The sequence below is a fragment of the Dietzia sp. NPDC055340 genome, from assembly GCF_053645335.1.
Map to the genome: position 1 here is coordinate 1 of NZ_JBSHML010000002.1, position 57,671 is coordinate 57,671.

Genomic DNA, 57,671 nt, shown 5'->3' on the forward strand with positions numbered 1-57,671 from the left:
CCATGGGCATGCTCAACCACCATTTCGCAGCAGCCGCCTGATCGGCGCAGAGCGACAGCCTACCTCTGACTGCCGCCAATCTTTGCAACAGAGCCCGCAGACACGCCGTTGACCAGCACGTATACCCTTGGCGTCTCATCGGATGCATCATTGACTCATTGGATGCAACCGCGGAACGAGGTGTCGGATGCACGTCGACGGTGTGGGTCGGGTCTCGGTGGTGCCCTCGCTGCCGGTCCTTCGGCCCGAGGAGCAGGTGCTCCAGCTCATGCTGGACGGCTGGCGCAACCAGCAGCTCTCCAGGAACCTGCAGTTCGCGACGATCGAGCAGCGGCTGCGCTGTGTGCGCCGGTTCGTTGAGCACATGAACGAGGATCCGTGGAACTGGACGCCGGCGATGGTCGAGGAGTTCTCGGCCGACCTGCGCACCGTCCGACACGTCTCTCGCTCCACGCTGCGCAGCTACCACTCTGCGCTTCGGGCGTTCACGAGCTACGTCAGCAACCCCGACTACGGATGGGACCGGGTCTGCGAGCAGTACTTCGGCACCCACCCGGCGCAGGTCTTCTTCGACTGGAACTCCGCACCGCACGTCCAGGAGTACGACGGCGGACCCACGAAGCGTCCCTACACGCGGTCCGAGCTCGATCGACTCTTCGTCTACGCCGACGATGAGGTCGAACGCATGGGGCGGTCGGGACGCAAGGGCTGGCAGGCGGCCTATCGCGATGCGGTCATGATGAAGATCGCCTACGCCTACGGCCTCCGCTTCAACGAGTTGCGACACCTGCAGCTCGTCGACTTCGCCCGCAACCCGCATGCGCGCGAGTTCGGCCGGTTCGGCGTCTGCAAGGTCCGCTACGGCAAGTCAAAGCGCTCCTCGCCCTACAAACCCCGCAGCGTGCTCACCGTCTGGCGATGGACGCCTCCGATCCTCGAGGACTGGCTCGCCAACGGTCGCGGTGAGCCCGACACACTCGACCTGTTCCCCAGCGAACGCGGCGGCCTGGTCGGAGAACCGGCGCTGCTGCGCCGGCTACGCCGCTACTGCGACGAGCTCGGACTTTCGGACGGGCTCGATCTGCACTCGTTCCGACGCTCCTACGCTACGCATCTGTTGGAGGCTGGCTGGGACCCACGGTTCGTCCAGGACCAGATGGGGCACGAGTACGCCTCGACGACCGGCATCTACCAGTTCGTCGGCGACGAGTTCCGGCGCAGCACGCTCCGCAGCGCTCTCGACAGGACCGTCAACGAGGCCCTGGCCCGCACCACGAAGGATGGAACACCATGAAACGCAAGGTCGACTACCAGTGGCGCCTGGCCGAGCTGATGGCGGCCAGAGGTCTGCACAACACGACCGATCTCATCCCGCTGCTCGGCGAACGGGACATCACGCTCTCCCGACCGCAGGTCTACCGCCTCGTCAATCAGCGGCCGGAGCGCGTCTCGCTCCAAGTTATCGCCGCACTCTGCGACATCTTCGAGTGCACACCAGCCGATCTGGTCACGACAACCGCCGCGGACGTCCGGCGCCGGAAGACCGCGACCGAGCCCGGCTCCAACGTCGTCAGCCTCGACCGATCAGTTCGACCCCGGCGCGCGAACATTCTCGACGAGTAGGGATGGCTGCCGTGGCGAGTCGAGGACCAGCAGGCCTGTCCCCCCGCTCCACCATCCAGGGTCGTCCACGCATCACCTCGACGACCGGGAACCCGTGCGCACGCTGCGGCCGCAAGATCCCGCGGGTCGCCGTCACATGGCCGGAGGGCCGGCTCTGCAACATCTGCTACTACAACGCCGTCCACACCCGAGGCGTCTGCCCGGAGTGCCTCCAAGACCGCCTGCTACCAGGACCCGCAAGCGCCGGCGGCGGTCCGATCTGCGCGACCTGCGCGGAGATCCCCCACGACTTCCATTGCGACAGCTGCGACACCGAAGCCGGGCATCACCGAGGGCGGCTCTGCGCCCGATGTGCGCTTCGCGCCGACCTCCACCAGGTCCTCGGCGGCGAGCCGGAACACCCCGCTCTGCGCGGTCTGGTCGACGCGCTATGCGCATCCGAGCGACCCGAGTCGATCCTCGTCTGGAAGCGATCCCCCAAGGTCCAGACGCTCCTGCGTGGCCTTGGCGACGGCACGATCCCGATCTCCCACGAAGGCCTCGACGCCGTTCCCGGCAAGCCGACCGAACACATCCGAGCACTCCTGCAACATCACGGCCTACTCCCCTACCGCGATGCCTACCTGCACCGATTCGAGGAGTGGATCGCCGTCAAGTTAGAAGGGCTCCCCGCCGAGGTCCGTCAGCCCGTCCAGCACTTCGCGACCTGGCACCACCTACGCAACATCCGCGCCAAATCCGAAGCAGGCGCCAACACGCGCGGCCCGGTGCACTCAGCGAAGCAAGAGATCACCGAGACAGTCAAGTTCCTGACCTGGCTGCACCAGACACACCACCGCACCGCCGCGACCTGCACCCAGCAAGACGCCGACGAGTGGCTGGCAGGCGGACCGACCACTCGCACCATGATCAGGAACTTCTTCCAGCTCGCCAAGAAGTCCCGCTTGAACACCGGTGTCACGGTCGCGCATCGCACTCCCCGATCGAGCCCGTCCCTGAGCCAGGAGCAGAGACTTGCCTGGATCCGCGAATTGCTCACCGGGACCAGCGAGTCACTCCCCTACCGCGTCGCCGGCATGCTCCTGCTCCTCTACGCGCAACCACTGGTCAAAGTCGTCACTCTGACGACCGAGGCCATCGCCGAGAGCCCTCACGGCATGAGAATCCAGCTCGGCCGCCATCCAGTGGACGTGCCTGAGCCGTTCGCCAACATGATCCGCCAGCACCGCGATGCTCGGCCCAACCTCCGGACAGCGGCAGGGACGGACAGCCCCTGGATGTTCCCAAGCATCCTCGCCGGACGACACCTCCACCCCAACACCGTGATGGACAGACTGCGAGCCCTCGGCGTGAACCTCCTCGGCGCCCGCAACAGCGCCCTCGGCGAGCTCGTCCTCCAATGCCCACCGTCGCTAGTCGCCGACGCACTCGGCTACAGCCACCACGTCGCCTTCCTCCACGCCGAAAAGTCCGCAGAACCGTGGGCCCGATATGCGGCCCGCCACGCGGGCGACCAGCGATAGCCGGCGACCACCACGATCTGCCCAGCCATGCTCGCGTTCAGTTACACCAGGATGGTCTGGCCGTCGGCCTGCTGGATGTCCAGCAACAGATGCCCGCGCCCGCGGCTCGTCCTCACCACGGAACCGAACCCAGGGCACGACATGCGCCCGGGCATGCCGCCGCGGTCAGCGCGCTCCGGTGGCACGAAGTGGTGGCCACCGGAGCGCACTGGGTCAGTGTCTGCTGTCCTCGATAGGTGTCAGCATGACAAGTACGGCTGCGGCGGCGCAGGAAGATGCGGGTGCGGACGCTGGCGTTCCACAGACGCTGCATGAGATTCATGATGGCCTCACTTTTCACACGGGAGCACTTCGATGTGGCTGGTCCTGTGTGGTGAGTGCCCCGAGGCTTCTTGGGGCGGTCTGCTCCGCCCGACGTCAGGCTTCGCGCGTGGTCTGTCCTGCCATTTCGCAGTCTACGCTGCTCGGTTGGAGTGCGGAAGAGCGGTGGAGTTCCGCTTGCGGATTGGAGTGGAGAAGCGTCAGAAGGAGGAGCCCAGCGCAGCCTTTTGCTCATGGGAGGTTTCGTGCCAGGTGTCGGCGATGAACTGCGCGACTGCAACAGTCGAGTTGAACACGAGGCGTGCATGTCGTGGAGTCGCGGGGCTCTCGTTGACGGAGCCATGCCCGTCGCCGATTGAGTTGCGTGCCTCCGCGACGGACTGCACGAGAGTGGAGAGGGCGCGCATCGCTTTGCGGAGGGCGTCGCTGCCGCGCTTGCTGCCGTCTACCGCGTCGGCATTGATCGCGAGTGCCGATGCGGTGCTTGCGAAAAGAGCCGGGAGCTCGTCTCGTTCGGAGAACTCGATATCCAGATCCGTGAGCACGATCTTGCACTGGCTCTCGAGGAGGTTCTTGCAGGAGGAGATCGCCGCAGCGGGATCTGAGCTGAGGTCGCGGTTGATTAGATCGAGGTGACGGCGCAGCACAGAGTTCTCGGTGAGGTCGGGCGTCTTGGCGAGCGTTAGCTCGGTTGGGGCGTAATACGCGGAAATCTGACGCCAGCCATAGATGATGCGATCTCCGAAACGGTCTGTCTCGATGAGCTCATACCCATCTCGGCGGAGGGTGTCATTGTAGGCAGCGACCATCGCGGCAGCGGCGTCTGGATCGTCGCGGACAATGGGATGGACTGTCTCGGCTAAGAAGTTGAGGAACGTCTCGTCGCTGCCGTTACGAAGCTGGAAACGGTCGTCGTTGAAGACCCAGTCATCCTCCCAGTCCCAGTTGTTCACCATGTGCTGGTAGATGTCGCCGCTGGCAGTGCGGTACCTGTGGTCTCTGCTCGGCAGCTCCTCCAAGTCGTAGAGCCGGGCGAGGAACTGCGGATGCTGCAGCCGCCCCGACCAGTCGTACTCGGAAAGCGAGAGCCAATCGAACACGTTTGAGCGCGTCTGGCGAGAGATCCGCGCGCGGTTCGTTGGCGTCATGCACTAAGAATATCGGCCGCATACATCAGGAAATCGACCGCCTCTGACTCCGTCTGGACCGCACTTCCTCCGGGGAGTGCTCGGTCTGCTGAAGGCTCACGAGCACGCCCTGGGCGCGTTCGTAGTCGACGCGCTGAGCATCGTCGCCGGGCACCGCTCCGAGTGGGCTGCTCGAGGTGACGCCCCACCGGTCGCGGTACGCAATGACCGCCCGTGCCGCAGCCTCACCCTCTGCGGGAGCGGTCTCGTCGAGTCCCGTCAACCAGGGCTCTGGCTGCTTGAGGAGCTTCTCGACCAGGGCATCGATGCGCTGCTCCATGAGCTGCTCCCGCTCGTCGAGGGCTTGCCTCATCGCGGGATCGGTGATCCCGGTCGCGCGCGGGACCAGGCCGGCGATCATCCTGGCGGTCCGCTGCGGAGCAGGCTGGTAGGCCGCCGTGATGCGCTGGAGCCTGTAACGCAGCAGCGACCCGAGATCCTGCACCTCGTCCAGTCCTCCAACCTGGATGATGCGCGGGAGAAGACTGTCGATGTCGTGCCCGTCGGCTTCGAGCCTGCGCAGCTCGGTGGTGAGGATCCCGAAGGCGTCTGTCTCGACGAGCTCGTCGATCGTCTCCGCCGTGAGGCCTCCGGCGTGCAGGAGGGCGATCCAGCGTTCCTGTCCGGCGACTTGTGCGATGGTGTCGTACTCGGCCGCGAGTTGCTCGAGTGAGCCCCAGAAGTCCTGCTCCACGGTGATCGTGTCGTGTGCGGAGAGCTCTGCGCCAGGGTGCTGCAGGATCCCGTAGAGGATGCTCCGGGCGGTGTTCTGCAGGTCCTCACGGTGCTGATGCTCCTCGAGGTGATGCTCGTCGGTGGCGACGTAGACGCGGTTGGATTCGCGGCCGCGGGTCATCGCGACGTAGAGGGATTCTCGGGTCACTTCCGGTGAGTGGACGACCGCGTGTGCGGTGTCGACGGTGGCCCCTTGGGCACGGTGCGCGGTGACGGCGTAGCCGAGGTCGACGTGCTCGGCGACGTAGCTCACGGGCAGCGTGATCGTGGTGCGCCGCTTCGATCCTGCCCGCCGCACGGTGAGGGATCCGTCGTCGTTCGCATGGGCGACGTGCCAGCGGTCGCCGTTTTTCACCCAGCTTCGCCCGAGCGAGAGGCGCCGATTGTTCTCGCGGGTGATGATGAGATCTCCGCGGGAAACTTCGTTGCCGTCATGGAGTTTGACGCCGTCCACAGCGACGTCGCCCTGGAGGATTCGGTCGGTGCGGGCGCGGGTGTTGAGCGCAGAGACCGTGTCGAGGGTTTCCGCGATCAGCACCGTGCTCTTTCCCGCTGCGAGGTCTGTGCGCCAGGCTTGGTAGGCGGCTTCGAGAATCTCGTCATATCCGCCCGGCGTGACGCGCTGGTGCGCAATGTAGGTATCGATGACGTCGGTGTCGCCGATCCGCAACTGCAGGGACGCCTGCTTCTCCCAGTCGTTTCGGAAGCGACGCACATCGACCAGTTCCGGGGCGTCGCCGCGGTCACGCACGAGCATCCCGAACGCGCCGCCCGCGTCCACCGCTGCGAGTTGCGCCCAATCGCCCACGAGCAGCACTTTCGCGCCGACCTGCTGGGCGTGACTGGTGATGGCATCGAGCGCGAACGTGCCACCCAAGGAGGCTTCGTCGATGATGACGAGCTGTCCGCGCGTGAGGTTCCATTTCCCGAGGCGATGCTCATGCAGCCACTTCGCCGTGTTCTCCGTCCCGATCTCCAGATCCCCGGCGAGGACGTCGGCGGCAGCGGCCGAGGGCGCGAGCCCGGTCACCGAGCCTGGCCCGTAGCGTCGCTCCCAGGCTCGGCGCAGGGCACGCATCGTTGTGGTCTTCCCAGTCCCTGCGGGGCCGACGAGTACGTCGAGGACGCGGCCGGAGACGCCGATCTTCGCGATCGCCTGCTCCTGGTCCACCGACAGGGTGTGCCCGTCGCGGTTCTTCGTTCTGGCAGCGTCCTCGATCCATGCCAGCGGTACGGTCGGCGCCGACCGATCATTCGACGCGCCAAGGAGTCGGTCTTCTGCCGCGAGCACCTGCTCGGAGGAGAACACCGTTCCGGCTTTGGGTCGGAACACGCTCGACCCGTCCGCGCGACGAAACAGCGAGGGGCTCTTCGCGAGCTCGGGCGGAGTGAGGCGCAGCGAGACCCGTTCTGCGGCATCGACGATCTGCTGGGTGATGACGTCCCGGTCGTTCGCGGACGCGAAGCGGAGAGCCATCGTCTGTCGCACGGCCTCCGCGTGGAGGTTCCACCGTTTCCACGTCGCTCGCCGGTCACCGACCTGCTGCACCACGACCTCGGCGACCTCCTCGAGATCCTCCAACGGGATATCGTCTGCCCGCAGCAACGGTTCGTGCTCACTACCGGCGAGCAGTGCCGACGCCCAGGTTGGCGCGTCCTCACCCAGCAACGCGGTCGCGCGTTCTCGCCACTGGGAGGTGAGATCGCTGAGAGAGTGCTGCTGCTTCGGGGGCCGAGTCTCGAGCGTGGCCTGCTGCCGGAACTGCCACACCAGCTTCGGGGACGGCTGCCTCCCGTGCTTCGAGACGTAGTCGTCGACCAGCCGGTCTTTGACCTGCTCGATATCGCGAGTACGGGAAGAGAACTCGTCCATCAGCTCCTGCGGCACGCCAACGATCTCCCACGCCGTGGAGCGCCCCGCACCGCGCTCACGGGCTTCCCACCCGACGCCGAGGATCTGAGTGAGATGGTCCGAGAGGACCGCGTTGTAATGCTCCGATAGGCCGGTGACGGCGGCGTGGATAGCGCGAGAATCGAGCGTGCGCCACTTCCCGTCATGAGCTGCTTGCACGCGGTTGGCGACGACAATGTGCGTGTGGAGTTGTGGATCCGCGGCCCGAGAATCGTAATGATCGTAGGCAGTCGCAATCACACCCCGCACGTCGACTTGCGCGACGGCGCCACGCGCCCCTTTCGCGCCGACCCTGGTCATCGCGACGTCGCGCTCGAGTAGGGCGATCATGTCTCGGATCGCTGCGTGGTGAGCTTGGGCAATGAGTGCTTGCGTGCCGCCGTCGGCAACTGCCCAGAGGGTCGAGACGGACTTCGGGACCGAGAACGTGAGATCGAACCCTGCGACCGGCGCATTCGTTGGCTTCTGTGCTTCCTCCGCCTCGATCAGCGCTTGCTGCGCGGTACGCTCACCTGCGGTAAGGGACTTCGGGAGCTGATCGAGGCGGCGCTGCGTCCGCTCGCCCGCGGTGGCAAACTTTCGGTACGGACGCCCCAGTTGCTCGCCGCTGTTCGGATCCTGCCCGTGCCCCATGAGGCGCCGTAACTGCTCCTCGCTCACCGAGGCACCGACGGCGATCTCTCCGGCGAGTCCTGGGAGGCCGGCCCCGAGCCAGATGCCGGGAGGCGTTCCTGCTTCAAGGTAGTACCTTGTCAGCGCTGACGACGCATCGCGATCCCCGTCGCCAGCGACAACTGCGTTCAGCAGGTACCGGTACCCGTCCCCAGCGGTCATGACCCTGATCGAGATCGTCACACTGGGCAGGTGCGCCGCAGATCTTGGGATCTACCCTCGGAAGGCGGAGAGCGCGATGTTTGCGTCAATGCAGGGAGATAGCGAAGAGCGCGCTTCAACGGAGATGCTCGAATGGGTCCACGACGGATTGGACTCCGTGGTCGCGGCAGACGTAGACGATTCACACGCCGTACCCGTCGGCGCCGCTCGGCTCGGGGTCGCATTCTGCGCGGCAGACGTTACAGAGCCGGTGCTCGTTGCTCCCCCAGACCGTGACCTCGATATCGTCGGGGATCTCCATTCCGTCGAACTCCATATGCGGAGGTTAGCTGTCGCGGATTGAGTCGTGTCAAGATGCGGCACCGATGCTAAACCGCCGTTACCTATGGTCATCGCGCCGGTCACGCACTCGACGCTTAGTTCTTGAGGTACTCGAGGACGGCGATGACGCGCTTGTTTCCTGTGCGCTCGTTAAGGTCGAGCATGGTGAAGATGCTGCTGATGTGCCGTTCCGCGATCGCGACGCGACATGCATACGGTCCCTGATTTGCTCGTTAGTGAGCTCCGTAGCCATGAGCAAAACGTCAGTATCGCGGAGGAGCTGCTGCGGGAGCGGGAAAGGATTGACCTTACTGACGCAGAGACCCAAAGCGCGAGCATCCCTCATCGCTTTGATGCCAGCCCTTCAACCATTGCAACTAACCCGAACTCGAAATCTAGGTCTTGATCGACAGGCTCACATCCGTTGTCGAGCGCTGTTTGTTCTTCTAGTACGAAACCGACCGTATAGCGGCTGATAGCCATGAGAGCTCGGACCGCAGAGACCTCAGCGAATCCTTCGGACACGAGAAACTCGATCTGACTTTCGGGGGCATCCGAGCCCGCTGGCATCTGGTCACTCTTTTGACGGTGAAACTCTGCGTGCAGCCGTGCTCCATCCCGGACTGCCAGAAGCGCTGTCCGGAAGCTCCGCGCGTTGCGCAGGAGAAAGTCGTCCCAGCGCTCCCCTGACTCTGGGAGTGAGGCGTGGTGTTCGCGATCAAGCACATCAGCTGCGAGCGATCCGAGCAGGTGGCCCTTTGTCCGAAAGTGCCAGTAGAGCGCTGGCTGCTGCACCCGCAGATGCGCAGCCAGCGCCCGCGTGGTGAAACCGTCGATCCCCGTGTTATTGAGCACATGCCTCGCACCGCGCAAGACTGCTGCACGATCGAGTCGCGCTTGTTTCTGAGCCATGCTTGCACTTTATCATCGATAACTTTATCGTTGATAAGGTGTCATCTCTCACTTCCGCTCGTGGCTCGTTGGCCACGGTCCTCATCACGGCTAGCCTCGACGCCGCCGGCATGGGCCTGGTGATGCCGATTCTCCCCGCACTGCTACACGAGGCAGGGGTCACCGCTGATGCGGTTCCGCTGAACGTCGGAGTGCTGATCGCGCTCTACGCGGTAATGCAGTTCATCTTTGCCCCCGTACTGGGAACACTGTCGGACCGATTCGGCCGCCGCCGGGTGCTGCTTGTTTCCCTGGCCGGTGCGACCGTCGACTATCTCGTGCTCGCCACGACATCCGCTCTGTCGGTGTTCTATATCGCCCGTGCAGTGGCTGGGATAACCGGAGCGACCAATGCGGTCACCGCCACCGTGATCGCCGACATCACGCCACCCCACCAGCGCGCCAAGCGTTTCGGTTTACTCAGTGCCTGCTATGGCGGCGGAATGATCGCGGGGCCAGCCATGGGTGGACTGTTCGGTGCCATCTCGCCACATCTGCCGTTTTTGCTCGCTGCTCTTCTCTCAGCGAGCAATCTGGCACTCACCTTTATCTTGTTACGCGAGACCCGTCCTGATTCCCCTGCGCGCTCTGCGTCGCTCGCTCAGCATCGTGGTCGCCCCGGCCTCAGCGCGGTGCCTGGGATTACCTTCCTATTAGTCGCATTCGGCCTTGTTCAATTCATTGGGCAGGCTCCAGGTGCGACCTGGGTGCTGTTTACTGAACACCGCCTCGACTGGAGTCCCGTCGAAGTTGGAATCTCCCTGTCCGTCTTCGGGATCGTACAGGTTCTCGTGCAGGCCCTCCTTACTGGCCGCATCGTGGAGTGGATCGGTGAGGCAAAAACAGTCATCATCGGGTGTGTTACCGACGCCTTGGGTCTCGTAGGCCTGGCGATTGTCACTGACGCATTTTCCATGGCGCCTATCTTGGCGGCACTGGGGATCGGTGGCATCGGCCTCCCCGCTCTGCAAACCCTTCTCTCCCAGCGCGTCGATGAACAGCACCAAGGGCGCCTCCAGGGTGTGCTCGCCAGCATCAACAGCGTCACATCGATCTTCGGACCGGTCGCTTTCACAACGATCTTCGCGCTCACTTACATCAACGCCGACGGCTTCCTCTGGCTCTGCGCCGCAGCACTCTACGTGCCCTGCGTGATTCTCATCATGCGTGGTACAGCAGCGTCCCCGAAGTTCGGCTCATGGGCGAGCGGCGACTCGATGTGAGTTGTGAGACGTGAGCAGGAGCAACACGGCGGCGACACTGCTTCGCCATGGCCGACTAGCGAGACGGCGCCACCGGGAAACTCGGCATCATCTACCAAGGACAGGTCAGCTGGGAGCCTGATAGACCCATCGAAATGTGCGTGCCGATCGCGGAGAAAGGCCGGGCGCATCGGATCGAGCCATAGCACCATGAGTCTTCACGGAAGTGCGTTGACGGAGACTTCGTTGTGAACCGGGCCAAGGGAGAGCTGGAGGCCCTCTCCGAGTGGCTTGCCGATGACATGAGCTGGACGCTCATCGAGAAATCCACACACAGCGGCCCCAGTGCAGCCCGAGAGGTGCGCCCGCCGTTCTCCCGAGCGGGTGGAGGTCATTTCTGTCGTCACCCACGGACGACGCGCTTCCTGCGACGGCTACCTCGAGGCTGGAGGAATGCGCGTCCGTTTCAGCCATGCGTTCCGCTTCGTCAGCACCCCCAAGACCGCGATGATCGCAGAACTGCGACGCTACTGCATCGAGACGCAGGTTGACTGAGGCCTGTGCGGACAGCACGAACGACCCTTAAGCCCGTAATCTGGGAACCGCAGAAACTACCCGATCGAAACGCAACTACTTTGCCGGCCCTACGGGGTTGGCTCGCGGTCGTCGTCCTTGGCCGCGACCGTGCGCAGGAGGTGCTTGTAGCCATCCCTCGCGATCATCACGCGCATCGAAACCGTCACGACGCTACTGCCTTCGACGATCAGGGGAGCGGGGACTGATCGCGGACGCGCTGTCCACTTTGGTTAAAAGATTGCGCCGCTGTAGACGACCGCCATCTAGATGCCGACGATGACCATGCTCTCGAGTGCGCCACTACCCACCATTAGTGTGGTCAGGGTCGGCTTCAGGTGATGAGTCCATGTCGGTAGGCGGTGATGGCGGCGTGGACACGGTTGTCGATGCCGAGGGTGTTGAAGAGCTGGGAGACGTATTGCTTGACGGTGCCTTCGGACAGATGCATGGCCCTGCCGATCTGGGCGTTGGAGAGTCCGCGAGCGATGTGGGTGAGGAGCTCGATCTGGCGCTCGGTGAGCAGGGCAGTGAGTTCGTCTCGCGCGGTTCGGGTGCGGTGGCCCGCTCGTTGCTCGGCGGCGAGCCAGCGGGCGACTCGAGGGGAGAACGCGCCTCCGCCGTGCGCGAGGGCCCTGACGCCGGCAATGAGTTGCTGAGGTTCGTCGGACTTGAGGAGGAAACCGAGGGCGCCGGCGTTGATCGCATCGGCGATGAGATGGTCGTCGGAAAAGGTGGTGAGCATGGCGATCGGAAGCTCGGGCAGTCGGTGCCGGATCTCACGGAGAGCTCCGATGCCGTCGAGTCGTGGCATCTGGATATCCAGCAGTGCGACGTCAACGCGGTGTGTTGCCGCGGCGTCGACGGCCTCGTGGCCGTTGCTGGCGAGGGCGGTGATGTCAAGGTCAGTGGCGGAGGCGAGAATAGCGGCGACGCCGGTGCGGACGAGCTGGTCGTCATCCGCGATCAGGACACGGATCGGCGGGGTGTCGGTGCGATCCTCCGGGGTCATGGCGCGGGAACCGTTCCGATCCTGCTGACCTGGTCGGAGGCGAAGCAGACGACGTGGACGTCGACTCGTTCGAAGAAGCTGATTTCCGCCTCGTAATAGTGACAGGTCTCGTCGGGGCGAGGCGGGAACTCATCGCGTGGAGGATCGAGCATCTCCAGGGCGGCCACCGCGTCCTGTCCGGCGACTCGAGGGGCAATGGCAGTCTGTGTGGTCTCGGTGACGACCGTAGTGGTGCCGACTAACCCAGCGACCAGGTACAAGTGGACCATGGTCAGCGAGTCCAGTGCCAGGGCAGTGATCACCGTCGCCAGCAGCATTGCTCGGACCAGGCCAGAGCCAGCGAGCAGCCGCACCGTGGGCGAGCGGTCGACCAGGACCCCAATCGGGATCCCCAGCACGAGGAATGCCAGTGTTCCGATGGCGTTGAGCAAACCCATCTGCGCAGCACTGGCTCCAAGAACCAGTACCGCCAAGACATCAGTTACGAAGTCGACACCCCGACGCCCAGCGGCATCCAAGGCATTGGACAATAGCAATGGCCACCTGGGCCGTGGTAGCGAGGATCGCAGAGAAGAAGAGGAATCGGTAGAAGACATGAACTTCCCTCAGGAATGAGCGGGCGAGTGGGCAGAACAAAGGACCGCGCGACGTTCCAGCGCGGTCCTGTTACTCGCCACTTACAGGCTGGCCCGAGCCCTGAAGAACATGTCCCAACCTTCCTGGATGGATCGACCAGGAGCGTGGACAACCGTCCCCGCTCAGTGCTGAGTCTAGGCCAGCGCCAGCGCAGACCCTCAGTCGCATCCCCACATGCCGCCGAGCACGCGTCCTCGATTCCCTCCCCCGCGTCGCTCTGAAGGCCGGAACTGACTGCCCCAGCCCTTCGCGGGGGAACATGCCCGAGCCGGATGCGCAGTGGTGCCGGTGCCGCGCTGCGTTCTCCGACAGATGAAGCAGCACGGTCCCGCTGCGCGCCCCTGGCCGAGCAGATCGGCGCACGCGCCATGGTGCCCGCGATCGGCGTTGCTGCCAAGGCCGTGACCACGCTCGCGATGTCAGGCCCCTCGGCTGAACCACAGCCTGACTCAGCTCGTATACGCCCAACCTTGATACGCAGGGTTACCAGTAGGTATATAGGACATTGCAACTGCCATTTCGGCGGCGGAACTGCGGTCTATCCAGCCGGGCGTCGCGGCCCGGACCAGGACCGATTGTTAGGCTCGGTGCACGCGTTTCCGTTCTGACCAGTCATCCCGGGAGCCATCTGATGCCGATGTTGACGACCCCGTCTCGTGTCGCAGCATGGCGCATCACCGCGTTCGCCATCGCGGTGACGGCCGCCGCGGGGGTGGGACGGGTGGGCTTCTATCAGGAATCCGGTCTCGCGCTCTACTGGCCCGCCGCGGGAGTGATCGTCCTCTGGGCTCTCACCATCAGGTCCAGGATCGAATACGTCGCCTTCGTGGCTCTCACGATGGTGATCCTGTCGATACTCAATCTCCGGACCGGGTTCGAGCTCTCGGAGGCGCTGCTGCTGTCGCTGTCGAACGTGGCGCTGGGCCTGATCACCCGATGGACCTCGCTGGCATTAGTTCCGCTCGGTCGACGTTTCGGGCTGCGGGCCGCGGTGCCCAGCTCGGATCGCTCGCACACGATCATCGCCCGGATGGCGGTCACCTACGACGTGTTCCGACTCTTCGGCGCCGCCTTCGTGGGGGCGTCGCTCGCCTGGGGCGTCACGGCGCTCGGCCTCATCGCCGACGGCAGAAGCCCGACGTTCGTCGACGGCGCGGTCTGGGTGGTCCGGAGCCTGGCCTCCGTCATGCTCATCACCAGTACCGGGCTCGCCCTGATGCATCGTCCCGGATACCGGCGCGAAACCAAGGCCGTCGATACAATTTTCGCGTTCGCCCTCACGATCGTGTTCGCCGCCATCGCACAGGTGATGAGCCCGTATCTCCCGTTGGCGATGATGATCCTGATCCCCCTCTTCTGGAGTGGGGTCCGCTCCACCACGTCGGTGGCCGCGCTGCACGCCGTTTTCACCACGGTGACCCTCCTCGCGATGGTCGCAGGCACCCGTGGCGCCGTGTTCGGACTCGAGTACAGCACGCTGGCGTTGTCGGCCCGCCTGCATCTGATGGTGATCCTGACATTCCTCATCTCCCTGGTGGTGGCCACGGCGGTCAACGAGTTCGTCCGGCTCAACGCCGATCTGACCGCTCTCGCGGACACGGCCGGTCGCCGCGAGACCGCACTGCGGACCGTCACCGAGACGATCCCGGACGCACTGCTGACGGTTGACCAGCACGGCAGGGCCATCCCGCTCAACACGAGCGGCACGACGTTCGTCCGCGCTGACGGTGAAGGGCACCTGCAGCTCGTATCCTGGCCAGGGCACCGTCCCGCAGAACAGCCGGACCTCACTCCCTCAGCGCGCGCGCTCCGCGGTGAGACCGTGGTAGCCGAACCGTTCATCTTCACCGACAGGTCCGGGACACAGCGGACCTTCGAGCTGACCGCCGCGCCGCTGTTGCCGGAGGAGAGTGAAGATTCCGAGCGGGCGCTGCTCCTCATCCGGGACGTCTCGGAGAACCATCGGTTCCTGAGCGAGCTCGAACGACTTGCCAACAGTGACCCGTTGACGGGGCTGCCCAACCGCCGACGCTTCGACAAGGCCCTCGCGGAGCACATCGCCGACCGGGGCCCCACCGGCGGAGTGCTCGTCTTCGACCTGGACGGCTTCAAGAACATCAATGACACCTTCGGTCACGCCTTCGGCGACGGAGTGTTGATCGATATCGCCGGAATCCTCACAGACACGACCGACGACGCCGACGTCCTCACCCGTCTCGGAGGCGATGAGTTCGCCATCCTGGTCCCCGACGGCGACAGAGAACGCCTCGAGTCGCTCGCCACCGCGCTGGTCGACCGGACCCGGGAGTACTCGCGCACCCTGGACGGGGCGGGCCGGGAACTGTCCGTCTCCGTGGGCGGGGTGACGATCGCCTCCGCCATGGCGAGAGGGGTCGCGCCGTTGGTGGCGGCCGACCGGCTCATGTACGACGTCAAATACTCGGGTCGAGACAACGTAGTGATCCTCGGCGACCACGATGCGCCGGAGGACCGGATAACCTCGCCGTACGAGTGGAAGGTGCGGCTGGAGAAGGCACTACTCGGCGACGATCTGCAGCTGCACCTCCAGCCGATACTCGACGTCGAATCGGGCCGGATCGTGGGTGCGGAAGCCCTCGTCCGCCTGCTCGACGACGGCCGGGTGGTCCCACCGTCCCAGTTCGTTCCGATCGCGGAACGATCCGGAATCATCACGCAGATGGACATCTGGGTGGTCAGAGAGGCCATCCGCATGATCGCGCGGCTCCGGGAGCTCGACGAGGACCTGTCCATCTGGATCAACTTCTCTGCCCACTCGATCGGCAGCACCGACCTCGAGCGGGTGTTGTTCGAGGAGTCCGACGCGCGCGGTGTTCCGCCGTCCGCGGTGGTGCTCGAGCTCACGGAGACGGCGAAGCTCGACGAAGTAGCGGCAGCTCGGACCTATGCGAAACGCGTGCGCGACCGCGGGTTCCGGCTCGCGATCGATGACTTCGGTACCGGCTTCGGCTCGCTGCTCTACATGAAGATCATGCTCTTCGACTACGTGAAGATCGACGGAGAGTTCATCGCCAACCTTGATTCGTCCGCGACGGACAGGGCGATCGTGCGTTCACTTGTCGATCTGGCCGGCAAGCTCGGCATGGACGTGGTGGCCGAGCACGTGGGCTCGGACGCCGTCCTCGACGTGGTCCGAGACGAGGGGATCCACCTCGCCCAGGGCTTCGGGATCGGCCGCCCCTACCCCGAAGCCGAATTCGTGCGCAGATTCCTACAGGGCCGCTGATACCCACACCTCATTCATGTCCCGGGCAGTCCGATACCGCCGGTGGACACCACGACGAGAACGTCCGTCGCCCGGGACAGCCCGACGTAGACGCGCTCGCGCAGCCTGTCCATGCCCGCGTGGTGGTTGCACACCAGGACCACGGCGGGGCGCTCGAGACCCTTGAAGCCCAGGACGTGACCGTAGAAGATGTCCTCGCCGTCCCAGAAGGTCTCCCAGTAGGCGTCGTTTCCCTCCTGCTGGAGTTCCACCTGCATCGGGTGGCGGGATCCCGTGGTCAGCAATGCCACATCACGTGGCTGCCAGCCCCCGTCGAGCAGTCGTATCGCCTCGTCATCCGCCGCGGCGATGAGGTCCCGGCCCTCGGACACGTCGACGTGCCTCACCGCCGGCCCCGTTCCTCCGCGTAGCTCCATCCGCTGTCCGACAAGCGGCAGGAATTCCGAGGCGATCTGGCGGGTGTTCCGCAGGTTGTGGTCGAGCACCAACGGCACCAGGTCGACGGGCGGGCGACCGGGGCGCTCGAACACGCTCTGACCGGCGTCACCGACGATCATCAGCCGACCGTTCTCCCGGTCCCGGAGTGCGCCGATGACGGGCCGCCACCACTCATCGGCGAAGTCCTGGGCCTGGTCGACGATCACCGCGTCGAACTTCTTGCCCTCGGGCAGCCGGTCGGCGAGCTCCGCCATCAGTCGCGGAAGTTCCACCTCCCACCAGTGCACGGTCTCCTCCGAGCGGACGCGCTCGTCGGGACCGGCGGGCGCGCCCCACTCCACGCCGAGCGCATGGAATTCGCCCACGTAGGCGGGCTGCTCACGCCGACGCCACCCGGCGGTGACGCGCTTGAGGTAACCGGCCAGGCCGTGCGAGTAGCAGATCAGGGCGACCCGCTGCCCCGACCGCGACAGCCGTCGAGCCTGTTCCAGCGCGAGAAAGGTCTTGCCGCTCCCGGCCCCGCCGCGTATCTCCACGCGCGGCAACGCATCGACGGCCCGGAGCAGCACCGACTGTTCGCGGGTGAGGGCATCCGCGATGTCGGCGTTCTCCGAAGCCCTGGCCACCACGTCACGCTGCGGCAGCCCTCGTCCGCCGAGCACCTCCGCGAGACGGTCGACCGTGGCCGGCTCCAGGAACGGTCTGTCCTGGGGACCCGAGTCCCGGGCGAGGCGGTAGGCGATGGTCGCGACGTGATCCAGCTGGCCGCGGTCGGCGATCCGGTTGCGTTGGATCTCGGGAAGAGCGAAATCGTCGGGGATCGAGGCGTTGGGGAACACGAGCATGTGGGTCCAACGCTGATACTGATCCGGCCACCGGGGGTCGGCGCTGACGAAGCCCCGGAGCGCATACAGCGCGTCCCTGCACTGCGTGACCGGATCGATCAGGTACTGCTTGGTGCCGCTCCCCTGCACCCACCGTCCGTCCTCCACCGTGATCTGGCCGGCCTTGACCTCCATCGCGACGATCCCCGCGCCGGGCATCGCGACAAGGATGTCGACTTCGTGTTCCTTCTCGTCCGTGGAGATGCGCTGGCCCACGATGACGAGACTGTCCTCGGACAACTGATTTCTCAGGAGCTCGACGACCGTCTCCTCGGACGGATGACCGTAGACGGGGTGAGCGGGAAGGACTCGAGCCATACAACAGGGATACCCCAGCCCTGCCCGGTGGCGCCGTGGCGCCGTGAACTCCTCAGCTACGTCGGGTGGCCCTGACGACGACGTCGTGCACCGTCACCGCACGCCCTCCGGGACCTCGCATCTCGCGCGGTCCCTCCTCCGCGGTGGCGATCACCCAGCGGTCGGCTGTCAGCCGCTCGGCGATCGCGGCCCCGGACGCCGAGGCCTCGGCGGGCGGGGTCGACTCACCTTCGTGGCCATGCCCGCCGCTTCGGCTGTGGTTGTGGCCGTCGCCATGGCCGTGCCCGTGCCCGTGCCCATGGCCGTGGCCGTGGCCGTGGCCGTGATCTTCCCGGTGCAGATGCCCCACGATGAACAGTGTCCCGCCGGGCTTGACCCAGTCCGCGATCCGCTCGTAGAAGTCGAGCTGCGGCATCGCCGGATGCGCATAGTGGGTGGTGACCAGATCGAAACGAGTCCCAGGCTCCCACGTCGACAGGTCCGCCCGCACCCAGGAGATGCGGTCCCCGGTATCGGTGCCCGCGGCGCGAACGGCTGCCCGCTCGAGCGCTTCGGCGGCGATGTCGGCCGCAGTGACCTGCCATCCCTGCGAAGCCAGCCAGATGGCTTCCGCGCCGGCCCCGCATCCGGCTTCGAGCGCCGACCCCGGGCGCAGCCCCGAGACCTCGCGGATCAGATGCGGATTGGGCGCGCTGCCGGTCATCGCCGACGCTCGACCATCATCCTCGCCGCCCGACCAGACGTCGTCCCAGTACTGACGATCGAAGTCGTGTGTCATCGGTGTGCCCCACTTCCCTGTGCCTCGACGGCGCGCTCGAGATCAGCCATGATCAGCATGGCGTTGATGTGCTGCGCCGCCCGGGTGCCCTGCGCGGCCGACAGTCCGACCTGCGCCATGACGTCCGCACAGTTTCCGGCGGCCCAGACTCCGGGGACCGAGGTGGCGCCGAAGTCGTCGACCTTGATGAACGAACCCACCGGGTGATCGTCCACCTCCAGCCCCAGAGCGCCGAAGGAATCGGTCCGGACGTCCAGCCGGGTGCTGACCACCACCGCGTCGAGGTCTGTCACCCCGCCCTCGGCGGTGTCGTCGTCGACCCTGACGCCGACCACGCGCCCACCGTCGGACTCCACCCGCGAGATCTCCCCCTCGACGATCGGGATCCCCAGCGCCTCCATGTTGCGGCGGTCCCCGTCGTCGACCGGTCGGCCGCCGGCGAAGTAGGTGACGCGGGGACTCCACTGGTGGAACATCACGGCCTGGTGACCGGACATCGGGCCGGTCGCCAGGACACCGATCCGCCGGTCGCGGACCTCCCAGCCGTGGCAGTAGGGGCAGTGCAGGACCCCGTTGCCCCACTGCTCGCGCAACCCCGGGATCGCGGGCAGCTCGTCCGCGACGCCGGTCGCGATGAGCAGGGTCCGGGCCGGCAGGACGGTGCCGTCACGCAGGGACACCTCGAAACCGTCACCGACGGCGCGGGCGTCGACAACCTCACCGGCGCGGATCTCGCCGCCGTACCCCTCGACCTCCTCACGGCCGCGCGCGACGAACTCGGACGGGTTCATCCCCTCCCGCGCGAGCAGCCCGTGCACGCCTTCGGCCGGAGCGTTGCGCGGCTCGCCCGCGTCCACCACCGTCACACTGCGGCGAGCACGCGCCAGTGTGACCGCTCCGCTCAACCCCGCAGCGCCTCCGCCGATCACCACCACATCCCTGGTTTCGTCTCCCCTGCCAGACATAGACACTCCCGTCACCCTGGGCCGCCTGATGCGCGCCGCTCCACTGACAATGGCCCGCGTAGCCAGAATGTGCAAGATCCCTTGCCGGAGTGGCAAACTGTCAGCATGAGCGCCATTGACGACAGGTCAGGCCCCGCCACGGGCGACCCGGACATCCGGACCCTCGACGCGGTGGGACCGCGCCTCAAGCAGTTGAGACAGCGCCGGAACCTCACCCTCTCCGACCTCACCGAACGGACCGGAATCTCCAGCAGCACGCTGTCCCGGCTCGAATCCGGCGGACGCAGGCCCACCCTCGAACTCCTCCTCCCGCTGGCCCGCGCGCACGGCGTCACCCTGGACGAGCTCGTCGACGCCCCGCCCACCGGCGACCCACGCGTGAACATGCGCCCCATCGCGACCGACTACGGCGCGACCGTGATCCCCCTCAGCCGGCGGCCCGGCGGGATCCAGGCCTACAAGTTCGTACTACCGCGAGGAAGGGACGACGACGAGCCGCATATGCATGTGCATGACGGATACGACTGGGTGTTCGTCCTCGACGGGCGCCTCCGGCTGGTCCTGGGTGAGCACGATCTGATCCTCAAGCCCGGCGAAGCCGCCGAGTTCGACACCCGCACCCCGCACTGGTTCGGCGCCACCAGCGCGGGCCCCGTGGAGTTTCTCAGCCTCATCGGCAAGCAGGGCGAACGGGCCCACGTGCGCGCTTCCCCGGCACACTGATCGCGGCCGGGGCGCGGCGATGCGTCAGCCCGACGGATCCACCCCGGATGTGCGCTGCACCACTGGATCCTGACACAATGAACACTGTTCAGGTCGCGCCGCGGCCGCCACGCGTCCAAGGAGTGTCATGAGCATGTCGATCGACAGGGCTCCCGCCCGCAGCGCCACCCGCGATCTCGCGCAGATCGCGGTGTTCGCCGCCCTCATCGTCGTCCTCGGCCTCCCCGGCCAGATCAGCATCGGCTCGGCAGGCGTACCCATCACCCTCCAGACGCTCGGCGTGATGCTGGCCGGCTCATTGCTCGGCTGGCGGAAGGGAGTGCTCTCGGTTCTCGCCGTGATGGTGATCGGCCTGGCACTGCCCGTGCTCGCCGGCGGCCGCACGACGCTGACGTCCCTTGCCAGCCCGACCGCTGGCTTCCTCATCGGCTGGATCCCCGCGGTCATCGTGATCGGTCTGCTGACCGCCTGGCTCATGCCGCGCTACCGCCTCATCCCGGGCCTGCTCATCAACATCCTCGGCGGCATCGTCGTGATCTACGCCTTCGGTGTGGCCGGCATGCTGCTGCGCACCGACCTCACGATGGGCGCCGCCATCGCCGCGAACGGCGTGTTCCTGCCCGGCGACCTGGCCAAGGCGATCGTCACCGCGGTGGTGGCCCAGCAGGTCCACAAGGCGCGCCCGGGTCTCATCGCGCCGCTGCGGCGACGCCGCCCGGCGGCGGCGTAACGTACCCGGCGTGACCGATCCCAGCTCGCCGCGGCCCGCGTCGTCGAATCAGGCGGAACCGACGGACACCGGGGTCGAGATCCGGTTCAGCGACGTCGGCCACGACTACGGCGACCGCACGGTCCTGTCCGGCGTCGACCTGAGCCTGGCCGAGCGCCGAATCGGGATCGTCGGTGTCAACGGCGGCGGCAAGTCCACCCTGGCGCGGATGATCAACGGACTCGTCGTCCCCACCTCCGGCACTGTCACCGTCGATGGACTCGACACCCGCCGCAAAGGCGCGAAGGTCCGTCGCAAGGTGGGCTTCTGCTTCACGGATCCGGACACCCAGATCGTCATGCCCACGGTGGCGGAGGACGTGGATTTCTCCCTCCGCCGTTCGGGATTGTCGAAGGAGGAGCGACGACGACGCGTCGACCGGGTACTCGACACCTACGGCCTGGCCGGGCACGCCGACCATCCCTGCCATCTGCTCTCCGGCGGCCAGAAACAGCTGCTCGCCCTGGCCGCGGTCCTGGTCATGGAGCCCGCGCTGGTCGTTGCGGACGAGCCCACCACGCTGCTCGACCTACGCAACCGGGCGCTGGTCGCGGAAACGTTCGCCGCCCTGCCCCAGCAGCTGGTCGTGGTCACGCACGACCTGGACCTGGTCGCCGACTTCGACCGCGTTCTTGTGGTCGACGGCGGGCGCGTGGTGATCGACGATTTCCCCGGCCCGGCGCTGGCCGGGTATCGCCGCATCGCGCTGGAGCGCTAGATGTTCGCCACCTACCAGCCGGGGAACTCGCTTCTGCACCGGCTTCCGGCGGGATGGAAGATCCTGCTGGTGTGCCTCCTGATCGTGGCGGTCTCGGTCATGGTCCGCGAGCCCTGGCATGTCCTCCCCGCCCTGGCCATGACGGTGGCGTTGTACGCGATCGGTCGGATCCCGCCGCGCGCCGCATGGGACCAGGTTCGCCCCGTGCTGCCGATGCTCATCGCGATCCTCGCTCTGCAGTGGATCGTCGCCGATCTCGATACCGCCCTTCGCGTGACCGGGGCACTGCTGGTCGCGGTCGCGGTTGCGGGGCTCGTGGCGCTGACGACCCGCGTCTCGGACATGCTCGATGCCGTCACCCGCGCAGCCGGGCCGCTTCGCCACGTCGGCGCCTCCCCGGACCGGGTCGCCCTCGTACTCGTCCTGACGATCCGCGCGATCCCGCTACTGGCTCGCCAGCTACGCCAGGTCACCGAGGCCCGGAAGGCCCGCGGCCTGGGGATGTCGATCCGTGCGCTCGTCGTTCCCACCGTTCTCGGCGCGCTCACCACCGCGGATCAGCTGGGCGATGCGCTGGCCGCGCGCGGCGTCGACGACTGAACCTCCTCGGCCGCCGAGCCTGACCGGTGTCCTTTCACACGAGGCAGGCCTACCGTGGGATGTGACTGAACTCACTGGAAAGGCGACCGGCGGCTCGGAGACCCCGGCCGCCCCGGCTGTCGCCGGACGCATGGAAGGTGGACGTGCGATGTCACTGAACAAGGCGGAAGCAGGGACCGACAGCTTCGGGGCCCGAGGCGAACTCTCGGTCGGTGGGACCTCCTACGAGATCTACCGACTCGACCGGATCGAGGGTTCCGGGCGACTCCCGTATTCACTGAAGGTCATGCTCGAGAACCTCGTGCGCAACGAAGACGGACGCCTGGTGACCGCCGCGCAGATCGAGGCGCTCCGCGACTGGCAGCCGGAATCCGAGCGCAATCCCGAGGTCCAGTTCACACCGGCACGTGTGCTCATGCAGGACTTCACCGGCGTGCCCTGCGTGGTCGACCTGGTCGCCATGCGCGACGCGATGACCGAACTCGGCGGGGAGCCGTCCACGATCAATCCGCAGATCCCGGCCGAGCTGGTCATCGACCACTCCGTGATCGCCGATTCGTTCGCCAGTCCCGACTCTTTCGGCATCAACGCCCAACTCGAATTCGAGCGCAACCAGGAGCGGTACCAGCTACTGCGCTGGGGGCAGCAGTCCTTCGACGACTTCCTCGTGGTTCCGCCCGACACCGGCATCTGTCACCAGGTCAACCTCGAGTACCTGTCCCGCGTCGTCTTCACCCGAGAGGGAGCCGGGAAGCGGCAGGCGTATCCGGACACCCTCGTGGGCACCGACTCACACACCCCGATGGTCAACGGTCTGGGAGTGCTGGGCTGGGGTGTCGGCGGCATCGAGGCCGAGGCGGCCATGCTCGGGCAGCCCATGAGCATGCTGATCCCCCAGGTCGTCGGTATCCGGCTCAGCGGCGAGCTGCGGGAGGGCACCACCGCGACCGATCTCGTACTCACGGTCGCCGAGCTTCTGCGCGGTCTCGGTGTGGTCGGCAAGTTCGTCGAGTTCTTCGGGCCCGGTGTCGCCAATGTCCCGCTCGCCACGCGAGCCACCATCGGCAACATGAGTCCGGAGTACGGCTCCACGGCCACGATGTTCCCCGTCGACGCCGAGACACTCGACTACCTGCGCCTGACCGGCCGTGAGGACCACCAGATCGAGCTGGTCGAAGCCTACGCACGCGAGCAGGGCCTGTGGCACGACCCCGACCACGTACCCGATTTCACGCGCGTGGTGGACCTGGACCTGGCGACCGTCGAGCCGTCCATCTCCGGTCCTCGACGCCCCGAGGACCGCATCCCCCTCGGCGACGCCCCCCGGACTGTCCTCGGACTGCTCGCGGGCGAGTACGAGAAGTCCGACTCCGACGAAGGCGGCGTCGACGACACGTCGGCCGACTCCTTCCCTGCCTCCGATCCGGTCTCCCCGGGCGCCAAGCCCGGAAGAGACGCGCCTCCCCGGCACCTGTCCGAGGAGCAGCTCACCGCGAACGAGAAGCTCGGTTGGCCGAGCGACCCGACCGAGGTGGTCATCGACGGCACCGAGGCGATCGTCGACCACGGAGACGTGGTGATCGCCGCGATCACCTCGTGCACGAACACGTCCAACCCGTCGGTCATGCTCGGTGCGGCCCTGCTGGCGAAGAAAGCCGTCGAGCGCGGACTGCGGACCCGGCCGTGGGTCAAGACCACCCTCGCGCCGGGCTCACGCGTCGTCACCGACTACTTCGAGCGCTCCGGGCTCACGCCGTATCTCGAGGAGCTCGGGTTCCACCTGGTCGGCTACGGCTGCACCACGTGCATCGGAAACTCCGGACCGCTCATCCCCGAGGTCAGCGCCGCCGTCAACGACAAAGACCTCAACGTCTCGTCGGTACTGTCGGGAAACCGCAACTTCGAGGGTCGGATACACCCCGAGGTCAAGATGAACTTCCTCGCCTCCCCGCCGCTGGTGATCGCCTATGCACTCGCCGGCAGTCTGCACACCGACCTCCTCACCGAGCCGCTCGGCAGGAACAACGACGGCGAGGAGGTGTACCTCCGCGACATCTGGCCCAGCAGCGCGGAGATCAAGGAGGCTGTCGAGGCCAACGTCGAGGCGGCGATGTTTACCGAGGGCTACTCGGATGTCTACGCCGGTGACGACAACTGGCGCGGAATGCACATCCATGAGGGCGACGTCTACGACTGGGACGACACGTCCACCTATATCCAGCGGCCGCCGTACTTCGACGGGATGGAGGCCGAGCCGGCACCGATCCGCGACATCGCTGGCGCACGGGTGCTCGCCAAGCTGGGTGATTCGGTGACCACTGACCACATCTCCCCGGCCGGCGCGATCAAACGTGACAGCCCGGCCGGGAGGTATCTCATCGACCAGGGCGTCGACCCGAAGGACTTCAATTCCTACGGTTCGCGCCGCGGCAACCACCACGTGATGATCCGCGGCACGTTCGCGAACATCCGGCTCCGCAACGAGCTCGTCCCGGGTGTCGAGGGCGGCGTCACCAAGCACTGGACCAGCGGCGACGAGATGAGCATCTTCGACGCCGCGACGGCCTACCGGGACGAGGACGTCCCCCTGGTCATCATCGCGGGCGCCGACTACGGCTCCGGTTCCTCCCGTGACTGGGCCGCCAAGGGGACCACCCTGCTTGGCGTCAGAGCGGTACTCGCGGTCTCCTACGAGCGCATCCATCGTTCCAACCTCATCGGGATGGGAGTGCTGCCGCTGCAGTTCCCCGACGGGCAGGACGCGGAGTCGCTGGGACTCACCGGCGACGAGGTGTATTCCGTCACCGGACTGGAAGGTGCCGACGGTGTCCCGGACGAGGTCACGGTCACCGTCGAGAAGGACGAGCAGTCCCGCGAGTTCTCGGCCACCGTGCGGATCGATACCCCGGCCGAGGAGGCGTACTACGTCAACGGCGGCATCCTGCCCTACGTGGTGCGTCAGCTGCTCCGCGCGTGACCTGAGCCGACCGGCTCCACCGCCGGCCGGCTCCACCGCGGCCCGCGCAGCTCGCTGTCGCGGTTACGTGCCACGTCGTCGTCCCGGGCTGTCGCTCACCCCGCCCGCGCCGCCGGCGCCACGAACTCGAGCGGCGCATCGTGGTGGTTGTGCTCGTACGGGGCGAGAGCCTCGTCAGCGCCGCGAGCCGCGAGCTGGTCCGCATACTGCTCGAGCGGCGTGCGCGGATCGCCGAACTTCTTGCGTGCCTCCGCAGGCGAGTAGACGCTCGAGGACTCGGCCGGCAGCCCACGGATATGGTCCGTGAGCACCGGGCCCCCGCGCGGGGCGACCCGCTCGAGGAACCACATCTGCGCCCGTGGACTGCGGGCGAGGGCGGCCATCCCGGGCCGGATCACAGCGGTCACGGCGGTGTCGGCGAGCCTCGACTGCCGCACGCCCATGAGCGGCCGCATCCACCGCGGGTACGTGGCGATCACGCCGGAGCGGATCACCGGTCCCAGCACCGCCCGCATCGGTGCCGGCAGCGCGGCGAAGATGGTCCGCATGCCATCGAGGATGAAGTCGATGTTGTGCACGGCGATCTCCGACGAGGCGAGCCGGTCGCGCCAGTCGTCGAAGTACTTCTGGACCTCGCCCCGGGACGTCGGGACGTCGTCGAGGCGGATGGGCTGCACGGCAGCGGCGATCGCGCACTCTCGCCAGTACTCGGTCTCCTCGGCGCGGGAGAGCCTGCCGGGGCCGTACTTCTCGTAGACGTAGAGGATCGAGTGCCAGGCCGTCATGTGGATCCACAGCTGGGAGTCCGGGTCGTTGGAGTCGAATGTCCCGCCGGTCACGGGGTTCGGGCCGTGGGCGCGGGCGTGGACCTTCATGAGGACGTCCGAGGACTTGATCACCGACGCGGCGTCCCCGAACAAGACCGTGGCGAAGTACTGCACGGTCCGGTCGTAGCGCAGTGCGGGCCGCTGGAGCACCTGGCCACTGGCGTCGACCGCCGCGGTGAGATCGGGATCGAGGTGCTCGATGGTGACCGCGCGGATGAAGCCGAGCAAAGCGGAAGTCGGGTACGCCCACACCCGGCGCGCCACCGAATCGGCGGGGAAGAGGCCTTCGTCCGGGCGAAGGTACTGACTCGTCATGGTTGACACCAACCTAGGTTTTGTCCAGACGGTCACGTGACCGTAGCACCGTGGAGTGGTCTACGCCACTACTCGCGCCACTACTCCCACCACTGGCCGGGCCCCCTAGGACTCGGCGGCACCGCGTCGCCAGTAGCCCATGAAAGCCACGGAGCCCTTTGCGATCCCGGCCGCGTCCACGGCGAGCCTGCGCATCGCCTTGACCAGCCCGGCCTCGCCGGCGAGGAACACATACGGGTCGCCCTCCGACACGGCCGTGGCCGGCTGCCACTCACGCTCGGAGGGCCGGTGACCACCCATCACGGTCTCGACGCACCCCGCGCTCAGATCGAGGACGCCCGCCAGGTGACGGAGCACTGCCTCACCGGGCTCACCCGACCGTGCCAGGACAGTGACGAACCCGGGCGCGCCGTCCGCCATCGCGACCACATCACCCTCGGTGGGCACCTCGATCACGATGCTCACCTGGCGCGCAGCCGAGGCGCCGGCATGCTCGGTCCCGGCCGGTCCTGCCGCGAGCTCGTCGGCGATCGCCAGCAATGCGGGCGCGGCGGTCTCGTCCCCCGCGCACACGATGCGTCCTGCCTGTCCGGGCGCCCAGGCGGCCCACGGCGCGTGCCCCCGCCCGGGGCCGGCGATCCGCAGCTCGTCCCCTACCGCGACGCCGCGTGCCCAGCCGGAGCCGGGCCCCTCGTCGTCACCGGGGTGGACAACCATATCGATGGTCAGGGCGGGCACCTGCTCGCCGTCGAGGTCCACCGTGTCGGCCCGCCGCACCGTGTACGTACGCATCCAGCCCCGCTCTGCCTCCGGCAGGGCGAGCCAGGCCCGGATGTCCTCCGGATTTGGAACGACCCCGGGCCCGCCCGGCGGCGGGATGAAGAGCTTGACGTACGCGTCGGCCACGGTTCCCGGGTCCACCACATCGGCGGACCACCTCTGCAGGTCGGGACCGGCCACGACGAGCCGGATGTACGACTGACCCATACGTCGCACGTCGATCACCCGGGTCTCCGAGCACACGATCGGCGCCTCTACAGCCATAGCGGTCATGCTGTCCCCTTCCGTCGGCTCCGTGGCAGCACCACGGGATGTCCCGTCACCGGGTCGGTGATGATGTCTGCGTCGAGGTCGAACACCCTGCGCAGGGTCTCGCGCGTGATCACCTCGTCGGGCGGCCCGGCGGCCACCACGCCGCCCTCGGCGACCGCCACGAGATGATCCGCGACGCGCGCGGCGAGACTGAGCTCGTGCAGGACGGCCACCACGGTTCGCCGTCCGGCACCGGGCTCGCGCGACCCGCCGGGCATCGGCAGATCGTGGACCAGGTCCAACACGTCGAGCTGGTGCGCGAGATCCAGGAACGAGCACGGCTCGTCCAGCAACAGGGTGGGCGTCGACTGGGCCAGCACGAGCGCCACCCAGACGCGCTGCCGCTGCCCGCCGGACAGCTCATCGACCCGGCGATGCGCCAGTCCGGCCGTGTCGGTCAGCGTCAGCGCTTCGGCGACGACCCCCTCGTCGTCGTCACCACCTCCCCACCACCGGCGGTGAGGATGCCGCCCCCGGGCGACCAACTCGGCGACCGTGAGCCCCTCCGGCACCAACGGCGACTGCGGCAGGAACGCCACCGACCGGGCATGCTCGCGCGCCTTGATCCTGGCCAGGTCCCGCCCGGCGACCTCGATCGTTCCCGACATCGGGTGCAGATGGCGGCCCAGCGCGCGCAGGATGGTGGACTTGCCGCAGCCGTTGGCGCCGATGAGGACGGTGGTCCGGCCTGCGGGGATATCGAGGTCGAGATCGCGGATCACCGGGTCTGCGCCGTATCCGAGCGTCAGACCCCGCATGCGGAAAGCGGGCTGTGCCTCCGGCCCGGCCGCGGATGCCGGACGAGAGGATGTCTCTGCGACGGGCGTGGACGTCGGCGCGCGGTCGGCGGTGTTCGCGGGAAGGGTCATCAGACCACCTTTCTCGAGCGCAGGAGGATCCACAGCATGGCGGGGGCGCCGAGCGCGCCGGTCACCACGCCGGTGGGCAGGTCGACGGTGCCCAGCGCCTCGGAGGCCACGATGTCGGCTGCCACGACGATCACAGCGCCGACCAGCGCGGCGGTGAGCAGGCGGGGCCGTCCGCGGCCGAGCGCACCGGCGATGGGGGTGGACAGTAGTGCGACGAAGGCGAGCGGCCCCGCTACAGCTGTAGCGGCAGCGGCGAGCATCGTGCCCACCCCGAGGGCGGCGGCGCGGGTCGGCGCGGGGCGTGAGCCCAGGCCCACGGCGAGTTCGGGGCCCAACTCGGCGGGGCGGAGCGCCGAATGCAGCCACACCCCCGCGGGGATGAGCAGCACCAACGTCGCGGCGAGCCAGGTGATCCGCTGGCCGGAGGCACCGGAGAGCGATCCGACCGTCCACACCGCGGCCTCCTGAGCGCCGCTGAGTGTCAGACGGGCGATTAGCTGGGTGACCACGGCGGTGCCGAGCGCGGCGACGGCCACGCCGCCCAGCAGGAACCGTTGGCCGACGATCCCGGTGTGCCTGCCGGCGGAGGCGGCCAGCACGATCGCCAGCGCCACGCCCGAGCCGACCAGCGCCGCGGGCACGATCGCGATCCCGCGCAGGCCCCACAGAGCCATGCCGGCGACCGCACCGGCCGAGGCCCCGTGCGCGATGCCGAGGATGTCCGGGCTGGCCAGGGGGTTGCCGAGCACGCGGCGGAACAGCGCTCCGGACGCGCCGAACGCGAACCCGGCGAGCGCTCCGAGAACAGCACGCGGAAGTTTGTCCTCCATGACGACGAATGTCGCGCCGGGGATCTGCGCCCCGCCGAGTATCGCCAGGAAGTCGGGGATGGTGACGGTGTAGCGGCCGAGCAGGATCCGCACCGCCATGACGGCGAGGAGAACCACGAGCAGACCGACGACGACACGGAACGCGTGACGCCGACGGCGCGCGGAGAGCGCGCGGACGATCTGAGCCGTATCGGCGTGCGTCGTCGGCTTGTCGAGTACTGCGGTCACGAGGTGCTCACCCCCTGGCCGGCGCGAAGGAGGGCGATGAGGAACGGGACGCCGATCGCGACGGTCATCACGCCCACCGCGATCTCACCGGGCGGGGCGATGACCCGCCCGGCGGTGTCCGCGATGAGCAGGACGACGGGTCCGACGATCACCGACAGCCCCAGGACCACGCGGTTGCCGACACCCACCAGGCGACGGAGCAGGTGCGGGACGAGCAGTCCGAGGAACGCGATCGGGCCGGCGAGCGCGGTGGCGACCCCGGACAGGATCACCACCCCGGACAGCACGACCGCCCGGCCGGCGGCCGGGCCCACGCCGAGCCCGCGGGCGAGGTCGTCGCCGAGCGCGAGCGCGTCGAGAGTGGCGGCCCCGGCCAGGACCAACACCAGGCCGAGCAGGATGAACGGCAGGGCGGCCCCGATCTCCGGGATCCCGGAGCGGTCCACCGACCCGAGGCCCCAGAAGCGGAAGCGGTCGAGAACTGCGGGCAGGGCGATGACCAGTGACGAGGTCACGGCCGTGCAGCCGGCGGTCACCGCGGCCCCGGCCAGTACGAGACCTGTGCCCGAGTCCGCCCCGAGCCTTCCCGCGCCGGTCACCACCAGTCCGGCGGCGAGGGCGCCCGCAACGGCGAACAGGGAGACGGCCGACGGCGCTGCGGCGGGCGCGAGAGCGAGCCCCAGCACCACTCCGAGCGCGGCGCCGGCGGTGAGGCCGAGCAGCCCCGGGTCACCGAGTGGGTTCCGGGTGGCGCCCTGGAGGCCGGCCCCGGCTACCGCGAGCGCCGCTCCCACGAGGATGGCGGTGATCGTGCGCGGCACCCGTGCGGCCACCACGACCTCGTCCATCGAGGCGTTCGAACCGGGAGCCAGCGCCGCGGCCAGATCGCCGGAGAGCACCTGACCCGGCAGGGCGGTGAGGGCCGACCACACCACCACCGGGTCGACCGTGCGGGCACCGATGAACAGCGACCCCGCGATCGCCACGGCGAGCAACGCCACCGACACCACCGTGCCCACCACTGCCCGACTCGGGCCGTGGTGTGGCGGCCGCGCGGTCACCGGTGTGGTGACCGACGGCGTGGTGGGATCGTCGATGGTGGTCACGTGATCAGGACTGCTGTGCTGCGGTGATGATGTCGGGAACAACGTTGTCGAGCGCCCACGGCAGGCTCAGCGGGGATGCCGCGGAGATCGAGAGCACCTGCTGCTCGTCGGTCTGGAGGACCATCCGACCGGCCTCGACGGCGGGGATCCGGCCGAGCAGCGGGTCGGACTCGATCGCCTCACGCACCTGGGGCGAGGTCGCGTATGTCACGAGGATGTCCGACTCCAGCTCGTCAGCGCGCTCGGGCGACCAGGACACGGCGAACTCGTCGGGCGACCCGCTGGAGGCCTCGGAGACCACCGGGGACTGGACCATCCCCAGCTCGGTGAGGAATCGGGGGCGGTTGTCGACGTCGGTGAAGGCGTAGATCTTCTCAGCGGCCTCGGGGTCGACGGTTCCATACACGAAGGTCGTCCCCTGGATGTCCGGGTTATCCGTCGCGACCTGCTCGATCTGGGATTCGACATCGGTGATGAGCTCCTCGGCCGCCTCGGACCGCCCGAGGGCCTCACCGATGAGCCGGGTGGAGTCCTGCCACGCGGTGCCGAACGCCACATCGCCCTCGGGCATCGCGATTGTGGGGGCGATCTTGGAGAGCGTCTCGTACTCTTCGGCGGTCATACCGGAGTAGGCGCCCAGGATGAGGTCGGGCTGCAGTGCGGCGATCGCCTCGGTGTTGATGCCGTCGGTCTCGGAGTACAGCTCGGGCATCGTGCCGCCCATCTCCTCGAGCTTCGAGTCGAACCAGTCCGTCGAGCCGGCGGCGTTGGCCCCGAACGAGTTGCGGGGCATCCCGACCGGGACGACGCCCAGCGCGAGCGAGGTGTCGGCGTTGACCCACGAGACGGTGGCGACGCGGGTCGGCGCCTCCGGGATCTCGGTCTCGCCGTAGGCGTGGGTGACGGTCCGTGGGAAGCTCCCCTGGCGCTCGACATCTCCCGTCACCGCCTGGTCACCGCCACCGTCGACCGCACCGGTCGAGCAGCCAGCCACCAGCGCGATGAGGGCGACCATCACACCGAGAACGAGCAGGATGACCCGCCCGCCGGGGCGCGCGGCGCCGGATGGGGCGACGTCGAGCCGGGATCGTGCGGCGGGTGTGGTCATGGGTTCTCTCCGTCCCTGAGTGTCGCAGCCAGTCCGCTTAGGCTTGGCTAACCTTGGTGTGCGAAACAGTAGAGGCCAGACGGCGCCCGACGCAAGCGCCTTAATGCGCATTCCCACTTCACCTCCCCAACAATGTGATTCATCCCACCCCACCCTTGCTTAGGCTAGCCTAACCTCCCTACCGTTCGCCGGTATCCAAGTCCCCGAGTAGGTCGGAGAGCCTGTGAACGATCCATTGTTGAGCCGCCACAGCCGCGAGGAGCATGCCGCCGCCCTGGCCGCGGCAACCGCTGAAGTGGGTCGATATCTCGATGACCGGGCGACTCCCCGGTCCGCGGCGTCGCCGTCGCACCTGGCCGCACGCACCGCCGCCGTCGACCTCTCGGTACCGCTCGGCACTCTCGACAAGGCCTTCGAGGAGGTGCGCGAGCTCTATCTCGACCACGCGGTGGGATATCACCATCCGCGCTACCTGGCCCACCTCAACTGCCCCATCACCATTCCGGCCATCGCCGCGGAGGCTCTCGCCACCTCGGTCAACACCGCGGTCGAGACTTGGGACCAGGGGACATCGGCCTGTCTCATCGAACAGAAGCTCATCGACTGGGTCGCCGACCTCATCGGATTCGAATCCCGGGAGGGGACGACCTCGCCGGACGGGGTGTTCACCACCGGCGGCACCGCCTCCAATCTGCAGGCGTTGTTCACCGCCCGCGAGAACCGGCTCGGACGCTCGGGCGACCGCTGCTCGAGGCTCGCCCACCTGCGCATCGTCACCGGCGAGCACGCCCACCTCAGCGTGGTCAAGGCCGCCCGACTACTCGGACTGGCACCCGACGCGGTGATCGCCCTGCCCGGCGACGGCGACCGCATGGATCCGGCGACCCTCGACCGCACTCTGGCCTCACTCGCCGACGCCGGTCACGAGGTCGCGGCCGTCGTGGCCCTGGCCGGCACCACCGACCACGGCGCGATCGATCCGCTCCGTGCGATCGGCGAGGTCTGCGACCGACACGACGTGTGGCTGCACGTGGACGCGGCCTACGGCGGCGGGCTACTCGTCTCCCCCGCACACCGTGCACTCCTGGACGGGATCGGCGCCGCCGACTCGGTGACGGTCGACTTCCACAAGACCTTCTTCCTCCCCGTCGCCGCCTCCGCTCTCCTCCTGCGCGACGGTGCCGGCTTCCGCCACTCCACCGTGAGCGCCGACTATCTCAACCCGGCTGACGGCGACCACCACGCCTCGGGCAGCGGAGATCTCGCCGCCGTCGACAAATCGCTGCAGACCACCCGCCGCTTCGATGCCCTCAAGCTCTGGATGACGCTGCGGGTACTGGGCGCCGACGGCATCGGACGCCTACTCGACGCATCGATCGATTCGGCCCGCAGAATCGCGCGGATCATCGAGGAGGATCCCGAGCTGGAACTGGTGCGCCGGCCGGACCTGTCGACCGTGCTGTTCCGGCCGTGCCCGCGACCCGACGGCCCCCTCGACTCCCTGGTCCGCCCGGTGCGCGACATCCTCTTCGCCGAGGGTCACTCGCTCGTCGCGGCGACGGTGGTCGACGGCCGCCCCTGCCTCAAGCTCACCGTGCTGGACCCGAATCTGACCGACGTCGATGTCGAGATCGTCCTCGCCGATGTCCGCGCCGCCGCCCGCCGCATCGCCGACGGACTGCGCCCGGCCCCGGCCGCGGAGGTGCTCACGTGAGCGAGAAGATCCACGACCTTTTGGGAATCGGCGTCGGCCCGTTCAACCTCGGCCTGGCCTGCCTCGCGGAACCACTGGGCCTGGACGCCGTATTCCTCGACGCCCGCGACGGTTTCGCCTGGCACCACGGGCTCATGTTCGACGACGCGACCATCCAGGTGCCTTTTCTCGCCGACCTGGTCACCCTGGCCGACCCGACATCGCCGTACTCGTTCCTGGCCTACCTCAAGCAGGCCGGCCGACTGTACCCCTTCTACATCCGTGAAGACTTCCAGCCGCTGCGCGCCGAGTACGACGCCTACTGCCGCTGGGCCGCCGAGCGTGTGGGTGGCCTGCGCTGGGGGCGGGAGGTGGTCGACGTCCGCCGCGAGGATGAGCCCACTGCACCGGGCGAGAACAATGATGACGACGGTTATGACGACGACAACCGCGTCGACCCGGCGCCCGTCTACCGGGTCACGGCCATCACCTCCGAGGGCACCGAGGTCTATCGGACCCGGCATCTGGTGCTGGGAATCGGCACCACCCCGTGGACCCCGATCGACCCGACCCCGCTGGACACCGGTGGGGCGGTGGCACTGCACGCCTCCGACTACCTCCACCGGCGCGATGAACTGCTGGCGCTGGAGTCGGTGACCGTGGTGGGCAGCGGCCAGTCCGCAGCGGAGGTCTACCACGATCTGTTGTCCGCGTCCGGCGGTGGTCCGCACTCCGACGCAGCAGGTCCACGCGTGGACTGGGTGACCCGCTCCCCGAGGTTCTTCCCGATGGAGTACACCAAGCTCACCCTCGAGATGACCTCTCCGGAGTACATCGACCACTTCCACGCCCTGCCCGTCGACCGGCGGGACCGCATGCTGCGCGAGCAGCGCTCGCTCTACAAGGGCATCGACTCCGATCTGATCAATCGAATCCACGACCTGCTCTACCAGCGGTCCGTCCACGGACTGGAGCCCGGCCTCCTGGCGGCCGCCACCACGCTCGACGGAGCCGGGGTGGACCGATCGATCCGGCTCGACCTGCACTGCAACGACACAGGTCGACAGTGGTCACACCACACCGCCGGGCTCGTGCTGGCTACGGGTTACTCCCCCACGCCGCCGCGATTTCTAGAAGGTATCGCCTCCGACATCGACCGCGAGCCCTCAGCAGACGCCGGCCCCGGCCGCTACCGCGTGGCCCGGGATCACACCATCGACCGCGCGCACTCCTTTATCCACGTCCAGAACGCGGAGGAGCACACCCACGGGCTGACAGCACCGGATCTGGGCATGGGCGCCATGCGCAACAGCATCATCCTGCGCACCATCTGCGGCCACGAGGTGTACCCGATCGAAACCAGCATCGCGTTCCAGCAGTTCGGCGCACCCGCTGCGGAACCCGGCCGGCAGCGCGCCCCGTCCTTCGTTCCGGCGACCCGACCCCAGGAGGTCCGATGAGCATCACCGACCAGACCGACGCCGCCCCGCTTCGCGCCACGCACCGCCCCGCGGGCGGCAACCCGGTCAGCGCGCACCGCACGCCTGCGGGCATCGTCACACTCGAACCCCTGGACCTCACCCGCCCCGACGGCACGGTACGCACCCTGCACGCCTGGCTGAACCACCCCGAGTCCGAGTACTGGGGGATGCGCGGTACGACGCCCGAGCAGGTCGAGGAGTTCTTCGCGGACTGGACCGCCTCGCCCCACCGTCGGGTACACGTGGTCCGGATCGACGGCCTGCGTGTGGGCCTGGCCGTCTTCTACGACCCGGCGATCCTCGAGCTCGCGGGCCACTATCCGCACCAGCCGGGCGACCTCGGGATGCACCTGCTGGTCGCGCCTACCCGCACCCCGGTGCCCGGCACCACGGCCGCCGTCATGGGGGCGATCTGCGGCACCGCGTTCGCGGAGGCCCCCGCTTCCGAGCATGCCGGTGCGCCGGATCATGCCGCCGCGCCCGATCCCGCGATCCCGGTCGGGCCGCCCGTCCGCCGGCTGGTGGTCGAGCCAGACCTCCGGAACACCGCAGTGCACCGGCTCAACGCCCGGGCCGGCTTCCAGGAGGAAGGACCGGTGCCACTGCCCGACAAGACCGCCCTACTCTCCGTTTGTAGAGACGACGATTTCGCGCGGTCCGAGATCGGGCGCGGGACGTGGCCGTTGGTGCCGGGGGCGACGTTGTCGTCGTCGTACTCACACGCGCCGTCACACACCCACCTGACGGGCCACGCGATGCGGCGCGCCCACCGCCACCTGTGCGCGAAGATCCTCGCCGAGTTCTCCCACGAACGGCTCCTCTCGCCCACGCCCATCGCCGAGGCTGCCGCCGGAACCTGCCGGTACGAGGTCCGCGCCGGTGACGAGCGCTGGACCTTTCTCGCCCGGCTGTTGCCGCTGGAACACTGGGTGATCGACGCCGGATCACTGCGCCGCGAAGTCGACGGTGGCGGCGCTGCAGATCTGGGACCCGGAGCTGATTCCGGGATCGGAGACGGCGCCGTTGCCGAACCGGATGCGCAGGCGCTGGTGATCGCGCTCGCGCCGTCGCTGGGGATCCCCGCCGATCTGATGGGCACCTACCTCGAGGAGATCGCTGCCACCCTCGGCTCGGCCGCGTTCTGCCTGCACCACCGCGACCGGCCCGCCCAGGAGCTCGCCGAGGCCGGGCTTCAGGAGGTCGAGGCGGCGATGACCGAGGGACACCCGGGGTTCGTGGCCAACAACGCGCGGATCGGGCTCGGGCTCGGCGACCGGCACCGCCTGACCCCGGAGTCCCCCGCCCCGACGCGCCTGGTGTGGCTGGCCGCGCGCCGCGACCTGAGCCACCTGGCGACCGTCGACGGCCTCGACGAGGACACCCACTACCGGCGCGAGTTCGGCGACGACACCCTGGATCGCTGCCACGGACACCTCCGGGCGCTGGGCCTGGACCCCGGCCACTACCGGCTCCTGCCGGTCCACCCGTGGCAGTGGGAGCACAAGATCGCCGTGGCGTTCGCGCCGGAACTGGCCCGGCGTGACCTCGTCCACCTGGGCGAGTCCAAACACGAGTATCGGCCCCAGCAGTCCGTGCGCACATTCTTCGACGTCACCGACCCGCGGCGCGGCTACGTCAAGACCGCGCTGGCGGTGCAGAACATGGGCTTCACGCGCGGGCTGTCGCCGAAGTACATGCGCGACACCCCGGCGGCCAACGACTGGGTGGCCGACATCGTCGACTCCGACCCCGTGCTGCGGCGGCTCGGACTCGGGCTCCTGCGCGAGGTCGCGGCCGTCGGCTACACCGGCGACGCCTACCACCGGGCCGCCGCGGCCGGCGTCTCCGACGAGGGGCCCCACACCAAGATGATCGCCGCCCTCTGGCGTGAGAGTCCGATCCCTCGGCTGGCCCGGGGCGAGCGTGCGTTCACACTGGCCTCGCTCCTGCACGTGGACCTCCATGGGCGGCCGCTCGTCGTCGAACACATCGAGCGTTCCAACCTGCCCGCGCGCACGTGGGTGCGGGCGCTGCTCGACGCCTACCTCGCCCCGGTCGCCCGCTGCCTGCTCGCGCACGGGCTCGTGTTCATGCCGCACGGCGAGAACGTGATCCTGGTGATCGACTCCGCGCATCGGCCGAGGCGCGCGCTGTTCAAGGACATCGGCGAGGAGGTGGCCGTGGTGCGCGAGCGGGACCTGCCCGAGCGGATCGGCCGGATCAAGCACGTGCTGGACGCCGAGACCGCCGCGCTCTCGGTCCACACCGACGTGATGGACGGGGTACTGCGCCACCTGGCGGGAATCCTGGACGGCGCCGGTGTGCTCGCCGCCGACGCCTTCTGGGACGAGGCACGGCGGTGCCTGGAGGATCTCGACGACGACGACGGACGCGTGCATGAACCCACACGCGACGCGCTCTTCTCGCCACGGTTCGAGCACTCGTGCCTCAACCGGCTGCAGCTACGCAACACCCGACAGATGGTCGACCTCACCGACCAGGCGGGCTCACTCCAGTTCGCGGGGCATCTCGACAACCCGTTGGCCCGGTTGGGTGCCGTAACCTCCTAGGCCATGAACGGACAGGAACTCCAGCGTCGGGCGGCGGAGCGGGCACGCGAGCTACCCGCCTCCACGTTGGAGTTCCCGTTCGGGTCCGAATACGAGGTGTACAAGGTCGCCGGGAAGATCTTCCTGTTCCTGGTTGACCACCGCGGTGAACCGATCGTCACCCTCAAGGCGCTACCGTCGGACAGCATGGCGCTGCGCGAGGCCCACGCCGACATCACGCCCGGTTATCACATGAACAAGCGGCATTGGATCTCGCTGCGTCCGGGCGGGTCCCTGACAGCCGACGAGGTGTCCGAACTCGTGACCGAGTCCTACCGACTGGTCGTGGCGGCTCTACCCCGGGCGAAGCAGCCGGTTGAGCCGCACGCCTTCGGCCGGGGCCAGCGCTAGACGCGACTCGGGAACACCCGATCGCGTCACGTTTTCTGACCGAGCCCGCCCCGCGGCGCCCCTAGCTACCGGGCAGCTGGGAGGAGATCGAGTCGAACGAGAGCTGCCCCGTCGTGCCGCCGGACCCCTGGTTCGCCGCGGTCCCCACGGCGTCGACCGCCGAATCGGTGGGCACCACCTCCGCCAGGAGGCTGCCGACGTACGGCACTCCGCTGATCATGGTCTCCACGGACCCCTGGTGGTCACCGTTCATGAAGTGGTCGATCGACTCGCCGATCGCCGGCCCGACCATACAGACGGGCTGGACGCTTCCCGGCACGCCGACTCCCGCGAGGCCGGCGACGCTACCGGCGTTGCAGACCGCGGTGGCGACGGAGCCGACCGGCCCGGTGGCGTAGCCCGGCAGCGATCCGGTCACCGATCCCGGGAGAACCTCACCCATCGAGCCCAGGTAGTCGTCTGGGACATCCGAAGAGAGCTGGGCGTGTGCTGGCGCGCTGGACAGCGCGAGTAGGCCCGCTGCTATGGCTCCTACAACCGCGGTGGATCTGAACATGGTCGACCTCCAGGTGGAACATTCTGTGCGACCCAAGGTGTGGACCGCACCTGACCTGGACCAACCCTAATCAGACCCCGTCACAATGAACAGTGTTTTACTGTTTTGAGATAGCCGGACGGCCGCCGGGCCAAACGGGCCCGGCGGCTGCCGATACGACTTTCGTTGAGTCAGTTCTGCGGTGACAGCGAGGTCTCCGCGAGGGACCCGAGACGGTCACCCACGATCTCCTCTACCTGCTCGGTCACCGAGGAGGTGTCCACGTGCTTCGTGACCGAGGTGCCGACGACCGGGACGCCCCCGATCACCGCGTCGACCGATCCCTGGGTGTCGCCACCCATGAGGGCATCTCCCGACTTCGCCAACGGGTTGACGACCGAGCAGATACCACTGATCGGGATCGGCAGCGGCACGCCGGCCAGCCCGGCGGCAGCGGTCGCGGCGGATCCGACGTTGCACGTGAGAGTGGCCGTGGAACCGAGGACGCCGGTCGCGTAGCCGGGAAGCGAGCCGGTCACCGACGCCGGAGCCATCTCACCGACCGAGCCCAGGTAGTCACCGTCCATGTCGGACGAGCCCATCAGTGATCCCAGCGACCCCGATTCCAACCCGGAATCGGACCCGGACACCGATCCGGTCGCCGACCCGATCAACTCGGAGCTCTGTGCACCCGCGGTTCCCGCCGAGGCGACGAGCAGCGCGGCGGCGAGTGCGCCGACATAAGCGGTGGTCTTGGACATGGACTGGGACATGGACTGCCTCCGTTGTGGGAATTCGGGACGTCCGCCCCGGCTCGCAAAATATTAGGCCCACCACATATACCTCAGCACCAGCTGACCGTTACCCATACAGCCGAACTCAGCCCCCACACGGACTCCAAATAACCATTGCACAGCACGAGCGAGGGGCGTAGACTAGAACACACATTCGACGTAGGTGCGAAGCGGGATGGGATGGAGGTGGGGGCTGATGGAGAGGGATGACGACGACAAGGCGGGCCCGCCGACTTCGCCCACCGGTCCGGCCGCATCTGCCGCTGCGGCGGCGATCTCGGTTGCCGCCGATGCTGCGCGTGCGGGGTGGGAGGCCGAGAACCGTGCGGCGGCGCACCGACTGTCGGCAGCGCACCAGTTGATGACCGAATGCCTGGACTACCCGGGCTGCGGTACCGACCCCGACGATCCCCGGCCCGGATACTCGATCCTCGATGCCGCCGATGTCGCGATCACCCACCTGGTGCGGGTGCTGGCGATCTCCACCTACAAAGCCGGGACGATGATCTCCTTCGCCGCCGACCTGCACCTTCGCTACCCGGCGATCCTCACCGCGATGACCCAGGGACGACTAGATGAGGCCACAGCCAAAGCCCTGGCCGGGCAGATGGAATTCGTCGACCCCGCACTGCTGCACCAGATCCAACAGGACGTGGTCGATGACTACCTGGCCGCCATCGAAGCCGGCAGACGACCCGGCATGAAAGCCATCCGCAACCGGGCCGACGAGATCATCTCCACACGCGATCCGAACGCGGTCCGGGCCCGCAAAAAAGACGCCGGCCGCGACCGCGGCGCCAGCATCAGCCCCGGCCGCGACGGCATGTCCACCCTCCACGCCCTCCTGCACGCCGACGAGGCCGCCGTCCTGGCCGAAGCACTCGAACAGAAAGTCGCCGCCGACCGCGCCACCGAAGAAGACACCGCAGCCACTGCCAGCGAGCCCGCCACCGGCCCCTCCACCGCTAGCGGACCCGACACCGGCGCCGACACCGACACCGACACCAGCCCCGGGGCTGCAGATGCGCCCTACAGCCTGGCCCAACGCCGCGCCGATGCCCTGATGTCCCTGATCTGCGGCGACACCACCACACCCGCCGACACCACCAACCCCGCAGCGCCCGGCACCTCGCGCGGCTCCGGCACGCCGGACACGTCGGGCTCGGGCACACCGGACGGACCGGCTTCCGGTGGGGTGATGCTGCGGCCCAAGATCACCGTCATCGCCCCCACCGGCGCGAATGCCAGCCGCTGGGCAGACCACACCCGGGTGGAGTTCGCCCGCACCGGCGAAGCCGCCCTGCAGTCCCTGCTGGACATGCTCGCCTGCAGCGACGGCGCCAGCCTGCACCGAATCGATCCCACCCTCGGCGCCGCGGACGACCGAGACGCTGCGCTGCGGTACCGGCCCTCCGCAGCCCTGGCCAAGCAGATCCGCCTCCGGGATGGCACCTGCCGCCACCCCGGATGCACCGTCCCGGCCGAAGCCTGTGATCTGGACCATGTCGTGCCGTTCAACCACGCCGACCCCACCCAAGGTGGACAGACAGTCGAATCGAACATGGCCTGCCTGTGCCGCCGGCATCACCGGTTCAAAACCTTCAACGACTGGCACTACCAACTCGACCCCGACGGCACCCTGATCATCACCACCGACCAAGGCCACACCATGGTCACCCACCCCGACGGGCCCCTGGCCGACTATCGGCGCGAGCAGGCCCGGGTCGAAACCGCCGCGTGGGAGAAGCAACAACGCCGCAACCCCGACCCCGGACGCGCGGCCGCCACCGGCGGCGCCAGCCCGACCGGGCGTGCCACCAAAACCTCCTGGGCCCGACGCGACGCCCGCAAACACACCCACCGCGACACACAACGCAGCCACAACGCCACCAACCGCCAAGCAGCGCGCCAGGACGCCGCCACCCAAGCCAGCTACCAGGCCCGCAACACCGCCCGCGCCACAGCACTCGCCAAAGCCGGAGCCACATTCCAGCCCATCACCGTGACTATCGAACCCCGGACCATCATCGACCTACCAGCACACCGCCACAGCCGCTGGTGGAACCGAAACCACCACCGCTACCACCCACCCGGCAACAGCGCCCTGGAAAACCAACTCAAAACCATCATCGACAACCTCACCGACCCACCACCCTTCTGACGCCGGCTGGCACCCGCGGTGCGACATCTCGCTTCGCGCGCTCCAGAGATAGGGGAAGGTGAGCGCATGACCACGATTCCGTCCAGCCCCGCGAACAACTCCCTGGCCGACGTCATGCCCTCCCTCGCGGCCACGTTGGGAACCGAGAGCCCCAACCCCCTGGCGCTGGAGCCGGCTCAGGACGCGGTGCTCGTGCTCGTAGACGGGCTGGGCGCGGAACTCATACGCCGGTACGCCGAGCAGGCGCCCACGCTCGCTGCGATGGCCACCCGGATGATCTCGGCCGGGTTCCCCAGCACTACGGCGACAAGCCTGACGAGCCTCGCGGTCGGCGCGCCCTGCTCGAAGCACGGCATCGTGGGCTACAGCTTCCGGATATCGGACTCCGAGGGGTCGACATCGTTCAACCCGCTGAGATGGACGCTCGACTCCGCCGGAGGGCCCACGGCGATCGACCGCTTCCCGCCCCGGGACGTCCAGAAACTGCCCAGTCTTCTCGAGCTGCTGGCCGCCGACGGCGTCGACGTCACCTACGTCATGCGCGACGATTTCCGCGACTCGGGGCTCACCCGCGCGGCGTTCCGAGCAAGCGGCGACTACCGGCCAGCCAACGCCCTCGACGAGATCAGCCGCGCGGTGGTCGAAACCGTCGCCCGCCCCTCCCGGACGAGACGGTTCGTCTACGCCTATTTCGGGGATCTCGACATGATCGGCCACATTCACGGGCCCGGCTCACCGGAGTGGCTGCAGTCGCTCCGCGAGGTCGACGCGTTCATCGCCGATCTGGCCACGGACCTCCCGCGCGGCTGCCGATTGGTCGTCACGGCGGACCACGGGATGGTCACGGCAGAGACATCCATTGACATCGACACGACCCCCGCCCTGCTCGCCGATGTCACCACCGTGGCCGGGGAAGCTCGCGTTCGTCACGCATATGCGCGCCCGGGCGCCGAACAGAGTGTGCTCTCCACCTGGGAGTCGGAGCTCGCGGGCCACGCACGTGTCCTCAGCCGGGAACAGGCACTTGACGAGAGCCTCTTCGGCCCCGGGCGTGACCATGCCGACCGGCTGGGCGACGTGATCGCGATAGCGACCGGCGGTGTCGTCCTCACCCGATCGCGGAACGAGAAGCTGGAATCCTCACTGATCGGCCACCACGGCGCCAACACAGCTGCCGAGCAGCACATCCCCCTCAGCGTGCGCTGAACGCCCGGGGGCGCGGCCACCATCGGACTAGCAGGTCACCAGGACCGACGGATCGCTCGTCGTGTCCAACCACCGGCCGTATGCCGTCGACCCGGCGGAACGAACGTCCGAGCAGAGTTCCTGCTTCGAATAGCCCGAGGGCCGATATACCGCATAGATGACGTTCCCGTTCTCGTCACGCTGGCGCAGCGACGGGCACGCCATGTCCGTGCGTAGATAGGACGCGCCGGGGTATTGCTCCAGCGCCGACGCGATCTCCTGCGCGTAGTCGCCCGGGGTCACCGCCGAGTACAGCACGACGATCCCGCGCCCGTCGCATGCAGGCCGCGTCATGGGGATGGGCAGCCCCAGGTCCCCTGCAGTTGTGTTTCCCCGATCTCCGACAGGGGTGACAGTGGTGGCCACCTCCGGCGGCGACGCGGAAGGAGCTGGCGCCGCCGTCACGGTGACGCGCTCGGGAGCAGGTTGCTGGCTCGAGAACTCCGCGGGTACCGCTGCCGGGGGCTCATCGTCCGGAGCCGCCAGCAGATATCCCACCACGCCCGCCAGCGCCACCACCAACACCACTACCAGCGCACCGAGCGCCCACGTGACACCGTTGCGCGACTGGGGCGGGCTCAGGGGACCCGGGCCGGAGGCGCCGGGATCGTTCCAACCGAAGTTGCCGGGTGAGCTGCTCATCGTCACCACCATCTACTTGGCCGGCGGCGATCCGCCCGAACCTGAACAACATGATACGAATCTCATCCGCCCCGGGCAATCCCTCGTCGATCCGATCCGCACCTGGACCGGATGCGGCCGACCCCCCGTCTCACTACGGTCTGTGACATGCGTGAACGCGCATCGCAACACCCGAGAGGAGCCCGCGATGAAGGCAGTCACCTGGCACGGCAAGCGAGACGTCCGGGTAGAGGACGTCCCGGATCCGCGGATCGAGCAGCCCACCGACGCGATAGTGAAGGTCACCAGCACCAATATCTGTGGTTCGGACCTGCACCTGTACGAGGTACTGGGTCCGTTCATGAACGAGGGCGACATCCTCGGCCACGAGCCGATGGGAATCGTCGAGGAGGTCGGGGCCGAGGTCACCGACCTGAAACCCGGGGACCGTGTGGTGATGCCCTTCCAGATCTCGTGCGGCCACTGCCACATGTGCGGCAAGGGCCTGCAGACCCAGTGCGAGACCACCCAGGTCCGCGACCAGGGCATGGGAGCCGCGCTGTTCGGCTATTCCGAACTGTACGGCAGCGTGGCCGGCGGGCAGGCCGAGTACCTGCGCGTCCCGCAGGCCCAGTACACGCACATCAAGGTCCCGCACGAGCACGCTGACGACAGGTATCTCTACCTCTCCGATGTCCTGCCGACGGCCTGGCAGGCCGTGGAGTACGCCCTGATCCCGGACGGCGGCACGGTAGTCGTACTGGGGCTCGGCCCGATCGGCGACATGGCGGCCCGGATCGCGCAGCATCGCGGACACCGGGTGATCGGTGTGGATCCGGTGGCCGAGCGTCGTGCCCGGCAGGCCCACCGCGGGGTGGAGGTCCTCGACCCGACCGCGGTGCCGGGCGAGGTCGGAGACGCGATCCGGGACATCACCGACGGCCGCGGGCCTGACTCCGTGATCGACGCGGTGGGGATGGAGGCACACGGTTCGCCTGCAGCATCCGCGGCTCACACGGCGGTCGGGCTCCTCCCGAAGTTCCTCGGCAAGAAGATGATGGAGCACGCCGGCGTCGACCGGCTCGGCGCCTTCTATTCGGCGATCGACATCGTCGGCCGCGGTGGCACCATTTCGCTCTCGGGGGTCTACGGCGGCAGCGCCGACCCGTTGCCGATGCTCACGCTCTTCGACAAGCAGGTCACGCTGAAGATGGGCCAGGCGAACGTCAAGCACTGGGTTCCGGAGATCATGCCGCTCCTCACCGACGCCGACCCGCTGGGCGTCGACGACTTCGCCACGCACCGACTCCCGCTGGCCGAGGCGCCGGGCGCGTACGAGATGTTCCAGAAGAAGGAGGACGGCGCCGTCAAGGTGGTTCTCGAGCCGTGAACCACTCCCCTGCCCCACACGGTCTGACGCCCGCGGCGTCCCGGCGATCAGTATCCGGTGCGGCGTGGGCGGGCTCGGGGACCGGTCGGGGCGTCACCGCCGTCGCCGTCGCCGTCGTCGCCCTTCTGGCGGTCCTCACCGCCTTCCTCGCCGGCTGCGGCAGCCCGTTTCCCAAGGACACCGACGGCAGCCTCGACCGGATCACCGGCGGCACGCTGCGCGTCGGGGTCTCGGAGAACCCGCCCTGGACCGAGGTGGGCGACGACGACTCCGTGACCGGCCGCGAGGTCGACCTGCTCACCGGGTTCGCGCACGAATACGACGCGACGGTGGAATGGACCCCCGGCGCCGAGAGCGAGCTGATCATGGCGATGGCCCGCGGAGACCTGGACATCGTCGTGGGCGGGCTGACCGCTGACTCGCCGTGGGAGAAGGAAGTCGCGCTGACAAGAGCATATGCCCAGGAAGTCACCCCCGACGGGGATACAGAGGAGATGGTGATGGCCACCCCGCTCGGCGAGAACGCCCTGCTCGTGGCGCTGGAAACCTACCTCGCACGCACCGGGGAGGCGTCATGAGCCCGGAGTCCGGGCCCGCCGCGGGCACACTCGACGACGATCAGTCATCAGAGCACAAGGCGGCTCAACGGCGGGCGGTGCGGCTGGAGTGGACCACCATCGCGGTCCTGCTCGTGACGGTCGCGGCCGTCTACCTCGTGTCGGGCCAGTCGCAGGCGATGAAGGTCGCGTGGATCGAGGATTCGCTCTCGCTGCTCCCGCCGATCGCGTTCCTCATCGCCGCCCGTGTGGCCCACCGGGCACCGAGTACCCACTTCCCGTACGGATATCACCGGGCGGTGGGGATCGGACACCTGGTCGCCGGGGTCGCACTGCTGGCGATGGGACTGTTCCTCGTCGTGGATTCGGGCTCCGTGCTCCTGGCCGGCGAGCGGCCGCCGCTGGGCGTCGTGGAGATCGGCGGACAGGTGATCTGGGTCGGCTGGCTGATGGTGGCTGTCATGGCGCTGTCCTGCATCGGACCCGTCATCCTGGGCCGGATGAAGGCCGAGCCGGCGGAGACGCTGCACGACAAGGTGCTCTACGCCGACGCCGACATGAACCGCGCCGACTGGAAGACGGGGATCGCCACGATCGTCGGCGTGCTGGGCATCGGCATGGGCCTGTGGTGGGCTGACGCCGTGGCCGCGCTGGTGGTGAGCGTATCGATCCTGCGGGACGGCTGGGCCAACGTGAGCGGCGCGATCCAGGGCCTGGCCGATGCGCGCCCCACCCGCTTCGACGGCACCGACCCCCACCCGCTGGTCCACGAGATCGACGAGGTTCTGGACGGCGTCGCCTGGGCCGACGACCACGGTGCCCGCGTGCGCGACGAGGGCCACGTCTTTCACGTCGAGGCGTTCCTCGTCCCCGCCGACGGGCAGCAGGTCACGGTCGAGATGCTGACGGCCGTGCGGCGCCGGTTGACGGACCTGAGTTGGAAGCTCAAGGACGTCGTGGTGACGGTGGTCGACGAGGTCCACGACACGCATCGGCCGTCCTGAGCCCGGCGCCCACCGGCTGCGATGCGGCGCCATGCCTGGCACCCTCGGGGCATGACTACTCGGCGAATCACCAATGAGGACGAGATCACCGACGCCGTCGACGCCGCCACGGTTCCCGAGCCGGACGTGCTCGAGCGCGCGCGGATGATCATCGTGGACAAGCTCGGCGAATGGGACAGCCTCGGTCTGGACGAGTTGGTCGAGTCGGTGTGCGAGGCCTATGAGGCACCGTCGGGCGAGCCGCTGCGGGTGGCCGATGTGAACCCGGACGCGCCCGACACCGACTCCCCCGCACTTCGGAACCTGCGCTACGCCCGCGCCGCGCGCACTGCGGTCATCGCCCTCGTCGAGGCCGGGACGATCGTCCCCGTCGCACCGCTGGACGAGGACACCGCCCTGGTCGGCGAGGGCACGCGAGCGGGCGGCCGACCCGGCGTGGACCACGACGACCAGACGGGCACCCCGCCCGCCATCACCCCGACCGTCACCACCCAGAAGGAGACCACCGACTCGGCAGCACGGCAGGCCGGCACCGACGAGGTCCTCGTGAGCGTCGGCCCACTGCCCGAGGGTCGGCGTTTCGCGCTCGCGGCGCGCTGACCCGGCGCGCTGCTCTGACCCGCTGCTCTGACCCGCTGTTCAGACGCGCTGATCAGAGGGTGACCGTGGACTCCGGGTGGTCGGTCTCCTTGAGCGGCTTCTGTGCCCCACCGGACAGCCCCGCGCCCTCGACACGCGCGTCCCGGTAACGCTCGGCCTGCGCCTGCGTGATGGGGTCGCGGGAGCCGTCCTTGGCGTAACAGACCGGCAGCCAGGCGCCGTCGCCGTCGAGCCGGGCGACGATCCGCGGACGCAGACGGAAGGGCTGGATCGAATCCGACCACGCGATCAGCAGATCGAGGTTCTTACCGCTGGCGTCCGGCAGCGAATCGCTCAGGCAGAAATGCTGGACGCTGCGCCACACCGCGTACTGCGCATCGGCCACCGACACCGGGTCGACGGTCGCGGCTCTGGGGGCACGGGTAGTGCGGCTCCTGGTGGCCGCGGCGGGCGCTGCGGGCGGGGGCGGCGGGGAGTTCTCCCCCGACTCGACCCGGCGGCGAGCCTCTTCCATACGACGCTGCCGCCGCTCCGCCGCCGATACATCGCCCGAATCCCAGAAGCCCGTCATGGCGGACGACTTTACGCGGCCGACACCCGTTGTCGCCTCATCGAAGCACCCGGATGGGGGCCGACCTCACACCGCTGCCCGGTCGGCGCCCGCGCCGGGTCGACGACACACGGTGTTCACATATCCAGGCCGAGATCCAGGACGCCGACCGAGTGCGTCAGACCGCCCACGGCAAGGAAGTCGACACCACAGCGCGCGTAATCGGCGGCCACATCGATCGTCAGTCCCCCACTGGACTCCAGGCGCGTGCCGGGCGAGACCTTGTCGCGTCGCTGCACCGCGATCTGGGTCTGCCAGACCGGGAAATTGTCGAGCAGGACCAGGTCGACCTTCTCGTCCAGCATCTGGTCCAGTTGCTCCAGCGAGTCGACCTCCACCTCGCACGGCAACTGCGGGAACCTCTCACGGACCGCGGCCAGCGCGGGCAGCACACCGCCGGCGGCCACCACGTGGTTGTCCTTGACCAGGACCGCGTCCCCGAGCCCCAGCCGGTGATTGACACCACCGCCGCAACGCACCGCGTACTTCTGCAGCAGCCGCAGGCCGGGCATCGTCTTGCGGGTGTCACGAACGGCGCAGTCGGTGCCGGCGAGCTCGTCGGCCCACACCCGCGTCGCCGTCGCGACACCGGACAGGTGACACACCAGGTTGAGCAGCGTGCGCTCGGCGGTCAGCAGTCCCAGGGTCGGCGCGGCGATCTCGGCCACCACCTCGCCGGCCTCGACGCGGTCGCCGTCGGCAGCGAGCAGGGTCACGGCGAAGTCGTCGGAGCCGGCTCCGGAATCGTCGCCTCCCAGCACCTCCGCGAGGACCATCTCGACCAGCGGTAGACCGGCCACCACCCCGTTTGATCGCGAGGCCAGTCGCGCGGTCGCCCGGTCGTCCGCCGGCACGGTCGCGAGCGAGGTCGCGTCCGGGCCGTAGCGCAGGTCCTCCTCGAGCGCACGACGGATCGCGATCAACGCGTCCGCGCGGGTGTCGGTATCGAAGGTGTCGGTATAGAAGGTCGGGGCGCCGTGGGTAGGGGCGCTGTCGTCGTCGTTCACTCTCCCGTCCCCGGATTGCCGATCGCGATCATGCGCTCGACCGACCCGCGCGCGGCCTCGGCGGTGACGGGGTCAACGTCGACCTCGTCGGCACCCTCGACCAGGGCACGCAGCAGCGCGGCCGGGGTGATCATCTTCATGTAGGGGCAGCTCGCGTCCTCGTTGACCGGCAGGAAGTCGATCTCCGGCGCCGCCTTGCGCAGCTGGTGGATCATGCCGACCTCCGTGGCCACCAGGACCTCACGCGCGCCGGAGGCGCGGGCCGCGTCGACCATCCCGCCGGTCGACAGGATCTTGACCTGCTCCGCGGGCACCGCACCCTCGGTGGCCAGGTGCAACGCGCTGGTCGCGCAGCCGCACTCCGGATGGACGAACAGCTCGGCGCCCGGATGGGACTCCGACTTCGCGGTGAGCTGGTCGCCGTTGATCGCGGCGTGGACGTGGCACTCGCCCGCCCACACCAGGACGTTGTCGCGGCCAGTCTTGCGCCGCACGTGGGCCCCGAGGAACTGGTCGGGCAGGAAGAGGATCTCCCGGTCGGGATCGATCGACTCCACCACGTCGACCGCGTTGGAACTGGTGCAGCAGATGTCGGTGAGTGCCTTCACCGCGGCGGTCGTGTTGACGTAGGAGACCACGACGGCGTCCGGGTGCTCGGACTTCCACTCGGCCAACTGCTCGGCGGTGATGGAGTCGGCGAGCGAACATCCGGCGGCCTCGTCGGGGATGAGGACCGTCTTCTCGGGCGAGAGGATCTTGGCGGTCTCCGCCATGAAGTGCACGCCGCAGAAGATGATGGTCGACTGCTCGGCGCTCGCCGCGACGCGCGACAGGGCCAGCGAGTCCCCCACGTGGTGGGCGATGTCCTGGATGGCCGGGATCTCGTAGTTGTGCGCAAGGATCACGGCGTCGCGCTCGGCGGCGAGTCTGCGGATCTCCGAGGCCCACATCTCGTCGGGCTCGACGCCGGTGTACATCGATCCGTCGTGGCGGATCTTCCCGGCCAGCGGCGAATCGAGCCGCCCCACGGCGGTGTCGGTTCCAGTGGCAGTGCTCATCCCTGCCCCCTCTCGGGTAGAAAGTTCGGGCCGATACCCCACCGGCCGCGTTTTCGTCTTACAATCGAAAACGTGCATGAGTGTAACACCGGTCACGAGGTGCTCGTCGTCGTGGGCCAGGTACGGCCGACCCCGGGTGCCGCCGCGCCGTCGCTTCACGTACTGCTCTGGCAGCACTCCCTGGGCCCCGCCGCCGGACGCTGGGCGCTGCCCGGCGGTGAGGTTCGTGACGACGAGGACCTCCCCACCTCCGCCACGCGTCAACTCGACGAGAAGGTCGATGTCCGGGAGCTCAGCCACCTGGAATCTGTGTCCGACTTCTCCGATCCGGGGCGTGTGCCGGGTCGTCGCGTGTTCGCGTCCGGCTTCCTCGGCGTGCTGCCGAGCGACGCCGACCCCGACATCCCGGACGACACCGCGTGGTTCCGGGTCGACGACCTGCCGGAGACCGCGTTCGACCACGCGGAGATCATCGCCCGCGCCCGGCTCCGACTGGCGGCCAAGCTCTCCTACTCCACGCTGGGCTTCGCCCTCGCCCCCGAGGAGTTCACGCTCTCCCTGCTCGCGCAGCTCTACGGTGCCGCGCTCGGGCACCCGGTGGACCCGACCAACCTGCAGCGGATCCTCACCCGGCGCGGCGAGCTCGTGCGGTGCGGGCGCAGCGCTCCCCCGGGCCCGTCAGGTGGTCGACCGGCGGCGCTCTACCGCTTCGCCGAGCGACGGCTACGGATCACCGATCAGTTCGCGACTCTCCGGCCACCGGGTCCGGCAGACGGCTGAAGTGGGCCAGGGCCGCGACCGCGAACAGCGCGATCATCGTGCCCCACACCAGCCAGCCCGCGCCCGGCGGGAACCAGTCCCACGATGGCCCCGAGGTGCCGTAGATCATCCGGTCGGAGAACAGGGCCCCGACGGCCGGCGCCTGCGAGACCACCTCACCGGCCGGGGCGTCCTGCGGCGGCGAGGCCACGAGGTCAGCGATCCGCGTGGCGTCCATGGCGGCGAGGGCACACGCCAGCCCGGGCAGGAGCGCGAGCGCGGGCACGCCCAGCGGGCGTCGCAGTCCCGGATGCCGGTGCCAGAGGACGAGCGCGGCGCACACGGACGCGAAGCCGAGCAGGACCACCAGCATCAGGAGCTGGCTTCCGCCGTCAACGCCGGCGTCGGGGAACCGGACGCCCCGCCCCTGCCCCACGGACAAGAGCTCCGAGCGCGGCGCGGTGACAATCCACACCAGCACCGCGACGACGAACGGCGCGAGAAGCCCGACGAGGGTCCCCACCGCGCGCGGCAACCCCCGGCCATTGCGGCGGTCACCTGTGGACGACGACGTGCTGGTCATGAGCGGGACTGTACCAACGCCCGGGCGCACCGAAACGGGAGATCCGGGGTGGCTGTGGTCTAATCGGACCCGGCTCCGCCCACCTTTCAACCGGACGAGACGTCAGGAAGTACCCGCCAGTGGCCACCAGCTCTACTCCCGCGACCACTGGTCGGTCGCGGAAGACGATGGCATACCGGCACGACATCGACGGCCTGCGGGGACTGGCGATCGCCCTGGTGGTGGTGTTCCACATCTGGATGGGCCGGGTCTCCGGCGGCGTCGACGTCTTCCTCGCCCTGTCCGGGTTCTTCTTCCTCGGGTCCCTGCTCCGCGGCGCGGGTAGCACGCGCACGCCGCTGAACCCCCTGCCCCACCTCCAGCGCCTCGTGCGGCGGCTCTACCCGGCGCTTGCGGTGACCATCGCCGCCACGGTCCTGGGCACCATGCTCATCAAGCCGCCCACGCAGTGGGCGGCGATCTTCGACCAGACCGTCGCGTCGCTGCTCTACTACCAGAACTGGGAACTGGCGTACACCGCCGCGGACTATGCCGCGGCCGATGCGACCATCTCCCCGCTGCAGCATCTGTGGTCGATGTCCGTCCAGGGACAGTTCTATCTGATCGCGCTCACCGTGATCCTCGGCGGCACCGCACTCTGGCGACTCCTTGTGCGCCGCGGCACCCCCAAACGGTTCCTGGTCGCCGTGGTCGCCGCCGGCACCATCGCCTCGGTGTGGTGGTCGGCGATCGGGCAGGACGCGAACCAGGCCTGGAACTACTACGACACCGCGTCCCGCATGTGGGAGCTGCTCATCGGCGGTCTGGTGGCCATCGTGCTCGCCGGCGTCGTCCTGCCGTGGCCGCTGCGTCTGATAGCCACGGTCTCCGGCCTGTTCCTCGTGGTGAGCACCGGGTTCTTCTTCGACGGCGCCGCATACTTCCCCGGCCCGCTCGCCTGGTATCCCATCGGTGGCGCACTGCTCATCGTGCTCGGCGGCAACCTGCCCGCGGGCCAGCGTGCGATCCCCGCCAGGGACCCCATCACCTGGCTGCTGTCCGGAAAGGTGTTCCGCCGACTGGGCGACATCTCCTACTCGCTGTACCTGTGGCACTGGCCACTGCTCATCCTGTGGCTGTCCTACGACAGGGAGAACGAGACCACGTTCGTCTCCGGCACGGCGATCATCGTGATCTCGCTCGTGCTGGCCCTGATCACCGAGAAGTACATCGAGCGACCGCTACGGATGGCCAGCCGGGCGAAGGGGCAGAAGACCCCCGCCGCCCTCGCGCGCGACATGCTCAGGGGCGCACCCGCGCGAACGGGCCGCCAGAAGCGCCAGTTCGTCGGTGCGACCGCGCTCGTCGTCGTCGCCGCCGTCGCCTCCCTCGCCACGGTCGGATGGTGGAGCGCCACCGCCTCCTCCCGGTCGTCGGTCCCCTACGTCGACTCCCTCACCGACCCTGTCCACCCGGGCGCCCGCGCCTTCTTCGACGGTGTCGGCGCCCCGGCGGACGCCCCGTACCTGCCCTCCCTCCTCCAGGTCGGCCACGACCTGCCGCCCAGCACCATGGACGGCTGCATCTCGACCTTCGAGTCCAGTGACGTGATCCTGTGCGTCTACGGCGACGAGGCCGCCACCCGCACCATCGCGCTGACCGGCGGATCCCACGCCGAGCACTGGATCAGCGGACTCGACGAGGTCGGGCGCCACTACGGGTTCCGGGTGGTCACCGTCCTCAAGATGGGCTGCCCCCTCACCCTCGACGCCACGGTTTCCGACAACGACGAACTGCTGTACGAGAGCTGCGCCGAATGGACCCCCAAGGCTCTGGGCGCCGTGGCCGGACTGCAGCCGGACTTCGTGTTCACCACGGCGACCCGGCCGGTGGGCGTCATGGGGCCCGACGTCGCCCCGCGGCAGTACGTCGACTTGTGGCGTGCGCTCGGCGAGCAGGGCATCAACGTGATCGCCATCCGCGACACCCCGTGGCTCAACAACGGCCGCGGACCGATCCGCGCCAGCGACTGCCTGGGCGACGGCGGCACCCCCGAGGAGTGCGGGATGCCGCGCGAGAGGTCCATCTCGCCCATCAACCCCGCCTCGCTCGCCGCCGCCGGACTCGACAATGTGCGGCTGATCGACCTGACCGACGGGTTGTGCGACCCCGAGAGCTGCCCTGTCGTGGTGGGCAACGTGATCGTCTACCACGACTCGCATCACCTGTCGGGGTCGTGGGTCCGGTCCGCCTCGGGCGAGCTGGCCCGGCAACTGGGACCCGCGACCGGCTGGTGGTGACCCCGGCGTAGCCCGTTTCCGTTGTTGGACCCCCGGTGTCGAGCACGCTGACCAGCGGCTCGATTCACAGGCGGTCCTGCGCGCGGCGTAAGCACTACTCTTGGACTTCGTGACCAACGCCGACCCCCAGCCGTCCGCTCCCGAACTCGTCCGCTCCTGGCCGGGCACCGCGTATCCACTCGGCGCGACCTACGACGGGACCGGCACCAACTTCGCGCTGTTCTCCGAGGTCGCCGAGGCGGTCGAGCTCTGCCTCATCGACCGCGACGGCGTCGAGTCGCGCATCGAACTCACCGAGGTCGACGGCCACATCTGGCACTGCTACCTGCTCGGCGTGACCCCCGGCCAGCGCTACGGCTACCGCGTGCACGGACCCTACGAGCCCGAGCAGGGGCTGCGGTGCGACCCGTCCAAGCTCCTGCTCGACCCGTACGGCAAGGCGTTCAGCGGTGCGTTCGACGGCGACCCCAGCCTCCACAGCTACGACCTCGACGATCCCGCGGAGCGCAACACCGACGACTCGCTCGGGCACACCATGACCACCGTGGTGATCAACCCGTTCTTCGACTGGGGCAACGACCGCGCGCCGGGGCACGAATACCACAACACCGTCATCTACGAGGCCCACGTCAAGGGCATGACCGCCACGCACCCGGATGTTCCGGCCGAGATGCGGGGCACCTACGCCGGACTGTGCCACCCGGCGATCATCGAGCACCTCAAGGACCTTGGCGTCACCGCCATCGAACTGATGCCCGTCCACCAGTTCATGCAGGACCAGCGCCTGATCGACCTGGGGCTGCGGAACTACTGGGGCTACAACAGCTTCGGCTTCCTGGCCCCGCACAACGAGTACGCGTTCGCCGAGAAGCCGGGCGACGCCGTGGCCGAGTTCAAGGCCACGGTCAAGACCTTCCACGACGCGGACATCGAGGTGATCCTCGACGTGGTCTACAACCACACGGCCGAGGGCAACCATCTGGGGCCGACGATCGGCTTCCGGGGCATCGACAACCAGGCTTACTACCGGCTGGTCGAGGGCGACGAGCAGCACTACATGGACTACACCGGAACCGGGAACACGCTCAATGTGCGGCACCCGCACTCCCTGCAGCTGATCATGGACTCGCTGCGCTACTGGATCCTCGAGATGCACGTCGACGGCTTCCGCTTCGACCTGGCCTCCACCCTGGCGCGCGGTCTGCACGACGTGGACCGGCTGTCGTCGTTCTTCGACCTGGTGCAGCAGGACCCGGTGGTCAGTCAGGTCAAACTCATCGCCGAGCCGTGGGACGTCGGCGAGGGCGGCTACCAGGTCGGCAACTTCCCTCCGCTGTGGACCGAGTGGAACGGGCAGTTCCGTGACACGGTTCGCGACTTCTGGCGCGGTGAGCCCGCCACCGTGGGCGAATTCGCCTCGCGACTGACCGGATCCTCCGACCTGTACGAGCACACCGGCCGCCGTCCCACCGCGTCGATCAACTTCGTCACCGCGCACGACGGGTTCACCCTCAACGACCTGGTCAGCTACAACGAGAAGCACAACGACGCCAACGGCGAGGACGGCAACGACGGCGAGAGCCACAACCGTTCCTGGAACTGCGGCGTCGAAGGCCCCACGGACGACCCCGACGTGCTCGCGCTGCGCCACCGGCAGCGCCGCAATCTGCTCACCACGCTCATCCTGTCCCAGGGCACGCCGATGATCGCGCACGGTGACGAGATCGCCCGCACCCAGGACGGCAACAACAACGTGTACTGCCAGGACAACGAGCTCGCCTGGATGAACTGGGAGCTCGACGAGGAACAGACCGACCTCCTCGAGTTCACCCGCGCACTCATCCGGCTGCGCAAGGACCACCCGGTGTTCCGCCGCCGCCGCTTCTTCGGGACACCGTTGCGCGGCGAGGAGGACCCGCAGGACATCGCCTGGTTCGCCCCGGACGGCTCCGAGATGACCAGCAAGGACTGGGACTCCGGCTTCGGCAAGTCCCTGGGCGTGTTCCTCAACGGCGAGGGCATCCACGAGCCGGACGCGCGTGGCCAGCGGATCATCGACGACTCGTTCCTGCTTCTGTTCAACGCCCACCACGAGCCGATCGAGTTCGCCCTCCTGGGCAGCGAGTACGCGCACGAGTGGCAGGTCGTCCTGGACACCGCGAGCCACACGGGCGACGAGACCCCCGCTCTGCCGGCCGACGGTTCCCTCTCGGTCGACGGCCGCTCGACAGTGGTCCTGCGGAAGCTGAGCTGACCGTGCGCCGGCTCCCCTCCAGCACCTACCGGCTCCAGCTCCGCACCCCTTCCTCCGACCCCGACGGCCGTGGCTTCACCCTCGCCGACGCCCGCGATCTGCTCCCCTACCTCGCCGACCTCGGGGTGGGTGCGGTGTACCTGTCGCCGATCCTCGAGGCCACGCCCGGCTCGACCCACGGCTACGACGTGGTGGATCCGACCACGGTCTCGACCGAGCTCGGCGGGATCGACGGACTACGCGAGTTACGGGCCGCCTGCCGGGAGCACGGACTGGGCCTGGTGGTGGACATCGTGCCCAACCACCTGGGTGTGGACGAGCCGGCCGCCAACCCCTGGTGGTGGGATGCCCTGCGCAGGGGCCCGGAGTCACCGTATTACCCGTTCTTCGACTTCGACACGTCCCCCGCCAACGGCGCCGACGGTCGGATCGCCATCCCGGTGCTGGGATCGCCGGACGATGTGGCGGACCTCGTCGTCGTCGCCCCCACCGACACTCCCAGCGGTGAGGCGGAGCTCCACTTCTACGAGCACCGGTTCCCGATCGCGCCCGGCACGGACGGGCCAGCCCCCGGCACCGACGGTGGCTCGGCGCGGGAGGTCCACGACCGGCAGCACTACCGGCTGGTGCACTGGCGCGAGCCGCTGCTGGGCTACCGGCGGTTCTTCACCGTCACCGGCCTGGCAGGGCTGCGGCAGGAGGACCCGGCCGTCTTCGACGCCACGCACGCCGAGGTGCGCCGGTGGTGCGAGGAGGATCTGGTCGACGGAATCCGCGTCGATCACCCCGACGGGCTGGCCGATCCCGTGGACTACACACGGCGGCTCCGCGAGCTGGTCGGCGACGAGCGCTGGCTGTTGCTGGAGAAGATCCTCGCGCCCGGCGACGCCACGACGCCGCCCGAGTTGCTGGATCCGGCGATGCCCGTCGACGGAACCACCGGGTACGACGCATTGCGCCTCATCGACCAGCTGCTGGTCGACGCCCGCGGCGAGGCGCGGCTGTCCGAGCTGGCCGCGCAGTTCTGCGGCGAGTCCGGCGACGAGGCGCAGGTGCACGCGCAGTCCGCGGAGATCAAGCGCCGGATCGTGCGCGAGGACCTGGCGCCCGAGTTGGCGCGGTTGGTGCGGGCGGTGCGCCGCGACGGTGGTGGTGGCAACAGTGGTGGTGGCGGCGGTGGTGGCGACGGTGCCGGTACCGACGGCCATGGTCCCGACGACGAGGCCACCACCGGCGCCGACGCCCACCTGCGGGAGGCACTGCTCGCCGTGATCGCGCTGACGCCGTTCTACCGGGCAGACTATCCCGTCCTGCATGGCACGCTCCCGCTCCTCGTGGATGTACTGCGAGGTCAGCGACCCGAGCTGGAAGGCGTGCTCGCACTCGTGGCCCGCGCCCTCGCCCGTGGGGGCGAGGCGTCGGTCAGGCTCGCGCAGGTCACCGGGGCCGCCACCGCGAAAGCCGAAGAGGACCGGCTGTTCTATCAGCTCGGTCGGCTCGTCTCGCTCAACGAGGTGGGCGGGTCGCCGGGGCGGATGGGCCTGTCGGTCGAGGCGTTCCATCTGACGATGGCCGAGCGGGCTGCCTCCACCCCGGGGGCCATGACGGCACTGTCCACCCACGACACCAAACGCGGTGAGGATGTCCGCGCCAGGATCTCCGTACTGTCCCAGGTCCCCGACGAGTGGGCCGGATTCGTCGCGGCGGTGTTCGACGAGTTCCCACCGCCCGCCGAAGACGCCGCGTATTTCCTGTTACAGGTGATCGTGGGCGTGTGGCCGGAGCCGGGCGGCCCGTCCGAGCAGCTTCGCTCGCGACTGCACGCGTACGCCGACAAGGCGATGCGCGAGGCCGCCGTCCATACGACGTGGACCGACCAGGATGCCGGGTTCGAGTCGCGGATGCACCGGTGGATTGACGCGCTGATCGACTCCGGGGCCGGGGCGGTGAGCGCGTTCGTCGAGCGCATCGCGCCTGCCGGTCGGGACAATTCGCTCGTGGCCAAGGCCGTGCAACTGCTGTCGCCCGGCGTGCCGGACGTCTACCAGGGCACGGAGGTCTGGGAGGACTCGCTCGTCGACCCCGACAACCGCCGGTTCGTGGACTTCGGACCGCTGCGGTCGGGGGCGGTCGCGCGGGCCGGGCATCCCAAATTCCTGCTGGTGCGCGAACTCCTGAGGCTGCGGCGCGAGCATCCGGAGGCGATGGCCGGTGGCGCGTACCTGCCGATACCGGTGCACGGCCCGGCCGCCGCCGACGTCGTGGCGTTCCGGCGGTCTCTCGGGCCCGCCGCCGACGGGAGCCGGCCCGCGGTCGGACTCATCGCCCGACTACGCACGGCAGCGAAGGCAGCCGACGAGTTCCTCGGGACGGTCGCCGAGTTGCCCGCGGGTTCGTGGGTGGTGTGCCCCGATGGTGCCGAGATCTCGGGCCGCGTGGA

Annotated in this window: 48 protein-coding genes (1 of these 48 running past the window's edge); 25 read left to right on the forward strand and 23 right to left on the reverse strand. The window is 68.4% G+C overall.

Going from position 1 to position 57,671, the window contains the following annotated elements:
* The first annotated feature begins 187 nt into the window (after window positions 1-187).
* The 3 genes from ACWIFB_RS01195 to ACWIFB_RS01205 are packed head-to-tail and all read left to right on the forward strand — an operon-like array spanning window position 188 to window position 3,146.
* The gene (locus tag ACWIFB_RS01195; RefSeq protein WP_064846256.1) at window positions 188-1,294 is read left to right on the forward strand and encodes a tyrosine-type recombinase/integrase; all 1,107 of its coding nucleotides are present in this window, start codon (window positions 188-190) and stop codon (window positions 1,292-1,294) included.
* Window positions 1,291-1,623, forward strand: a complete 333-nt coding sequence (locus ACWIFB_RS01200) for a helix-turn-helix domain-containing protein (protein ID WP_064846257.1) — start codon at window positions 1,291-1,293, stop codon at window positions 1,621-1,623. Before ACWIFB_RS01195 ends, ACWIFB_RS01200 begins: the two co-directional genes overlap by 4 nt.
* A gap of 11 nt (window positions 1,624-1,634) precedes the next feature.
* Window positions 1,635-3,146: a recombinase XerD gene (locus ACWIFB_RS01205; protein WP_197493114.1), complete on the forward strand. Its 1,512-nt coding sequence runs from the start codon at window positions 1,635-1,637 to the stop codon at window positions 3,144-3,146.
* Between the two features lie 41 nt (window positions 3,147-3,187).
* Here the strand turns inward: ACWIFB_RS01205 and ACWIFB_RS01210 are convergent, their stop codons facing one another.
* From ACWIFB_RS01210 to ACWIFB_RS01230, 5 genes are all read right to left on the reverse strand, one after another.
* Window positions 3,188-3,355: a hypothetical protein gene (locus tag ACWIFB_RS01210; RefSeq protein ID WP_275703462.1), complete on the reverse strand. Its 168-nt coding sequence runs from the start codon at window positions 3,353-3,355 to the stop codon at window positions 3,188-3,190.
* A gap of 312 nt (window positions 3,356-3,667) precedes the next feature.
* Window positions 3,668-4,615 (reverse strand): abortive infection family protein, encoded by a 948-nt coding sequence (locus ACWIFB_RS01215; RefSeq protein WP_081473272.1) that lies wholly within the window; start codon window positions 4,613-4,615, stop codon window positions 3,668-3,670.
* Window positions 4,616-4,640: 25 nt separating this feature from the next.
* Complete coding sequence (gene mobF / locus ACWIFB_RS01220) at window positions 4,641-8,156, reverse strand: MobF family relaxase (RefSeq protein ID WP_040504913.1); 3,516 nt, start codon at window positions 8,154-8,156, stop codon at window positions 4,641-4,643.
* 160 nt (window positions 8,157-8,316) lie between these two features.
* The gene (locus tag ACWIFB_RS01225) at window positions 8,317-8,451 is read right to left on the reverse strand and encodes a hypothetical protein (RefSeq protein ID WP_255180144.1); all 135 of its coding nucleotides are present in this window, start codon (window positions 8,449-8,451) and stop codon (window positions 8,317-8,319) included.
* 347 nt (window positions 8,452-8,798) lie between these two features.
* Entirely contained in the window at window positions 8,799-9,368 is a 570-nt protein-coding gene (locus ACWIFB_RS01230) for a TetR/AcrR family transcriptional regulator C-terminal domain-containing protein (protein ID WP_010154754.1), read from the reverse strand.
* Window positions 9,369-9,406: 38 nt separating this feature from the next.
* Here ACWIFB_RS01230 and tet(33) point away from each other — a divergent pair, with 38 nt between their 5' ends.
* Window positions 9,407-10,630 (forward strand): tetracycline efflux MFS transporter Tet(33), encoded by a 1,224-nt coding sequence (gene tet(33), locus ACWIFB_RS01235; protein WP_074690335.1) that lies wholly within the window; start codon window positions 9,407-9,409, stop codon window positions 10,628-10,630.
* 324 nt (window positions 10,631-10,954) lie between these two features.
* Window positions 10,955-11,164, forward strand: a complete 210-nt coding sequence (locus tag ACWIFB_RS01240; protein ID WP_204677726.1) for a hypothetical protein — start codon at window positions 10,955-10,957, stop codon at window positions 11,162-11,164.
* A 352-nt stretch (window positions 11,165-11,516) separates the two neighbouring features.
* Here the strand turns inward: ACWIFB_RS01240 and ACWIFB_RS01245 are convergent, their stop codons facing one another.
* Together ACWIFB_RS01245 and ACWIFB_RS01250 are read right to left on the reverse strand one after the other, a co-directional pair.
* A complete protein-coding gene (locus ACWIFB_RS01245) occupies window positions 11,517-12,194 on the reverse strand; it encodes a response regulator (protein ID WP_010154757.1) in 678 nt (225 codons plus the stop codon).
* Entirely contained in the window at window positions 12,191-12,631 is a 441-nt protein-coding gene (locus ACWIFB_RS01250; RefSeq protein ID WP_064846260.1) for an MFS transporter, read from the reverse strand. The genes ACWIFB_RS01245 and ACWIFB_RS01250 overlap by 4 nt, the downstream gene beginning before the upstream one ends.
* A gap of 830 nt (window positions 12,632-13,461) precedes the next feature.
* On the opposite strand from ACWIFB_RS01250, the gene ACWIFB_RS01255 reads away from it, so the two are divergent.
* Complete coding sequence (locus ACWIFB_RS01255) at window positions 13,462-16,095, forward strand: putative bifunctional diguanylate cyclase/phosphodiesterase (protein ID WP_454057043.1); 2,634 nt, start codon at window positions 13,462-13,464, stop codon at window positions 16,093-16,095.
* 14 nt (window positions 16,096-16,109) lie between these two features.
* Here ACWIFB_RS01255 and ACWIFB_RS01260 read toward each other — a convergent pair whose 3' ends face one another.
* The 3 genes from ACWIFB_RS01260 to ACWIFB_RS01270 all read right to left on the reverse strand — a co-directional run bounded on the left by ACWIFB_RS01260 (window position 16,110) and on the right by ACWIFB_RS01270 (window position 19,478).
* Window positions 16,110-17,735 (reverse strand): NERD domain-containing protein, encoded by a 1,626-nt coding sequence (locus ACWIFB_RS01260; RefSeq protein WP_454057044.1) that lies wholly within the window; start codon window positions 17,733-17,735, stop codon window positions 16,110-16,112.
* A gap of 52 nt (window positions 17,736-17,787) precedes the next feature.
* Window positions 17,788-18,438: a class I SAM-dependent methyltransferase gene (locus ACWIFB_RS01265; RefSeq protein WP_454057045.1), complete on the reverse strand. Its 651-nt coding sequence runs from the start codon at window positions 18,436-18,438 to the stop codon at window positions 17,788-17,790.
* Window positions 18,439-18,509: 71 nt separating this feature from the next.
* The gene (locus ACWIFB_RS01270) at window positions 18,510-19,478 is read right to left on the reverse strand and encodes an NAD(P)/FAD-dependent oxidoreductase (protein ID WP_454057046.1); all 969 of its coding nucleotides are present in this window, start codon (window positions 19,476-19,478) and stop codon (window positions 18,510-18,512) included.
* A gap of 105 nt (window positions 19,479-19,583) precedes the next feature.
* Between ACWIFB_RS01270 and ACWIFB_RS01275 the strand changes: the two genes are divergently transcribed.
* From ACWIFB_RS01275 to acnA, 5 genes are all read left to right on the forward strand, one after another.
* Window positions 19,584-20,201 (forward strand): helix-turn-helix domain-containing protein, encoded by a 618-nt coding sequence (locus ACWIFB_RS01275; protein WP_452100187.1) that lies wholly within the window; start codon window positions 19,584-19,586, stop codon window positions 20,199-20,201.
* Between the two features lie 127 nt (window positions 20,202-20,328).
* Window positions 20,329-20,931 (forward strand): biotin transporter BioY, encoded by a 603-nt coding sequence (locus ACWIFB_RS01280; protein WP_452100188.1) that lies wholly within the window; start codon window positions 20,329-20,331, stop codon window positions 20,929-20,931.
* Window positions 20,932-21,010: 79 nt separating this feature from the next.
* Complete coding sequence (locus tag ACWIFB_RS01285; protein WP_452100206.1) at window positions 21,011-21,688, forward strand: energy-coupling factor ABC transporter ATP-binding protein; 678 nt, start codon at window positions 21,011-21,013, stop codon at window positions 21,686-21,688.
* Entirely contained in the window at window positions 21,689-22,288 is a 600-nt protein-coding gene (locus ACWIFB_RS01290) for an energy-coupling factor transporter transmembrane component T family protein (RefSeq protein WP_452100189.1), read from the forward strand. It abuts the gene before it with no gap.
* Window positions 22,289-22,436: 148 nt separating this feature from the next.
* A complete protein-coding gene (gene acnA / locus ACWIFB_RS01295) occupies window positions 22,437-25,265 on the forward strand; it encodes an aconitate hydratase AcnA (protein WP_454057047.1) in 2,829 nt (942 codons plus the stop codon).
* A gap of 95 nt (window positions 25,266-25,360) precedes the next feature.
* Here acnA and ACWIFB_RS01300 read toward each other — a convergent pair whose 3' ends face one another.
* The 6 genes from ACWIFB_RS01300 to ACWIFB_RS01325 form a co-directional block, all read right to left on the reverse strand.
* Window positions 25,361-26,407: an oxygenase MpaB family protein gene (locus ACWIFB_RS01300; RefSeq protein ID WP_454057048.1), complete on the reverse strand. Its 1,047-nt coding sequence runs from the start codon at window positions 26,405-26,407 to the stop codon at window positions 25,361-25,363.
* Window positions 26,408-26,512: 105 nt separating this feature from the next.
* Window positions 26,513-27,460 (reverse strand): siderophore-interacting protein, encoded by a 948-nt coding sequence (locus ACWIFB_RS01305; RefSeq protein ID WP_454057049.1) that lies wholly within the window; start codon window positions 27,458-27,460, stop codon window positions 26,513-26,515.
* Entirely contained in the window at window positions 27,457-28,257 is an 801-nt protein-coding gene (locus ACWIFB_RS01310) for an ABC transporter ATP-binding protein (RefSeq protein ID WP_452100207.1), read from the reverse strand. The genes ACWIFB_RS01305 and ACWIFB_RS01310 overlap by 4 nt, the downstream gene beginning before the upstream one ends.
* 110 nt (window positions 28,258-28,367) lie before the next feature.
* Complete coding sequence (locus ACWIFB_RS01315) at window positions 28,368-29,426, reverse strand: FecCD family ABC transporter permease (RefSeq protein WP_454057050.1); 1,059 nt, start codon at window positions 29,424-29,426, stop codon at window positions 28,368-28,370.
* Complete coding sequence (locus tag ACWIFB_RS01320; RefSeq protein ID WP_452100194.1) at window positions 29,423-30,532, reverse strand: FecCD family ABC transporter permease; 1,110 nt, start codon at window positions 30,530-30,532, stop codon at window positions 29,423-29,425. Before ACWIFB_RS01320 ends, ACWIFB_RS01315 begins: the two co-directional genes overlap by 4 nt.
* A gap of 4 nt (window positions 30,533-30,536) precedes the next feature.
* Window positions 30,537-31,640 carry an iron-siderophore ABC transporter substrate-binding protein gene (locus ACWIFB_RS01325; RefSeq protein WP_452100195.1) on the reverse strand — a complete coding sequence of 368 codons (1,104 nt, stop codon included), beginning with the start codon at window positions 31,638-31,640 and terminating at the stop codon, window positions 30,537-30,539.
* A 223-nt stretch (window positions 31,641-31,863) separates the two neighbouring features.
* Here ACWIFB_RS01325 and ACWIFB_RS01330 point away from each other — a divergent pair, with 223 nt between their 5' ends.
* The 4 genes from ACWIFB_RS01330 to ACWIFB_RS01345 are packed head-to-tail and all read left to right on the forward strand — an operon-like array spanning window position 31,864 to window position 37,774.
* Window positions 31,864-33,354, forward strand: a complete 1,491-nt coding sequence (locus tag ACWIFB_RS01330; protein ID WP_452100196.1) for a pyridoxal phosphate-dependent decarboxylase family protein — start codon at window positions 31,864-31,866, stop codon at window positions 33,352-33,354.
* Window positions 33,351-34,793, forward strand: a complete 1,443-nt coding sequence (locus tag ACWIFB_RS01335) for a lysine N(6)-hydroxylase/L-ornithine N(5)-oxygenase family protein (RefSeq protein WP_454057051.1) — start codon at window positions 33,351-33,353, stop codon at window positions 34,791-34,793. The genes ACWIFB_RS01330 and ACWIFB_RS01335 overlap by 4 nt, the downstream gene beginning before the upstream one ends.
* Complete coding sequence (locus tag ACWIFB_RS01340; RefSeq protein ID WP_454057052.1) at window positions 34,790-37,384, forward strand: GNAT family N-acetyltransferase; 2,595 nt, start codon at window positions 34,790-34,792, stop codon at window positions 37,382-37,384. Before ACWIFB_RS01335 ends, ACWIFB_RS01340 begins: the two co-directional genes overlap by 4 nt.
* A gap of 3 nt (window positions 37,385-37,387) precedes the next feature.
* A complete protein-coding gene (locus ACWIFB_RS01345; RefSeq protein ID WP_452100199.1) occupies window positions 37,388-37,774 on the forward strand; it encodes an MmcQ/YjbR family DNA-binding protein in 387 nt (128 codons plus the stop codon).
* Between the two features lie 61 nt (window positions 37,775-37,835).
* Here the strand turns inward: ACWIFB_RS01345 and ACWIFB_RS01350 are convergent, their stop codons facing one another.
* Both ACWIFB_RS01350 and ACWIFB_RS01355 read right to left on the reverse strand, forming a co-directional pair.
* A complete protein-coding gene (locus ACWIFB_RS01350; RefSeq protein WP_452100200.1) occupies window positions 37,836-38,330 on the reverse strand; it encodes a hypothetical protein in 495 nt (164 codons plus the stop codon).
* A 170-nt stretch (window positions 38,331-38,500) separates the two neighbouring features.
* Window positions 38,501-39,082 (reverse strand): hypothetical protein, encoded by a 582-nt coding sequence (locus ACWIFB_RS01355; RefSeq protein WP_454057053.1) that lies wholly within the window; start codon window positions 39,080-39,082, stop codon window positions 38,501-38,503.
* Window positions 39,083-39,299: 217 nt separating this feature from the next.
* Here ACWIFB_RS01355 and ACWIFB_RS01360 point away from each other — a divergent pair, with 217 nt between their 5' ends.
* Both ACWIFB_RS01360 and ACWIFB_RS01365 read left to right on the forward strand, forming a co-directional pair.
* Entirely contained in the window at window positions 39,300-41,264 is a 1,965-nt protein-coding gene (locus tag ACWIFB_RS01360; protein ID WP_454057054.1) for a DUF222 domain-containing protein, read from the forward strand.
* Window positions 41,265-41,330: 66 nt separating this feature from the next.
* Window positions 41,331-42,470 (forward strand): alkaline phosphatase family protein, encoded by a 1,140-nt coding sequence (locus tag ACWIFB_RS01365; RefSeq protein WP_454057055.1) that lies wholly within the window; start codon window positions 41,331-41,333, stop codon window positions 42,468-42,470.
* Window positions 42,471-42,497: 27 nt separating this feature from the next.
* Here the strand turns inward: ACWIFB_RS01365 and ACWIFB_RS01370 are convergent, their stop codons facing one another.
* Entirely contained in the window at window positions 42,498-43,151 is a 654-nt protein-coding gene (locus ACWIFB_RS01370; protein WP_454057056.1) for a serine/threonine protein kinase, read from the reverse strand.
* A gap of 187 nt (window positions 43,152-43,338) precedes the next feature.
* Between ACWIFB_RS01370 and ACWIFB_RS01375 the strand changes: the two genes are divergently transcribed.
* Genes ACWIFB_RS01375 through ACWIFB_RS01390 form a run of 4 tightly spaced genes read left to right on the forward strand, consistent with a single transcriptional unit; the run spans window position 43,339 to window position 46,681 of the window.
* Window positions 43,339-44,520 (forward strand): zinc-dependent alcohol dehydrogenase, encoded by a 1,182-nt coding sequence (locus tag ACWIFB_RS01375; protein WP_454057057.1) that lies wholly within the window; start codon window positions 43,339-43,341, stop codon window positions 44,518-44,520.
* Window positions 44,517-45,098, forward strand: a complete 582-nt coding sequence (locus tag ACWIFB_RS01380; RefSeq protein WP_454057058.1) for a substrate-binding periplasmic protein — start codon at window positions 44,517-44,519, stop codon at window positions 45,096-45,098. The genes ACWIFB_RS01375 and ACWIFB_RS01380 overlap by 4 nt, the downstream gene beginning before the upstream one ends.
* A complete protein-coding gene (locus ACWIFB_RS01385; RefSeq protein WP_454057059.1) occupies window positions 45,095-46,081 on the forward strand; it encodes a cation transporter in 987 nt (328 codons plus the stop codon). Before ACWIFB_RS01380 ends, ACWIFB_RS01385 begins: the two co-directional genes overlap by 4 nt.
* A gap of 51 nt (window positions 46,082-46,132) precedes the next feature.
* On the forward strand, window positions 46,133-46,681 hold the full coding sequence (locus ACWIFB_RS01390; protein ID WP_452101009.1) for a hypothetical protein: 549 nt from the start codon (window positions 46,133-46,135) through the stop codon (window positions 46,679-46,681).
* Window positions 46,682-46,733: 52 nt separating this feature from the next.
* Here ACWIFB_RS01390 and ACWIFB_RS01395 read toward each other — a convergent pair whose 3' ends face one another.
* The 3 genes from ACWIFB_RS01395 to nadA all read right to left on the reverse strand — a co-directional run bounded on the left by ACWIFB_RS01395 (window position 46,734) and on the right by nadA (window position 49,275).
* Complete coding sequence (locus ACWIFB_RS01395; RefSeq protein WP_452101008.1) at window positions 46,734-47,252, reverse strand: hypothetical protein; 519 nt, start codon at window positions 47,250-47,252, stop codon at window positions 46,734-46,736.
* 116 nt (window positions 47,253-47,368) lie between these two features.
* Entirely contained in the window at window positions 47,369-48,214 is an 846-nt protein-coding gene (gene nadC / locus ACWIFB_RS01400; protein ID WP_454057142.1) for a carboxylating nicotinate-nucleotide diphosphorylase, read from the reverse strand.
* Between the two features lie 80 nt (window positions 48,215-48,294).
* Window positions 48,295-49,275 carry a quinolinate synthase NadA gene (nadA, locus tag ACWIFB_RS01405; protein ID WP_454057143.1) on the reverse strand — a complete coding sequence of 327 codons (981 nt, stop codon included), beginning with the start codon at window positions 49,273-49,275 and terminating at the stop codon, window positions 48,295-48,297.
* A gap of 153 nt (window positions 49,276-49,428) precedes the next feature.
* On the opposite strand from nadA, the gene ACWIFB_RS01410 reads away from it, so the two are divergent.
* The gene (locus ACWIFB_RS01410; RefSeq protein WP_452101007.1) at window positions 49,429-50,136 is read left to right on the forward strand and encodes an NUDIX hydrolase; all 708 of its coding nucleotides are present in this window, start codon (window positions 49,429-49,431) and stop codon (window positions 50,134-50,136) included.
* On the opposite strand, the gene ACWIFB_RS01415 is transcribed toward ACWIFB_RS01410, so the two are convergent.
* Window positions 50,087-50,698: a hypothetical protein gene (locus tag ACWIFB_RS01415; RefSeq protein ID WP_454057060.1), complete on the reverse strand. Its 612-nt coding sequence runs from the start codon at window positions 50,696-50,698 to the stop codon at window positions 50,087-50,089. The two genes, ACWIFB_RS01410 and ACWIFB_RS01415, sit on opposite strands and share 50 nt — an antisense overlap.
* Before the next feature lie 167 nt (window positions 50,699-50,865).
* Between ACWIFB_RS01415 and ACWIFB_RS01420 the strand changes: the two genes are divergently transcribed.
* The 3 genes from ACWIFB_RS01420 to ACWIFB_RS01430 all read left to right on the forward strand — a co-directional run.
* The gene (locus ACWIFB_RS01420) at window positions 50,866-52,977 is read left to right on the forward strand and encodes an acyltransferase family protein (RefSeq protein WP_454057061.1); all 2,112 of its coding nucleotides are present in this window, start codon (window positions 50,866-50,868) and stop codon (window positions 52,975-52,977) included.
* 109 nt (window positions 52,978-53,086) lie between these two features.
* Window positions 53,087-55,231: a glycogen debranching protein GlgX gene (glgX, locus tag ACWIFB_RS01425; protein WP_454057062.1), complete on the forward strand. Its 2,145-nt coding sequence runs from the start codon at window positions 53,087-53,089 to the stop codon at window positions 55,229-55,231.
* A 2-nt stretch (window positions 55,232-55,233) separates the two neighbouring features.
* Window positions 55,234-57,671: the 5' portion of a malto-oligosyltrehalose synthase gene (locus tag ACWIFB_RS01430; protein WP_454057063.1), read on the forward strand. 52 nt of this gene lie beyond the right edge of the window; the window shows 2,438 of its 2,490 coding nt (coding positions 1-2,438); its start codon is at window positions 55,234-55,236; its stop codon lies beyond the right edge, outside the window.

Bases quoted from the DNA above. Each gene is read 5' to 3' on its own strand.
- ACWIFB_RS01250 (WP_064846260.1), bottom strand. From the start codon at position 12,631: ATGGGTTTGCTCAACGCCATCGGAACACTGGCATTCCTCGTGCTGGGG.
- ACWIFB_RS01355 (WP_454057053.1), bottom strand. From the start codon at position 39,082: ATGTCCCAGTCCATGTCCAAGACCACCGCTTATGTCGGCGCACTCGCC.
- ACWIFB_RS01385 (WP_454057059.1), top strand. From the start codon at position 45,095: ATGAGCCCGGAGTCCGGGCCCGCCGCGGGCACACTCGACGACGATCAG.
- ACWIFB_RS01360 (WP_454057054.1), top strand. From the start codon at position 39,300: ATGGAGAGGGATGACGACGACAAGGCGGGCCCGCCGACTTCGCCCACC.
- ACWIFB_RS01200 (WP_064846257.1), top strand. From the start codon at position 1,291: ATGAAACGCAAGGTCGACTACCAGTGGCGCCTGGCCGAGCTGATGGCG.
- ACWIFB_RS01420 (WP_454057061.1), top strand. From the start codon at position 50,866: ATGGCATACCGGCACGACATCGACGGCCTGCGGGGACTGGCGATCGCC.
- ACWIFB_RS01270 (WP_454057046.1), bottom strand. From the start codon at position 19,478: ATGTCTGGCAGGGGAGACGAAACCAGGGATGTGGTGGTGATCGGCGGA.
- ACWIFB_RS01365 (WP_454057055.1), top strand. From the start codon at position 41,331: ATGACCACGATTCCGTCCAGCCCCGCGAACAACTCCCTGGCCGACGTC.
- nadA (WP_454057143.1), bottom strand. From the start codon at position 49,275: ATGTACACCGGCGTCGAGCCCGACGAGATGTGGGCCTCGGAGATCCGC.
- ACWIFB_RS01395 (WP_452101008.1), bottom strand. From the start codon at position 47,252: ATGACGGGCTTCTGGGATTCGGGCGATGTATCGGCGGCGGAGCGGCGG.
- ACWIFB_RS01305 (WP_454057049.1), bottom strand. From the start codon at position 27,460: ATGACCGCTATGGCTGTAGAGGCGCCGATCGTGTGCTCGGAGACCCGG.
- acnA (WP_454057047.1), top strand. From the start codon at position 22,437: ATGTCACTGAACAAGGCGGAAGCAGGGACCGACAGCTTCGGGGCCCGA.
- ACWIFB_RS01325 (WP_452100195.1), bottom strand. From the start codon at position 31,640: ATGACCACACCCGCCGCACGATCCCGGCTCGACGTCGCCCCATCCGGC.
- ACWIFB_RS01375 (WP_454057057.1), top strand. From the start codon at position 43,339: ATGAAGGCAGTCACCTGGCACGGCAAGCGAGACGTCCGGGTAGAGGAC.
- ACWIFB_RS01390 (WP_452101009.1), top strand. From the start codon at position 46,133: ATGACTACTCGGCGAATCACCAATGAGGACGAGATCACCGACGCCGTC.
- ACWIFB_RS01245 (WP_010154757.1), bottom strand. From the start codon at position 12,194: ATGACCCCGGAGGATCGCACCGACACCCCGCCGATCCGTGTCCTGATC.
- ACWIFB_RS01415 (WP_454057060.1), bottom strand. From the start codon at position 50,698: ATGACCAGCACGTCGTCGTCCACAGGTGACCGCCGCAATGGCCGGGGG.
- ACWIFB_RS01230 (WP_010154754.1), bottom strand. From the start codon at position 9,368: ATGGCTCAGAAACAAGCGCGACTCGATCGTGCAGCAGTCTTGCGCGGT.
- ACWIFB_RS01275 (WP_452100187.1), top strand. From the start codon at position 19,584: ATGAGCGCCATTGACGACAGGTCAGGCCCCGCCACGGGCGACCCGGAC.
- ACWIFB_RS01280 (WP_452100188.1), top strand. From the start codon at position 20,329: ATGAGCATGTCGATCGACAGGGCTCCCGCCCGCAGCGCCACCCGCGAT.
- ACWIFB_RS01260 (WP_454057044.1), bottom strand. From the start codon at position 17,735: ATGGCTCGAGTCCTTCCCGCTCACCCCGTCTACGGTCATCCGTCCGAG.
- ACWIFB_RS01345 (WP_452100199.1), top strand. From the start codon at position 37,388: ATGAACGGACAGGAACTCCAGCGTCGGGCGGCGGAGCGGGCACGCGAG.
- ACWIFB_RS01350 (WP_452100200.1), bottom strand. From the start codon at position 38,330: ATGTTCAGATCCACCGCGGTTGTAGGAGCCATAGCAGCGGGCCTACTC.
- ACWIFB_RS01290 (WP_452100189.1), top strand. From the start codon at position 21,689: ATGTTCGCCACCTACCAGCCGGGGAACTCGCTTCTGCACCGGCTTCCG.
- ACWIFB_RS01225 (WP_255180144.1), bottom strand. From the start codon at position 8,451: ATGGAGTTCGACGGAATGGAGATCCCCGACGATATCGAGGTCACGGTC.
- ACWIFB_RS01310 (WP_452100207.1), bottom strand. From the start codon at position 28,257: ATGCGGGGTCTGACGCTCGGATACGGCGCAGACCCGGTGATCCGCGAT.
- ACWIFB_RS01265 (WP_454057045.1), bottom strand. From the start codon at position 18,438: ATGACCGGCAGCGCGCCCAATCCGCATCTGATCCGCGAGGTCTCGGGG.
- ACWIFB_RS01255 (WP_454057043.1), top strand. From the start codon at position 13,462: ATGCCGATGTTGACGACCCCGTCTCGTGTCGCAGCATGGCGCATCACC.
- ACWIFB_RS01215 (WP_081473272.1), bottom strand. From the start codon at position 4,615: ATGACGCCAACGAACCGCGCGCGGATCTCTCGCCAGACGCGCTCAAAC.
- ACWIFB_RS01300 (WP_454057048.1), bottom strand. From the start codon at position 26,407: ATGACGAGTCAGTACCTTCGCCCGGACGAAGGCCTCTTCCCCGCCGAT.
- ACWIFB_RS01370 (WP_454057056.1), bottom strand. From the start codon at position 43,151: ATGAGCAGCTCACCCGGCAACTTCGGTTGGAACGATCCCGGCGCCTCC.
- ACWIFB_RS01195 (WP_064846256.1), top strand. From the start codon at position 188: ATGCACGTCGACGGTGTGGGTCGGGTCTCGGTGGTGCCCTCGCTGCCG.
- ACWIFB_RS01340 (WP_454057052.1), top strand. From the start codon at position 34,790: ATGAGCATCACCGACCAGACCGACGCCGCCCCGCTTCGCGCCACGCAC.